The following is a 44548-nucleotide window of genomic DNA, read 5'->3' as shown; positions in this document are numbered from 1 at the left end:
GTGAGGGTGAGGGTGAGGCCGCCGGCGTTGAGGGTGAGGGGGCGGTTGTAGCGGTCGCCGGTGGTGTTGGGGGTGATGAACAGGACGTGGACGGGTTTGTCGAGGCGGAGCCAGACGGTGGCGGCGTAGCGCAGTGCCTGGTGCAGTTTGGGTTCTGACAGGCGGGTTTCGATTTCGCAGATCAGGCCGTAGTGGGGGTCGTGTGGGGGGCCGGCGAGGATGAGGGTGTCGGCGTGGCGGTTGGTGGAGATGCGGTCGTTGAGTTCGCCGCTGTGGATGTGGAGGGGGACGTTGTCGGGCAGGGGGATGCCGCCGACGGTCTGGAGGAGGTGCTGGACGAGTTCGGGGTGGTGGCGGACCAGTTCGTTGGTCGCGTCGTGTCGGGCGCCAGGCATGCGCGGGAAGTTATCAGCCGATTACGTGTGGTAGTCAAATCGCGATTGGGTCTGTGGACAGACTTCCTCCACGGGGTGAAGACTTGCTCCCCTGGGAGGATGACATTTGTCCGCTCGGGGCGCGCCTTCGGCGGCCGTCCAAGAATTCCGGCATTGTTCGCCCGCCGTTGGCGGTGATCGCCAGGGCCGCTCACTAGGGTCGCGCACCGTGACCGCGACCGTTCCCGCCCCCGCGATGCCCACGAGCACGGCTGCCGCCCGGGACCCCCTGCTCGACAACGTGAAGTATCTGGCCATCGTCCTCGTGGTCAGCGGGCACCTGATCGAGAACCTGCGGGACGTGCCCGCCGCTCACGCGCTCTACTTCTTCGTCTACCTGTTCCACATGCCGCTGTTCATCGTGGTCAGCGGCTACCTGTCGAGGAACTTCACCTTCTCGGCGGGCAAGGCGAGGAAGCTCATCACCGGTCTCGCCGTGCCGTACGTGCTGTTCGAGGTGGCCTACTCGCTGCCCCGCTACTTCCTGTACGGCAAGCTTGAGATCAGCCTGATGGACCCGTACTACCTGACGTGGTTCCTGATGTCGCTCTTCCTGTGGAGGCTGTCCACGCCGGTGTGGCAGCAGCTGCGCTGGCCGCTGACGATCGCGGTCGGGGTGTCGCTGCTGTCCGGTACGAGCGGCCTGCCCGACGAGCTGTCGATGAACCGCACCTTCGGCCTGCTGCCGTTCTACGTGCTCGGCCTGATGCTGCGGCCGGAGCACCTCGACCTGCTGCGGCGGAAGTGGGCCAGGGTCACCGGTGCCGTGGTGCTGGTGATCGGGCTGTGCGTCGCATTCGCCGTCCACGATCACGTGAAGACCGAATGGATCCGGTGGCGCCATGCGAACGCGCAGATCGGGGTCGACGACGTGACCGGCACGCTGATCCGGCTCGCGATGCTGGCGGCGGGGGCCGTGCTCGTGGCGGCGTTCATCGCGATCACACCCAGCCGTCGTACGTGGTTCACTGGGCTGGGAGCGGCCACCATGTACGCCTATCTCCTCCACGGGTTCGTCGTGAAGGTGGCCGAGAGGTTCCACTCATCGTTGGTCAATCCGGTGGGCGTGGCGGCCATGATCGCGTTCGGAGTGGTGCTCGCGACGGTCCTGTGCACGCCGCCGGTTCGGCGCCTTTTCAAGTGGGCCGTCGAGCCCGACATCTCCTGGGCCTTCACCAAGCTGCGCCGGCCGGGTGGGACGCCGCCGCGATCCCGCGAACAGGCAGTAATGCCGAAATCATCGCAAATGTCCTGAATGTCGACAAAGCGGCGGAAAGTGCGAATGTTGGGACGTGTCGTGGTTGCCATGGGGATCGGAACGTTTCCGATCCGGCGTCCGTTGGGCGGATGAAAGCGGCGCGGACGAAAGCCCGCAGGTTCACGCGGCACCGTCGCGGCGCCGGCCGCGATTTACGGTGACGTCCGGATGGCGTGGAGGTGAATGCGTCTATCGCGATTCGGTTATACGGGGTACCCTGCGCATTCGCGCCAAGTGCGGACGACGGGGTGACACGAGTGGTGGGCAGGCAGGGCAGGGTCACGGGCAAGATCGGCCCCGGTCTCGTCGGGGAGGTCATGATCGCTATTCGCGGGGGCGTCGAGGCGTTCTACGCCTATCCCAGCCTGCCTGACGAGGAGATTCCGGTGGGGTCGATCGTCGTCGTCGTGGAGTACTCGCCGCCGCGCTCCGTTTACGTCGCACGCGCCGTTATCTGACTCCCTCTCCCTGTTCTCCCCCCTGTCGTGGAGGCACACATGTCCGCGGAAGTCGTGGTGTTTGGCGGTGTGGTCGTCGCCGCCCTCATCGTCGCCACCCTGCTGTTCAAGGCCGTCTGGCGGGTCGCCGAGCCCAACGAAGCGCTGATCATCTCGGGTCTCGGCGCTCACACCCGTACGGAACTGGCCGACAGCCTGGGCTTCAAAATCGTCACAGGTAAGGGCACCGCCGTGCTGCCCGGCTTCCAGACCGCGCGCAGGCTCAGGCTCGACAGCCGCGCGACCAACCTGCAGGTCTCCTGCGTCACGCAGCAGGGCATCCCGGTGCAGGTCCGCGGCGTGGTGATCTACAAGGTCGGGGACGACTTCGCGAGCATCGCCAACGCCGCCCGGCGTTTCCTCGACCAGCAGGACTCGATGAACGGCGCCATCCACGAGCTGTTCACCGGTCATCTGCGCTCGATCATCGGCAATCTGACCGTGGAAGACCTCATCCTCAACCGTGAGCGGCTCACCAGCGAGACGCGCAGCTCGGCGGCCGACGAGATGAGCAAGCTGGGCCTGGTGGTCGACTCGCTGCAGATCCAGGAGATCGAGGACGAGACCGGTTACATCACCAACCTGGGCAAGCCACACGCCGCCAAGATCGCCGCGTCCGCCCGTATCGCCGAGGCACAGCGTGACCAGGAGGCGACGGAGGCGGAGCAGGTCGCCGCGGCGAACAAGGCGGCGGCCTGGCGCGACGCGCAGATCAAGCAGGCCGCCTACCAGGCCGAGATCGACGAGGCGCAGGCACGCTCCCGTCAGGCGGGTCCCCTCTCCGAGGCGTCGGCCCGGCAGGAGGTCGTCGTTCAGGAGACCAGGGCCGCCGAGCTGGAGGCACAGCTCTCCGAGCAGCGGTTGCAGTCGCAGGTGCGTAAGCCCGCCGACGCCAAGGCGTATGAGACGGTGACGCTCTCCCAGGCGGAGCGCGACGCCCGTATCGCTCGGGCGGAGGCCGAGGCGCGGGAGACCGAGCTGCGGGCCGCCGCGCAGGCGTCCCAGGTCAAGCAGGCGGCCGCGGCCGAGGCGGAATCGGTCCGCCTCCGCGGCGAGGCGGCCGCGGCGGCCACCAGGGCGACGGGTCTCGGCGAGGCAGAGGCGGCCAAGGCCCGGGGTCTCGCGGACGCGGAGGCGGCGCGGGCGCGCGGCCTGGCCGAGGCAGAGGCGGCCAAGGCGCGCGGTCTGGCGGAGGCCGACGCGATCAGGGCACGCTCGGAGGCGCTGGCGGAGAACCAGGAGGCGGTCATCGCCCAGCAGTTGGCGGAGAGCTGGCCGCAGATCGTGGAGGCCGGGGCGAAGGCGTTCGGCAACGTCGACCACATGGTCGTGCTCAACGGCGCCCAGGGCGTCGAGGAGATGCTCGCCAAGGCGCTCACCCTCGGAGGCACGGGTCTCGGCCTGGCCCGCTCCCTGCTGTCCAACGGCGGCCTGGCGAACGTCAACGGAAGCGAGCCCAAGAAGGGCGAGCCGAAGCAGGTCGAGTCGCAGTAGGCCGGCTCGCGGTGGTCGACGCGCGGCAGGCCGCGCTCGTGGCGGCCGGCCCGGCGGCTCAGTCGAAGGTGAGCTCCTTCGTGCGGCGCGGCATGAGGAGCAGCGCGCAGACGCTGAGGACGGCGACGACCACGAGGACGAGGAAGACGTTGTGCACGGCGTCGTAGAGAGCCGTGCGGACGAAGGCGGCGACCGCGGGATCGGCCTGTGCCTGGCCGTTCAGCACGGTGTCGGTGGCGTCGACGCTCGCGGGCAGCTTCCCGGCGATCCCGGCGGGCGGCCGGGCGAAGCGGTCGGCCAGCGTTGCGTTGGCGACCGCCCCCAGCACGGCCGCCCCGACCGCGCTGCCGATGGAGCGGCAGAACATGTTGATCCCGGTGACGACGCCGCGGCGCTCCCAGCCCACCACCGACTGGACGGCGACAGTGGTGGGGCTGGCCGCCAGGCCCAGCCCGACGCCGACGACGAAGCAGGCCCCGGCGACCTCCCACAGGGCCGCGTCGTGACCGAGCAGCGCGCACAGGACGGTGCCCGCGACCACGATGACCGACCCGATCAGCGCGGTGTCGCGGAAGCCGACCCGCATATACACGCGCCCTGACAGGGTGGCCGCGATGGGCCATCCGACGGTGAGAGCGGCCAGGGCGAACCCGGCGACCAGCGCCCCGGTGCCGAGCACCCCTTCGGCGTACGTCGGGACGTACGAGGTGAGGCCGATCAGCAGCGCGCCGATGCCGAGCCCCACGAGGTTGCCGCCGGTGAGCGTGCGGCGGCTGAACACCCACAGCGGCAGGACGGGCTCGGCGGCCCGCCGCTCCACCAGCACGAACGCGACCAGCAGGAGCGCGCCGCCCGCGAAGATGAGCAGGCTGGGCGCGGACACCCAGTCCCAGGCCACGCCGCCCTCGAGGAGGCCGAGGATGACGAGGGAGGAGCCGCCGGTGAGCAGCGCAGAGCCGAGGTAGTCGATCGTGTGGGAGCCGCCCGCCACCTTCTCCTTGAACCGCCGGGCCAGCATCCAGGCGGCCACGGCGCCGAGCGGCAGGTTGACGAAGAAGATCCAGCGCCAGGACAGGTATTCGGAGAACAGCCCGCCGAGGGTCGGCCCGATCACCGAGGCGACGCCCCAGACGCTCGCTATGTAGCCCTGGACCCGGGCGCGCTCCTCGACCGAGTAGAGGTCGCCGACCATCGTCATGCTCATGGGCTGGACGGCTCCGGCCCCGATGCCCTGGAGCGCCCGGAACGCGATCAGCGTGGGCATGCTCCAGGCGGCGCCGCAGAGCACGGATCCGAGCAAGAACGCGGCGATGCCGACGAACATCACCGGCTTGCGCCCGAAGATGTCGGCCAGCTTGCCGTACAGCGGGACGGTGACCGCCTGGGTGAGCAGGTAGATCGAGAACAACCAGGGAAACTGCGAGAAGCCCCCCAGATCACCCACGACGGACGGCACCGCGGTCGCGATGATCGTGCTGTCCAGCGCCACCAGCCCGGTGCAGAGCATGATCGCCCCGAGGACGGGACCGCGCTCCGACCTGAGGCCGACGCCCGTCCGTGTGCCCGTGCTGGTAGTGGTCTGGGAGTTCGTGGTCACGCGCCAAGCCCCCTGCTGCGTCCGGCCCCGTGCTGATCGGACCGCAGGCGGCGGCCCAGGCACTACGAAACCGCCACTTCATCCCCTAAATTCCACACTGTCTCACTATGTGGCGAAAAATCCTGAAGGGTTGGCGCCGGCGGCGTCAGATCATGACGTGGGGCTCCGGGTGACCGGCGAAGCAGAACTGGGCGTTGCGGGTCAGCTTGTGGTCGGCGGCCTGCCAGGTGTGGGCGGTGGCGTCCGAGCCGCGCATGTAGACGAAGTTGAACCGGTCGGCCGAGTAGATGCGCACGCCCTCCTCCTTGCAGCGCCGCACCAGCCGCGTGTCCTCACCGGCGTTGACCGGCTCGAACGGCATCGAGCGCAGCAGGTCGGCCCGCGCCACGATGGTCGCGCCCTGGATGAGGTGCGCGTAGCGGTGTTCGAGGCCGGGCAGCCGGAAGATCGTGGTGTTCTGGTCGGGGAAGTAGGTGTAGTGCGCTCCCTTGCCGACCATCTCGGCGTCGGCGTAGTCGAACGCCCGGATCAGGTCCGACAGGTAGTGCTCGCCGTAGAGGTTGTCGTCGTCCATCTTGGAGATCAGCTCGCCGTCGGCGTGCGCGATGCCGTGGTTGAGCACCTCGCCGAGGCTCCACGACGGGTCGGCGGTCAGCACCTTCACGGCCGGGATTCCGGCGGCCAGGGCCTTGTCCCTGACGACGCCCGGGTCCTCCGACAGGCCGTGCAGCACGAGCACCAGCTCGATGTTGCGGTGCCGCTGCCTGGCCACCTGGCTGATGGCGTGCTCCAGCTGCCCGGCCCGGTTGGTCGGCAGGACGACGGAGACGGACGGCGTGCGCGAGACGACCGGGCGGCCGAGGTCGGCGAGGATCTGGTCGACCCGGTGGGAGAAGAGATGCTTGTCGAAGACCTCGCGCAGGGCCAGGTGGGCCTGGCGGGCCCGCAGCTCGGGGCTGTTGATGAGGTACAGCGCCCGGTTGTACGCCTCCTCCTGGGAGTGCGCGATGGGGATGAGCGGGCCGAACGTCTCCTCGATGGCCCGTGACCAGCCCGACAGCACGGTGGTCCCGCACGCGGACAGCTCGAAGACCCGGCGCGCGCACATGGTCGGCGAGTCGATCACCGAGTTCACGTTCAGGAAGACCTTGTACATCTTGTACGCGGCCAGCATCTGCTCGTACGGCAGTTCGCCCACGATGTGGGGGCGATACTCCTCCGGCCAGGCGTACTTGTCGTCCACGGTGCCGTTGCGGGCGTAAATGTGCAGACCCAGCTCACGCGTGGGGGCGAGGACGGTGTCCATCTGCTCGCGCCGCTCGGGGTGCTTGTCCCGGAAGTACATGCCGGCGAAGACGATGTCGTACGGCCGGCCCTGCCGGGTCTGGACCGGGTTGTGGATGCGCGGCTGGGCCGCGAACTGCAGCACGCCGACGCGGTCGTGTCCCAGGACTTCCCGATATTTCGGGACCATGTCGCCGTCGCACGTGTACACGTAGTCGAACAGCTTGGCCGTGTCGATGAAGAAGTCGAAGTTGGGCGGGTCCTCCTTGTTCCAGAAGACCGTGGGGATGCCCTCCTCCCGGCACCACGAGATCAGGTCGCGGAGCTCCTGCTTGGGCGCCTTGGTGCCGGTCATCTGGTAGCGCCAGCGGCCCTGGTTGCCGTGCCACGCGGATTCGCAGAAGAGCATCTCGGGCCGCTGCTCGGCGAAGATCTCCCGCCAGTCGGTGAGCCCGAACTCGATCTGGTCCCACTCGTAGCGGAACGCCATGCGGGAGAAGTCGTCGAGGATCACGGCGACCCGCATGTCCGGCCGCACGATGGGGCCGTCCGGCCACTGGAGGGTGGGGATCTTGACCTCGGGTCCCCGGGCCTCGGCGAGGGCGGCGGCCTCGACGACCGACATGGGCGGCTTGGGGCTGGTGCGCTCCTTCATCGCCTTGCTGAGGTCGCGCGGCAGCCGGGCGAACTTGGCCGGCTTGCCGGCGCCGGTCAGCGCCTGCGCGACGCGGTAGGGGCGCTGCGTCTGGGTCGCCTTGAGCTTCCAGATGGCGTAGTCGGCGCGCGCCTCCTGCGTCGCGAGCTTCTTCTCCAGCTCGCGGATGCGCTGCTCGTAGCGCTCGACGAGCTTGCGCTCCTCGGGCAGCCAGTTGACCGGTCCCAGACGTTGGAAACGCGGGCCGTCCGGAGTCTCAGCCGTCTCGTCGGTCTCAGCCATTGCCTCTCCCCCTCACGGCCTCTCCCCTTACGGAGCCCTCACGGAACAGCCATCGTACGGGGGCTGTCGTTACGTTTGTGCCGGTTTACCCCACCCGGCCGCGGGCGGCGGGGGAGAGGTTCTCGTCACGCAGCCAGGCCTCGATGACCCGGGCGATCCTGGGGCCCGCGGCGCCGTCCCACAGTGGAGGCAGCTCGCCGCTGGGCGTGGCAGCGCCGTCCGCGAGCGCCTTGGACGCCGCGGCCGGAAGCGACGCGGGGGTGACGAGGCGGTTGGTGCCGTGGGTCACGGTGACGGGCCGCTCGGTGTTCGGCCGGACCGTCAGGCACGGCACGCCGAGCATCGTGGTCTCCTCCTGGACGCCGCCGGAGTCGGTGACGACGAGGGCCGCGCCGCGGACCAGGGACAGGAAGTCCACGTAGCCGAGCGGGTCGACGATCTTCAGGTTGGGCCGGTCGACCAGGCCCGCGTCGGCGAGGCGCTGCCGCCCGCGCGGGTGCAGCGGCACGATCACCGGGACCTGGTCGGCGACGCCGAGCACGGCGTCGACCAGCTCGCGCGCCGCCTGGGGGTCGTCCACGTTGGCCGGGCGGTGCAGCGTGCCGACCGCGTACCGCCCCGAGACGCCGAGACGCTCCTGTACGGGCGCCGGGTCGAGCTTCGGCAGCGCGGCGAACAGGCTGTCGATCATCGGGTTGCCGACGAGGTGGATCCGGGCGGGGTCGACGCCCTCGTTGGCCAGGTGGGCCAGGGCCTCCGGCGAGGTGGCGAAGAGCAGGTCGGCGAGCGCGTCGGTGACGACGCGGTTGACCTCCTCCGGCATCTCCCGGTCGAAGGAGCGCAGGCCCGCCTCCACGTGCGCGGTGGGCACCTGGAGCTTCGCGCAGACGAGGATGGCCGCGAGGGTCGAGTTCACGTCGCCGTAGACGACGACGAGCGACGGCCGGTGCTCGGTGACGACGTCCTCCAGCCCGACCAGCAGCGCCGCGGTCTGCCGCGCGTGCGAGCCGGAGCCGACCCCGAGGTTGGCCACGGGCTCGGGCAGGCCGAGGTCGGCGAAGAAGACGTCGGACATGAGCGCGTCGTAGTGCTGACCGGTGTGGATGATGCCCTGCCGGACACCGAGCGCGGCGAGTCCGTTGACCACGGGGGCCGCCTTGACGAAGTTCGGCCGGGCGCCCAGCACATGCAGGACGAGGGGGTTGTCCCTCATTGACCTCGCCTTTCATCCAAACCTAGGGCAAACGATGCCTATGGTACGGTCACGCCGTGGAATCCGAGGCCAACACGCCCCCAAAGGCGGTGTCCGCAGACAACGCCCCGATGCCGGCTTCCGGGATCGCCGCCGCGTCGGCCAAGGCCGGCTTCGGCCGGTTCCTCCGGGGGTTCGCGAAGAACCCCGTCGTGGTCTCCCGAATATTCGTGAGCAAGGTGAAGTCGGACCCGGTCCGGGTGGCCCAGGCCGCCGCCGACGCCATGCCCTCACGCATGCGGCCGCTGGTCGGCCGGGTCGCCTGGCCCGCCGCCCGGTACGTCAAGGTGACCACGCGCAAGATCATGCGGCGGATGGCCGACGGACCTCTTGAGGAGGCGAAGGCCCTCTTCGAGGTGGGCCGGATGTCGGACGCCGTCAAGGTGCTCCACCCGCACGCCCGCTGGCCCTTCATCCGCCGCAGGATCGCCTACTACGAGGGCGAGATGGCGGCCATCGGCCCCGACCCGATCCCGCCGAAGCCCAAGGTGATCATGGGTGACCGGGAGCCCGGCCGGGTGCTGCACATGGTCACCAACGCCCTGCCGTACACGCAGGCGGGCTATACGGTGCGCACCCACCGCATCGTCACCGCGCAGCGCGCCGCGGGGCTCGATCCCCACGTGGTGACGAGCTGGGGCTGGCCGATGCTCCAGGGGCACACGGAGGCGGAGCCGTTCGAGGAGATCGACGGCGTTCCGTACTACCGGCTGCTGCCGAAGGGCGACATGCCGTTCGAGAGCCGCGGGCGGATGATCCGGGGCGCGGCGGACGTGTCCGAGCTGGTGCGCACGCTGCGCCCGCAGGTGCTGCACGCCGCCACCGACCACCGCAACGGCTCGGTCGCGCTCGCCGTACGCGAACGGACGAACACGCCGTTCGTGTACGAGGTCCGCGGCTTCCTGGAGGAGACCTGGACCTCGCGGGACCCCCGGCGCATCGGCAGTGAGCGGCACATCATGCAGCGTGACCGCGAGGCCCACATCATGCGTGAGGCCGACGCCGTGGTCACGCTCGCCGAGACCATGGCCGCCGAGATCGTCGAGCGCGGCGTCCCGCGCGAGCGCATCTTCCTCGCGCCCAACGCCGTCGACGACTCGCTGCTCACGGCGGAGTACGACGGCGCGGCCTTCCGCGAGAGCCACGGCATCGCCCCCGGCGAGATCGTGGTCGGCTCGGTGTCGAGCATCGTCGGTTATGAGGGCTTCGCCACCCTGCTCAGCGCCGCGGCGCTGCTCCGCGACGCGGGGACGCCCGTACGGGTGCTGCTGGTGGGCGACGGCGCCGAGCGGCCGGCCCTGCTCGAGCAGGTCGCGCGGCTGGGGCTGAAGGACGCGATCCTGCCCGGGCGTGTGGGCCCGGACGAGGCGCTACAGGCGCAGGCGGCCATCGACATCTTCGTCTGCCCGCGGGAGGACCTGCGGGTCTGCCGTCTCGTGACGCCGCTCAAGCCGGTCGAGGCGATGGCGCTGGGCAAGCCGGTCGTCCTCAGCGATCTTCCGGCGCTGTCGGAACTCGTCGGCGGCGAGGGGGCGGGCCTGCTGGTGTCACCCGGCGACCCCGCGGCCCTGGCGAAGGGGCTCGCCTCGCTGCGCGACGACCCGGAGCGCAGACGGGCCATGGGAGAGGCGGGCAGAGCCGAGGTGGCCGCGCACCGCACCTGGAGCAGTCTCGCCCGTACGTATACGCAGATCTACCAGCAACTGGCCGAAACCCGGTAATCAGTAGATGTCCGATGTAGTGGCATCAGGCATGCCTGGTGCTGAGTTGAGATAACCTTTGCCACCATGAAGTGTTGTTTCCGCCCTCAGGTCACGCCGTGACGGCCTTCGATCTCACGATCATCGGGCTTGGTTACGTGGGCATGCCGCTGGCCAAGGAGGCCACCGCGGCCGGTCTGCGGGTCGCCGGCCTGGACGTCGACCCCGCCAAGGTCGACGCCCTCACGGCCGGTCAGTCCTACATCGACGACCTGACCGACGCCGATCTCGACGCGATGCTGGCGGGCGGGTTCACGCCCACCCTCGACGCCTCCGTGCTGGCCCGCTCCGGCACGATCGTCATCTGCGTTCCCACCCCGCTCGACGAGGACCACCGTCCCGACCTGTCGGCGGTGGAGGGGGCTACCCGGACCGTCGCCAAGCATCTTCAGCCGGGGACGCTGGTCGTGCTCGAGTCCACCACGTGGCCGGGCACCACCGACGAGGTGGTGCGGCCGATCCTGGAGGAGTCGGGGCTGACCGCCGGCGAGGGTTTCCACCTCGCCTTCTCACCCGAGCGGATCGATCCGGGCAACCCGAAGTTCGGCCTGCGGAACACGCCCAAGGTCGTGGGTGGATACACGACCGTCTGCAAGGAGCGGGCGGCGGCCTTCTACGCCCAGTTCGTCGAGCGGGTCGTGCCGGTGAGCGGCACCCGCGAGGCGGAGATGGCCAAGCTGCTGGAGAACACCTACCGGCACGTCAACATCGCGCTCGTGAACGAGATGGCGATCTTCTGTGACGAGCTCGGGGTGAACCTCTGGGAGTCCATCGAGGCCGCCTCGACCAAGCCCTTCGGCTTCCAGAAGTTCCTCCCGGGGCCGGGCGTCGGCGGGCACTGCATCCCCGTGGACCCGTCGTACCTCTCGTACACGGTCCGCAAGCTGGGTTATCCCTTCCGGTTCGTCGAGCTGGCCCAGGAGATCAACGAGCGGATGCCGTCGTACGTGGTGGCCCGCGTGCAGCGGCTGCTCAACAGGGCTCGCAAGCCCGTCAACGGCTCGCGCGTGCTGCTCCTGGGCGTCACGTACAAGCCGGACATCGCCGACGAGCGTGAGACGCCCGCGATCCCGGTCGCCGAGGCGCTCCTGGAGCTCGGCGCCGAGCTGGTGTACTGCGACCCGTACGTCAAGGAGTGGACGGTCGAGGGCAGGGAGATCCGCCGCGAGACCGACCTCGGTGAGGCCGTGGCAGGCGCCGACGTGACCGTGCTGCTCCAGCAGCACTCCGCGTTCGACCTCGCTCTGGTGGAGGAACAGGCCGGGCTCGTGCTGGACACGCGAGGCGTGCTCACCACGAGCGATCGCGTCGAGCGGCTGTAGGAAGGGTCCCGCACGTGCACGTGCTCGTCATGACCGTGGTGCATCATCCCGAGGACGCCCGGATCCTGCACCGGCAGATCCGGGCCCTCGTCGACGCCGGTCATGAGGTCACGTACGCGGCGCCGTACACGGCGCGCGGGGTCGTGCCCCGGTCGTGGGTCAACGGGGTCGATCTGCCGAGGGCCGCGGAGCGGCGGCGCGTCGCGGCCGTCCGGGCCGCCCGCAGGCTGTTCAAGAGCATGCGCGGCAAGGTGGACCTCGCGCTCATCCACGACCCCGAGCTGCTGTTCGCGGTGGCCGGGGTCCGCGGCCGCCCGCCGGTGGTGTGGGACGTCCACGAGGACACGCCCGCCACGCTCTCCCTGAAGCCGTGGCTGCCGTCGTTCCTGCGCCCGCCGATGCGGTTCCTGGCCCGGATGATGGAGGGAACCGCCGAGCGCCACCTGCACCTGCTGCTGGCCGAGGCGGCGTACGCCGGCCGGTTCAAGCAGGCCCATCTCGTGGTGCCCAACGAGACGTGGGTGCCCGCCAGCGTCAGCCCGCCCGGTGACGACCGCGTCGTCTATCTGGGCTGGCTGTCGGAGGCCCGGGGCGTCCAGGAGGCCGTGGAGGTCGCCCGGCTGCTCCAGCCGCACCGCGTCGCGGTGGAACTCATCGGCTACGCCGACCCGCAGAGCCGCCCGCTGCTCAACGACGCGGTCGAGAGCGGCCTGCTGGAGTGGCGCGACTTCATGCCGAACGACGAGGCGCTCAAGCGGCTCGACGGCGCCCTGGCGGGGCTGTCCCTCCTGCACGACGAGCCCAACTATCGCCACTCCATGCCTACCAAGATCGTGGAGTACATGGCGCACGGCATTCCCGTGATCACAACGCCGTCCCCACGGGCCGTGGAGCTCGTGGAGCGGTATCAGTGCGGCGTCGTGGTGCCGTGGGAGGACGCTCCCGCCGTGGCGCGTGCGGTGCTGCGCCTCAGGGACAACGCCTTCGAACGGCGGGGCACGGGCGGCCGCGGCTACGCCGCCGCGCGGGCCAACCACCACTGGCCCAACTCCGCCAGGCGGTTCGTCACGCAGCTTGAGGCCTGGGCGGGCGTCAAGAGCTGAACAGCAGCTGAACACGCCGGGTTTGTGCGGTATGTCCATGAACGACGGGCGGTAGTGTCCTGAACGTGCGCTGGCTCACTCTGGTCCTGGGTGTGGCGATTCTCGCTGGTGTGGCATCTCTGGTGATCGTCCTCAGGGACGACCCGGGCCGCTCGGCGATCGTCGAGACAGGTTCGACCTCACCGGCCACCCCGGCCCCGTCGCCCTCCCCGGGGAAACCGACGGCGAGCGCGTTCACGGACCCCTGCGGGACATTCCAGACCGTCGCCACCACGCCGTACCCGGTCAGCGGTTACTGGCTGATCCCCACGTCGGACCCCTGCACCTGGCGTCGTCAGCTGGAGGCCATCCACCGCGTCGGCGGTGACACGGTCGTGCGGCTCGGCTTCGGGTTGTCGCCGCGGTCGGTGGACGACCAGGGCCGGGTGCTGGAGAAGATCGACGAAAAGGATCCGCAGAAGGACCTCAAGCCCGACGGCCGCTTCGCGCTGTGCCAGGAGAACGGCCTCACCTGCGTGCAGGCGGCCGAGAAGGACCTCACGGCCGCCAACCCGGGCAACCGGATCTCCTGGACGTACACGTACCGGACGGACGAGCAGTACGGTCCCGGCATCTTCCGCTGTCCGGAGATGGAGCGGAAGATCGTGGCCGGCGGCGCGGTCTTCTACCGGCTGATCGCGCCGGAGGACGGGTCGGACGACCCGACGTGCGACTTCAAGACCAGGGGTCGCGCCTACCACCTGATCCTCGTCTCGGCGGGCACCCAGGACAGCCTCACCCAGCTCCTCGACCTGGGCGACAGGTTCGGCATCAAGGTCTTCCCCGCGTTGCCGCTCGCGCCGCGCGACCCGGTCGAGTCGACCCGCGCCGACCCGCGGCACATCGGCACGCTGACGACGCTGACCCGGCGGATCCTGCAGGACTACGGCGACCGGTTCAGCGGACGCGAGTCGCTCGGCGGCGTCTACCAGCCGTTCGAGCTGCAGATCAGGGACTGGCCCGACCCGTCGAAGGTGCAGACCCTCCAGGTGTACGCCGAGCAGCACCGCATCGTGGAGCAGGAACTGCCGGGCAAGCCCATCCTCGTCAGCCCGTACATCGACAGCCGCCGGCGGCTCAAGTACACCTCCACGCCGGGACAGGTGGCGAAGGGCTTCAAGGCGCTCGCGAAGACCGGGGTGGGCATCATCGCCCCCCAGGACGGCCGGGGCACCGGCAAGGTCGGCCTCTTCTGGCCGAACTGGAAGAACCAGCCGGTGGACGACCGGCTCAAGCCCGTGGTCGGCGAGAGCACCTACAACACGGCCTACTACGGCTCCACCCGCGACTACTACCGGGCGATGGCCCAGGCGCGGGACGAGCTGGCCCAGGAAGGCGTGCCGGTGCAACTGTGGGCCAACGTGGAGGCGTTCGAGCCGTCGGGCACCGAGCCCTGCGGCCGCCAGGGCACCCGTGGCCGGACCGACAAGCCGCGGCTGGACACCCAGGTGGCCCTCGCCGGGCCGTACGTGTCGAAGATCATCTCGTACATGTGGAGCGACTTCTTCACCTGCGGGTCGCCCTCGCTTTCGGAGGAGATCGCGAGCGACTGGGACCGGCCCATCGCGGTCGAGGCGCGGCGTCAGCAGCGCCAGATCCAGGACGGCCTGGAGATCAGGGGCTTCCACCTGAACCAGAGCAAGGTGACGCTGAGCTGGCCGGGCCTCGACACGCCGCGCGTCGTCGACTCGGCGACGGTCGGCTGGCACGACCCCGCCGCCGTGCCCGGCCTGCCCCCCGGCACCGAGAGGATCTGGATTCCGGTCGACTGGGCGACCGTGCCGGACGGGGCGTGGGTGCGGATCGACGTCACCTCGCCGGACGGCCGGAAAGCGGCGGAGCCGGTCTACTTCCACAATTCCGTGTAGCGTGCTCCCCGTGATCCCGCGTATTCCCGTCAGCGTGGATCTGGTCGTGCTCACCGTCCGGTCCCAGCAGCTCAGTGCGTTGGTCTGGCGGCGCGACCGGCCTCCGTACGAGGGCCGGTGGGCGCTGTCCGGCGGCTTCATCAAGCTGGAGGAGGACCTGCCGGCGGCGGCCGCCCGCGTTCTCGCCGAGCGTGCCGGCCTTCCCGGCGCGCCGGTCCACCTGGAGCAGCTCCAGACGTACGGGTATCCGGATCGCGATCCGCGCCAGCGGGTGGTGAGCGTGGCCTATCTCGGCCTCGCCCCCGATCTGCCCGCCTCCACCGAGGCGCACATGAGCTGGCAGCCGGTCGACGAGCTGACCGCGATGGCCTTCGACCACCGGCGCATCATGCTCGACGGGGTGGAGCGGGCCAGGGCCAAGCTGGAGTACACCCCGCTCGGCGCGGCCTTCTGCCCGCCCGAGTTCACCGTCGCGGAACTGCGCAGGGTGTACGAGATCGTGTGGGGCCGCCCCCTCGATCCCCGCAACTTCCACCGCAAGGTCACCAAGACCGAGGGATTCCTGGCGCCGACCGGGCACACCACCACCCGCGACGGCGGCCGGCCCGCCATGCTCTACCGCCGTGGCCCGGCCGTGCTTCTGCATCCGCCGATGCTCCGGATGTAGGGGCCCGACCTGTCACTCTTTGGGAAGATTCGGCACTCTCCAAGGGATCTTTAAGGATATATTCCGGCATATGGTCGTTGCGGCCCCGCGCATTTCCCCTGCGCCGGCCAAATCCGTCACGTCACCGCGACTGCGCGTACTCGATCTGCTGAGGTTCTGCGCGGCACTGTCGGTGGTCCTGTTCCATTTCGGCGAGACGCGCGCGTGGGGGACGCCGAACGCCTTTCCCGCGCTGAGCGCGGTCACCATGTTCGGCGTGTACGGAGTGCGGCTGTTCTTCCTCATCAGCGGCTTCGTGATCCTGATGAGCGCGTGGGGCCGTGGGCCGGGAGACTTCGCCGCGTCCCGGATCGCCCGGCTCTACCCGGCCTACTGGGCGAGCGTGCTCGTGCTTGGCGGGCTGGCGGTCTGCGGGCTCGTCACCGACCACCGCCCGACGTTCGCCGAGCTGCTGGCCAACCTGACGATGTTCCAGCATGGATTTCGGGTTCGCGACCTGGAGATCGTCTACTGGACGCTCTGGCAGGAGCTGGTCTTCTACGTGCTGATCGCCGGCTTCGCCGCCGTGGGTATCACCTACCGCCGCTGCCTGGCGTTCCTCGGCGCGTGGGTGTTCCTGCTCGCGGTGGCCGAGCGGGTCGACGCCGACCTGCTCCAGGCGGTGCTCATCCCGTTCAGCGCGCCGTACTTCATCGCGGGGATGGCCCTGTTCCTCGTCCACCGCTTCGGCGGATCGCTGCTCCCGTGGCTGTTCGTCGGGGTGGGCTGGGTGCTCGCGCTGGTGCAACTGCTCGGGGAGAACCCGCCCGCGATCGCCAGATACGGCACCGCGCTGGGCTCCGCCATCCTCGTCGCCGTCGTCTCGTTGCAGTTCCTGATCATGGTGTTGGTGGCGACGGGAGTGCTCGACCGGATCGACTGGCGCTGGCTGACCGCGCTCGGTGCGCTGACCTATCCGCTCTACCTCTTCCACCACCACCTGGGCTTCCTGCTCATCGGGTGGCTGCGCCCGCTGCTGGGCAACCGCCTCACGCTGCCGGTCGTGGTGGCCGCCGTGGTGCTGGTCGCGTACGCCGTTCACCGGTTGGTCGAACGGCCGCTGCAGCCACGGCTGCGCGCGGCCCTCGACCGCTCACTCCGGATGGACGCCGCGCCGGCGGCGGACGCCGTCCAGACGGGTGACGGCGGCGCCGGCGATCACTTGCCTCGGGGCGGGTAGATCTCGCCGGGCTTCAGCGTGCGCCCCTGCAGGAGCGTGGTGACGGTGACGAACTTGTAGCCCTGCTTCTCCAGCTTCGTCAGCACGCCCGGCATCGCCTTCACCGTCTCAGGCACGATGTCGTGCAGCAGGATGACGCCGTTCCGCTTGGCGAGGGCGAGGGTCCGCTTCGCGATCACCTTGGTGTTGCGCGCCTGCCAGTCGAGGGTGGAGCCCGTCCACAGGATCTGCGGCAGGCCGAGCTGGGCCATGAGCGCGCCCACCCGGGAGTTCGTCGCACCGCTCGGGGGGCGCATCATCGTGGGCGCGGTGCCGATCGTCTTCTGGATGATGTCGGAGGTGCTGCTGACCTCGCTGAGGATCTCCTCGTCGGACAGCTTCGTCAGCTCCGGATGGGTCCAGGTGTGGTTGCCGATCTCGTGGCCCTCGTTCACGATCCGCTGGGTCATCTCCGGACGGTTGGCCACCTTGCGGCCCAGCACGAAGAACGTCGCCTTGGCCTTGTGCTTCTTCAGCGTGTCGAGCAGCGCGGGCGTGTAGGGCCAGGGGCCGTCGTCGAAGGTCAGGGCCAGGCACTTGTGCGTGGCGCAGTACGGCTTGGCGGCCTTCGAGGCGCTCGTGCCGGTGCTGGTCGTTCTGCTGACGGCTGTGCTGGTTGTGTTCCCGACAGCCGCGCTGCTCGTCGCCGCGGCGCCGCCGGCCGCGGCCGGAACGGAGAGGACACTCACGACGCCGGCACCCGCCAGCACAACCCTGACTTTCCGCCACATGTCGCCGAATCTTAGTGATATTCGCGACCTTGTGGGCGCGTCTCGCGCCCGTCTTCGACGGGCGAGCACGCCGGGAGCACGCCGGGAGCACGCCGGGAGCACGCCGGGAGCACGCCGGGAGCGCGGCCTCTGCCGGTACGGCTCGCCATCTCCTAAGGTAAGGAACATGCCGCGTTTCCGCTCCATCCTCGACACGGTCCCGGCTTACAAGCCGGGCCGGGCCGTGGTGTCGCCCGACGGCCGGTCGTACAAGCTGTCGTCGAACGAGAGCCCCTACGAGCCGCTGCCGTCCGTGATCGAGGCGATTACCAGGGCCGCCGGTGAGATCCACCGTTATCCCGACCACGGCGCCGTACGGCTCACGCGGGCGCTCGCCGAGCGATACGACGTCCCCTTCGAGCACGTGGCCGTCGGGGCCGGATCGGTGTCGGTGACCGCCCAGGTGCTGCAGACCATCGGGGAGGCGGGGGCCGAGGTGGTGTACGCCTGGCGGTCGTTCGAGGCATATCCGCTGCTCGCCGGGCTCGCCGGGACCACCCCCGTCCAGGTCCCGCTGACAGACGAGACCCACGACCTCGACGCGATGGCGGCCGCGATCACTCCGGCCACCCGGCTGGTTTTCGTCTGCAACCCCAACAACCCGACCGGCACAGTCAACCGGACCGCCGAGATCGAGCGGTTCCTCGACCGGGTGCCCGACCATGTGCTCGTGGTGCTCGACGAGGCCTACCGCGAGTACGTCAGGGACACGGACGTCCCCGACGGCCTGCGCTTCTACCGCGAGCGCCCCAACGTCGCCGTCATGCGCACGTTCTCGAAGGCGTACGGGCTGGCCGGCCTGCGGGTGGGCTACCTGATCGGCCACGAGCCGGTGGCGGGCGCGGTGCACAAGACCCTCACGCCCTTCGCGGTCAACCACCTGGCCCAGGCCGCCGCCCTGGCGTCCCTGGAGGCGGAGCGGGAGCTGCTCGAACGCGTCGAGCGGGTCGTCGCCGAGCGCACGCGGGTGAGGGAGGCCCTGCTGGCGCAGGGCTGGACCGTGCCGCCGACCGAGGCCAACTTCGTCTGGCTGCGGCTCGGCGCCCGCACCGGCGAGTTCGCGGAGTCGTGCGCGGAGTCCGGCGTCGCCGTGCGCCCGTACGGCGACGAGGGCGCCCGGGTGTCGATCGCCGACCCGGAGGCCAACGACACCTTCCTGAAGCTGGCCGAGGCCTTCCCGCACCGTTGCTGACGCCCTGCCGAGCGCTCCCAGGGCCGGCCCTGGGAGCGGTCCAGCGCGGCTCCGGGTGGCTCAGCGCGGCTCAGTGCCGGTCGGGCTCCGCCCGGGCTGGTTCCCGCCCTTCCGTCCGATCCTGATCGTTCTCCGGCGCGGGCGAGGGGGGAGCGCCTCTGCGGCGTTCCGTCGACACCACGAGCGCGACGCCGGCGACGATCAGGGCCCCGCCGGCCAGCATGCTTCCCGTCAACGGCTCGGAGAGCACGATCATGCCGAGGACCACCGCCACGATCGGGTTCACGTACGCGTAGGTCGACACGAGTGAGATGGGCGCGTGCCCGAGCAGCCACACGTACGAGGTGAATCCGATCAGCGACCCGACCAGGATCAGATAGGCGAGCGCCGTCCAGGACCGGCCGCTCACCGCGGCCAGCCGCAGGTGCTCGCCCGTGACGTCGCCGAGCAGCAGCAGCCCCACGCCGCCGACGGCCATCTCGATGGTGCTGGCCGCGAACGGGTTGCGCGGCATCGGGATCCGGGGCGAGAGGAACGACCCGAGCGTCCAGGACACCGAGGCCGCGAGCAGGGTGGCGATGCCTCCCGCCTGGCCGGACACGCCCCCGCGGAGGGTGAGCCCGGCCACGCCGACGAAGCCGACGAGCACGCCGGCCAGGGTCGCCGCCCGCGGGCGGTCACGCACGACCGTGCGGAACACCACCAGCCACAGCGGCACCGAGGCGACGAGCAGGGCAGCGAGCCCGCTGGAGATCTGCTCCTCCGCCACTCCGACGAATCCGTTGCCGCCGGCGAGCATGAGCAGCCCGACCAGCGCCGCGCCGCCGAACTCCCGCGCGGTGACCCGGAACGGCTCGGTGCCCCGGCGCAGCAGCAGGATGACGCCGAGCAGCGCCGCCGCGGCGACGAAGCGCAGCCCGGCGCCGATCAGCGGGGGCAGGGTCTCGACGGCGACCTTGATGCCGAGATACGTCGAACCCCACACGACGTACACGGTTGCCAGCGCCGTCCAGACCCGAATGTCATGACCGTTCCGTTCCATGGGTCATGACGATAACCCCCAGATCCGACAAAACCGTCAGCGGTTCAGCTTCTCCACGATCAGCCGGTACAGCTGCCGCGGACGGCCGGGCTGCGGTGTGCGGTTCGGCGGAAGCGGCCACGCGAGTCCCTCGTCAACCAGCGTGCGCAGCAACCGTCGAGCCGTGCGCGGCGTGACGCCGAGCATGCGCCCGGCACCTTCCGCGTCGACCACCGTGTCCCCGCCCTCCAGCTTGGCGGCCAAGCGAGCGAGCACCTCGACGCCCTTCGGCTTGGCCGATCCACCCGGCTGGGGTGGCATCCGCGGCGGCGGGACCATGGCCCTGCCCTCGCGGTCGACCGCGAACCCCTGCGGCTGCTTGCCGCCCTGGCTGCGGGCGAGCGCACCCCTCGCGTGGGTCTCCGCCTCATGGGTGGTCCGGCCCATGCCGACGCCCACCTCGACCGCCAGGCCCAGCTCCTCGCGGATCCGCGCCGCGAACGGCAGCACCCGGAACCCGTCCGTGGCCGCCGCGATCGAGCCCTTCGTGGTCACCACGAGATAGCTGTGATCGTCGATCGGCCAGACGCTGGCGTTGATCCGGTTCGCCTCCTGCACCAGCAGGCGGTGCAGGGACAGCCGCAGCTCGTCCCTCCAGTAGCGCGGCGCGGCCCGCCGTACCGGCTCCCGCAGCGTCGGCACCTCCACCAGCACGACGGCGAGCTGCGACTCCTCCAGCCGGTGGCGGGCGCCCAGCAGCGCCGCCGTGTGCAGCGCCGTGCGTACGGCCGCCGAGGTGGGGCGGATCTGCACGACCGGCACGCCCGTCGACTGCAGCCGCTCGGCCACGCCGTGGACACATGTCAGGGCGCCGGTGGTGGCGCCCTGACGTAACAGCCGCTCGTGGAACGCGGCAACGGTGCCGATCGGTCCCGGTTCGTCGCGGCTGTGCACTTCTCCCGACGGCAGATTCAGGTCGCCGTACGCCTCGTCGATCTCCGACCGGCTCAGCACGTCGACGCTCACCCGGCGCGGATCCATCTTGTCGTCCAGGGAGGCCCTGGCGATGGCCGCGACGAGCGCCGCGCCGCCGAGCTGCACGTGCGTGGCGGGCATCGTCAGGACGCCGGCCCGACGGGCGAGCTCGAAGGGCACCGGACTCGCGAAGAGGCACGCGTCCACGCCGGGCCCGAGGCGGGTCACCTTGTCGGCGGCCTCCTGCTCGTCGCGGTACGCGGCCGCGACCAGCCGGCACGGCACCGGTGCGGCGCCGTGGCCCATGAGCATCACTCGCTCGACCAGATCATGTGAGCCGACCACGCCGATAGTCAGATCCGGCGTCACCGTGCCCAGGCGCGATCCGCGCGGAGTGTCTTCCGTGCGCTCGACCAATGTTCGTCCCATCCCACGTCGCCCTCGTTGTTGTGGCTTCTCATTGGAACGATCGCTGGTTAAGGCCGTAATGTCACGCCCGGATTTGCCGGAATACCGTTCTGGAGGGGGTGGCCGGACTCCTTATTAGTAATGTTCGCGCTGGTCAGAAGGGAAATTCGGTTTCCGGACTCAACCCGCTTCCGAAGTGGAAATTTCATGGACCACATCTGCCCCCAGCGCCTGCATGCGCTGCGCGAGCGCCGCGTGCCCGCGGTCGATGAGATAACCGGAGCCGATGGTCGTCTCGCCGGTCGCGGCGAGCCCGGCGAGAACGAGCGCGATTCCGGAGCGGAGGTCGTGCGCGGTCACCTCCGTGCCGCGCAACGGCGTGGGGCCGTGCACGACGGCGCGGCTGCCCTCCACCTCGATGTTGGCGCCCATCTTGTTCAGCTCGCCGGCCAGCGCGAACCGGCCGTCGAAAATACGCTCGTGGATGTAGCTGGAGCCGTCCGCCAGGCAGGCCACGGTCATCAGCGGCGACTGCAGGTCGGTCGCGAAGCCCGGGTAGGTGTCCGTGATCACGTTGATGGGACGCAGCGGCCGTTCCCGGCGGACGTGGAGCACGGCGCCCTGCGTCTCGAACTCCACGCCCATCTGCTCGAGCTTCCACCGGACGACGCCGAGGTGCTCCAGGGACGCGCCGACCAGGTTGACCTCGCCCCCGGTGATCGCCGCGGCCATGGCGAAGACGCCCGCGTCGAGCCGGTCCGGCATCACGGTGTGCTCGACGGCGGTCAGCTCGTCGACGCCCTCGACGGTGATGAAGCCGGTGCCGCCGCCCTGGATGCGCGCGCCCATCCGGGTGAGCATGCCGATCACGTCGAGCACCTCGGGCTCCAGCGCCGCGTTCTCGATCACGGTGGTGCCGCGTGCGAGCGACGCGGCCATGATGAGGTTCTCCGTGCCGGTGTGGGAGGGGGTGTCGAGATAGAGAGGCGCCCCGAGGAGCCCGCCCGCCTTTATGTGGATCACGCTCTCGCCCTCGTCCACCATCGCGCCGAGACGCTTGTAGCCGAGGTAGTGGAAGTCCAGGTTGCGGCTGCCGAGGTTGCATCCGCCGACGCCCTCGATGATCGCCTCGCCCAGGCGGTGGAGGAGCGCGGGGACGAACAGCACCGAGCCGCGGAACCGCCGGGCGATGTGCGCGGGCAGGACCGGGCTGGTGAGCCGGGACGCGTCGATGACGAGCGTCCGCTCACTCTCGTGGAACTCCACCTTCGCGCCGACGGCCTCCGCCAGCTCGACCGCCCTGCGCACGTCCTCGATCACGGGCACGTTGCGCAGGACGGTGCGGCCCTCGGCCGCCATCAGGGCCGCTCCGATCATGGGCAGCACCGCGTTCTTCGCGCCTTGGACGAAGGCGGTTCCGCGCAGTACGTTGCCACCGCGCACGCGGTAACGAACCATTGATGAGACTCCTAAGTTGGGGGAGGGGTGGGAAATCGCACCGGGCGGCAGCCGAATCGTCGGCGGGCGTCGCCGGCTCAGCGTATCCGCTGTCCCGGGCGTTTCGTGGAGGAACTACCCGCAGAACGGATGAGGGAACGCCGTATCGAAGTCGCCTGAGTGACGGGAATGGCGGCGGCCTCAGGACCGGAACGGCTCGCCGGTCAGCCGCTCGTACGCCTCGACGTACCGGCTCCTGGTCCGCTCGACGATCTCGTCGGGGAGCGGCGGAGGGGCCTCGCCGGAAGCCCTGTCCCAGCCCGACTCGGGCGAGAGCAGCCAGTTCCGCACGAACTGCTTGTCGAACGACGGCTGCGTGCGGCCCGGCTCCCACTGGTCGAGCGGCCAGAACCGGGACGAGTCCGGGGTCAGCACCTCGTCGCCGAGCGTCAGCTCGCCGTTCTCGTCCCACCCGAGCTCGATCTTGGTGTCCGCGAGGATGATGCCGCGGTCGAGGGCGATCCGCGCGCCGCGCTCGTAGACATCGAGGGTGATCCGGCGGAGCCGCTCCGCGACGTCCGCCCCCACCTCGGCGACCACCTGGTCGTACGTCATCGGCTCGTCGTGCCGGCCCTGCGGGGCCTTGGTGGACGGGGTGAAGATCGGCTCGGGCAGCCGCGACCCGTCGGTGAGACCTTCCGGCAGCCGCACTCCGGAGACGGTGCCGCCGGCGCGGTATTCGAGGAGCCCGCCGCCGGTGAGATAGCCCCGGGCGACGCACTCGACCGGCACCATCCGCAGCGGACGGCACAGGACGCCCCGCCCGGCGAACTCGGCCGGCACGTCCGTGGAGACGAGGTGGTTGGGCACGATGTCCCGGAGCTGGTCGAACCACCACAATGACAGCCGCGTGAGGATCTCGCCCTTGTCCGGGATGTCCGGACGCAGCACATGGTCGAAGGCCGAGACGCGGTCGGAGGCGACCATCAGCAGCAGCCCGTCGGGCGTTTCGTAGAGATCGCGGACCTTGCCGGAGTGGAGGTGCTTCACCGTGCCGATTCTAGGTCGTGTCTGTCGAGGTGATGTCAGACAAACCCCACCAAAAACCGCCATTTCTGGCGCTCTCCTGGTGGGGACCAGGAGACGCCCGTAAGGGCACTACCTATGCGGAGGACTCGGGCAGGAGCGCGATGTCGGACCGGTGGTGGGAGCCGCGCAGGGTGATGCCGGCGAGCGCCTCGTAGGCCCGCGCCCTCGCCTCGGCGACGTCCGCCCCCGTTCCGACCACGTCGAGCACCCGGCCGCCGCTGGACACGAGCCGGTTGGCGCCGTCGAGGGCGGTGCCCGCGTGCAGGACGTACGCCTCATCGCCGGCCGCGGGAAGGCCCGCGATCGGGTCGTTCTTCACCGGGTCGTCCGGGTAGTTCTCGGCGGCCAGGACGACGGTGACGGCGGCGCCGTCCCGCCAGCGCAGCGGTCCGTGCGCGGACAGCTCGCCGGTGGCGCAGGCGAGCAGCAGCCCGCCGAGCGGCGTCTCCAGCCGGTCGAGCACGACCTGCGTCTCGGGGTCGCCGAACCTGGCGTTGAACTCGATCACCCGGGGGCCGGACTTCGTGAGGGCGAGACCCGCGTAAAGGACGCCCGTGTACGGCGTGCCACGCCGGGCCAGCTCGGCGACCGTCGGGTTGACGACCTCCGCCATGACCTGCTCGGTGAGGCCCTCGGGAGCCCACGGCAGTGGCGTGTACGCCCCCATCCCGCCGGTGTTGGGGCCCTTGTCGCCGTCGTAGGCCCGCTTGAAGTCCTGGGCCGGCTGCAACGGGACCGCGTCGCGGCCGTCGCACAGGGCGAACAGGGAGACCTCGGGGCCGTCGAGGAACTCCTCGACGACGACCCGGCCGCAGGCGCGCGCGTGCTCCAGCGCCTCCTCGCGGCTGTCGGTCACCACGACGCCCTTGCCCGCGGCGAGGCCGTCGTCCTTCACGACGTACGGCGCGCCGAACTCGTCGAGCGCGGCGGCGGTCTCCTCCACGCTGACGCAGGTGCGCGAGCGCGCGGTGGGGACGCCGGCGGCGGTCATCACGTCCTTGGCGAACGACTTGGACCCCTCGATGACGGCGGCCTCCGCGGACGGCCCGAAGCAGGGGATGCCCCCGGCCCGTACGGCGTCGGCGACGCCCGCGACCAGGGGAGCCTCCGGCCCGACGACGACGAGGTCCACCCCGAGGCGCTGGGCCAGGGCGGTCACGGCGGCGCCGTCGGTGGGGACGACCTGGTGCAGGTCGGCCACCTCGGCGATGCCGGCGTTACCGGGGGCGCAGTGGACTTCGCTGACGGCGGGATCGAGTCGCAGGGCGCGGCACAGGGCGTGCTCGCGACCGCCGGATCCGATGACAAGAACGCGCACGCGTCCATTGTCGCAGCCACCGCCGCGGCGTTTCGCCCGTGCCTCTGGGGGGCGGAGGCGGACGGGCCGGGATATGCATGCCCGCTCGGTATTTCACCGGGCTTTTCGGCGAGAAGCGCGGGATCGTCCGAGGCCGGTGGGAGTACTCTGAACCAGGTGTCCCAGCTTGATGTGGTAAGTTAGGCGGGCTTAGCGTCGTCTCGTGGCGATTGGAGGTGGTCCGGGTGAATCCTGGTGATCCTGTCAGTACGTGCTCGCGCACGTACGTCGTGCGCACTCCCGACCACTTCAATCTTGAGCCCGAGGGGCCAGCTCACGCCTGCATTAAGGGGTGACATCGCGTCGCGCGTGGAGCGTGCCGGCTCGGGCGGGAAGGGACCGCCATGCGCTCCTCGATCATGTTTCCCCGCATCAACAGGCACACCCGTGTCCTGCCGACCCGTTTGAGCAGCACCGCCGTGGCCGCTGAGCCGCTCGTCCGCTGCGTCCCGCCAAGCACCTCACTGGTGGAGTTCGGCGCGTACGTCGCCGGTCGCAAGGTGGACGCCCAGGACATCCCCGAGGCCGTGCAGCTGGTGCGGGAGCACAACCAGGACAGCCCCTCGCCCGACGCGTACGTCTGGGTGGGACTGCACGAGCCCGCCGCGCCCGAGGTCGAGTGGCTGGCCGAGGTCTTCGGGCTGCATCCGCTGGCCGTCGAGGACGCCATCAAGGCCCACCAGCGCCCCAAGGTCGAGCGGTACGGCGACTCGCTGTTCGTGGTGCTGAAGACCGTCGCGTTCCTCGACGACGACGTGGCCGACGCCGGCGGTGAGATCATCGGCACCGGCGAGATCATGGCGTTCGTCGGGACCGACTTCGTGGTCACCGTGCGGCACGGCGTCCACTGTCCCCTCGGCGAGGTCCGGGAGAAGATCGAGGCGAAGTCGAAGCTGCTCGGCCGGGGCCCCTCCGGCGTGCTGCACGCCATCGCCGACCACGTGGTCGACAAGTACCTCCAGGTGGCCGACCTCATGCAGGCCGAGCTCGAGGAGGTCGAGGCGGCGGTCTTCGCGGAGGTCAGCTCCCGCGACATCAACCGGATCTACCAGCTCAAGCGCGAGATGCTGGAGCTCAAGCGGGCGGTCGGGCCGCTCCTCACGCCGTTCAACGCGCTGCCCCAGCGCCGCATGATCCCCTCCGAGATGCGTGAGTACTTCCGCGACGTCGGCGACCACCTGTCCCGCGTGTGCGAGCAGGTGCAGAGCTCCAACGAGCTCTCCGACTCGATCCTCCAGGCCGCCCTGGCGCGCTCCAACGCGCTCGCCAACGAGGACATGCGGAAGATCTCCTCCTGGGTGGCGATCATCTCCGTGCCCACGATGATCGCCGGCATCTACGGCATGAACTTCTCGCACATGCCCGAGCTCAGCTCGGTGTACGGGTATCCCCTCGTCCTCGGCGTGATGATCGTGGCCTGTACGTTGCTCCACCGCGCGTTCCGCCGCAACGGCTGGCTCTGACAGGCGGGCTCAGCCTTCGGCGGCGGGCGCGGCGGGCCGGCCGAGAGCGGCCAGGCCGTGCAGGGTGATGTCGACGGCCCGGCGGCCCGCCTCCCACGCCCGATCCGGCGGCTCGTCCCGGTCGACGCTGATGAGCGTCGCCAGGTGCGCGGCGCCGGCGACGGCTCCCACGGCCGCGGCGGCCTCGACGAGGTCGATCTCGTCGGCGTATGCCTGGTGGAGCGCCTCGGCCAGCCGCCGCTGCGTGTCGAACAGCAGGTGCAGCCCGCGCGCCCGCAGCGCGGGGACCGACCTGACCAGGCGGTGCCGCAGCGGGAACAGTTCGGCCGTGAGCTCGCTGTCCAGGATGGACGCCCGTAGCGTCTCGTCGGCGAGGCGGAGCAGGAGATCGGCGACCGGCTCGGCGGGCCGCCGGTCGGCGATCACCTTCAGCGCCCGGCCGGCCCGCGTCTCGTGGTCGAAGAAGACCACGTCCTCCTTGCTCGTGAAGTAGCTGAAGAACGTGCGGGTGGACACGTCCACCGCGGCGGCGATCTCGGCGATCGTCGTCTCGTCGTATCCCTTTTCGTGGAACAGGCGGAGCGACGCCTCGATCAGCGACTGCCGGGTGCGCCGCTTCTTGCGTTCACGCAGGCCAGACGCCTCGTCCATGTGAACAGCCTATGACATCGAGGAGAAACTTTCATTCATTGCAAATCGGTAGTTTGTGGTGTTAGGTGGAAGTGTCGACAGCCCGACAGTGTGCCGTCACAAACACGTACAGGAGCGTGTCATGACCGAGGCCACACCCCAGCTCGACACCTTTCCCATGGAGAGGGAACGCGCCTTCGACCCGCCAGACCTGCTGACGCACTGGCGTGAGGAGGCGCCCATCCGCCCGCTGACCTTCGCCGACGGGCACGAGGGATGGATCGTCACCGGATACGCACCGGCCCGGGCCATACTCGCCGACTCGCGGTTCAGCAGCCGTCCCGAGCTGATGCACTCGCCCATCCCGGAGCGGAGCGCCCGGCTCCAGAGCTTCATCGTGCCGCCGGGATTCTTCATCCGCATGGACGAACCCGAGCACACCCGCTACCGGCGGCTGCTGACCGGCCAGTTCACCGTACGGCGGATGAGGCTACTCGAACCGAGGATCGAGGAGATCACCCGCGACCACCTCGACGCGATGGAACGGCAGGGCCCGCCGGCCGATCTGGTCCGCGACTTCGCGCTGCCGATCCCGTCCCTGGTGATCTGCGAGCTGCTCGGCGTGCCCTACGACGACAGGGAGAAGTTCCAGCGCGACTCGGCCGTCCTGTTGCGCCTGGGCTCCTCCGTCGACCAGATCACCGCCGCCATGGCCGACCTGCTGACCTATCTCCACGACCTGGTCATGCGGAAGATGAAGGAGCCGGCTGACGACCTGCTCAGCGGTCTGATCGCGGGTGGGGAGCTGACCGACAGGGAGCTCGCCGGCATCGGGCTGCTGCTGCTCGTGGCGGGCCACGAGACGACCGCCAACATGCTCGCGCTCGGCACGTTCGCCCTGCTGAGCAACCCCCCGCAGATGGCGGCGCTGCGCCGCGATCCCACCCTGATCCAGAACGCGGTGGAGGAACTGCTGCGCTATCTCAGCATCGTCCACCTCGGCCCGATCAGGACGGCCCTGGAGGACGTCGAGATCGACGGCCACCTCATCAGGACGGGGCAGTCGGTCCTGCTCGCCCTGACGGCGGCGAACCGGGACCCCGGGCGGTTCGAGGGCGCGGACACGCTGGACGTCTCCCGCTCGGCGCAGGGACATCTGGCCTTCGGGCACGGCATCCACCAGTGTCTCGGCCAGCAGCTCGCACGGGTGGAGATGCGGATCGGCTATCCCGCGCTGCTGGCGCGCTTCCCCGGGCTGGCCCTGGCCGTCCCCGCCGACCAGGTGCCCATGCGTACGGACATGGCGATCTACGGGGTGCATCGGCTCCCGGTCACCTGGTAGGACAGGAGTGGGGGTGAGACCGTGAAGATCAATGCGGACACGGACAGGTGTATCGGCGCGGGAATGTGCGCGCTCTCCCTGCCCGAGGTGTTCGACCAGAGCGAGGAGGACGGCACGGTGGTGGTGCTCGACCCGGAGCCGCCGGACAGCATGAAGACGGGCGTGACCAGGGCGGTGAATCTCTGCCCGTCGGGTGCGCTGTCCGTCGAGGAGTGACCGGGCCGGGCTTCCGCGTATCGCGAGTGCCCCGCATGGCGACACGAGGGTGTGACGGACGGCTACTTGACGGATACCGTGCGATGAGATTGGCTGGATATCGGCTGAGAAGCCATTCTTGTGGGTGACCCTGGAGCCCCGTCCTCGTCGAGGGCGGGGCTCTCCCATGCGGGTGGCGGGAGTCAGGCTCCTACGGGCGTAGCGTCTGCGCCGCGTCACTCGGGGTCGGCGACCTCTGTCACCTGCACCCCGTCCAACTCCAGCCCCGCCCACCGGGTGGGGTCCAGCGTGAGGACGTCGGCACCCTCCAGCCGCGCGAGCATCACCGTGTGCGCGTCCTCCCACAGCGGCCCGCCGTCCCGGGCCAGCCCCGCGGCGGCCTGCCCAAGCTCGAGCGCGTCGTCAAAGTCGCCCAGCGGCCCGTACGCACCGTGCTCCAGGCGGGCGATCCCGCGCACCGCAGGCAGGAACCCCTCGTCGGCGCCCCCCATCTCCGCGGCCACCGCCGCGACGACCAACGCGGGCACCATCAGGCGCAGGCCTTGGGCGTCGAACTCGAACAGCAGCGTGATCATCGGCAGGTCACCCCTGGCAACCTCCGACACCACGCTCACGTCCAGAACGAACCCGCGTTCACTCACCGGCGGCCCGGGGGAGGTCCCGCTCGCGCTGCGCGAGCACATACGCCCGCATCCGCTCGACCTTGGCAGAGGCGGCAGGGTCGGACCGCACCCGCTGCACCGCGGCCTGCACCGCGGCGTCGGCCTCGCGGTCGAGCTCGGCCCGCCGCGCCAATGCGGCGTTGACCACCGCCGACACCGACCGGGCCCGCCCGGCCGCGACCTCGGCGTTGGCGTAGTCGAGCAGATGCTCCTCGATCGTCACACTGACAGGCTTCGTCGTCATGCGATAACCATACGATGACAGGGGGTGGGGCGGCAGCGTTTCACCGTGGTACTGGCGGATCGCCGGATCGGTCGTCCTCCAGCGGGAGTCAGGCTCCTACGGGACGTAGCGGGCTGACGGCCTCAGGGAGGGCCAGGCCGCGGGCCGCCCACAGCCGCCGCATGCGGTCGGGGTAGTCGGTCACGATCCCCGCGGCGCCCATGTCGATCAGCCGGGACGCCTCGTCCGGCTCGTTCACGGTCCAGACGACGACGGGCATCCGCCGCTGGGCCGCGCTCTCCATCATGGAGCCGTCGACCAGCTCGCGGTCGGGCGAGAGCGTCGTCGCGCCCACGATCTGCGCGGCCGCGGCGAGGTCGCCGTCCACGTCGTCGAGGTGGAGGCCGTTCATCCACTCGGGGGTCATGGTGGCACGCTCCACCAGGGCGTAGCGCCGGGGGGCCAGCGACCCCGCGGCCGCCACGACGCGCCAGTCGAAGCTGAGGATGGCCGACCGGGACAGTCGGTCGTGCCGCTCCAGCTCCCGCACGACCGCCTCGGTGAAGCGGACGGGGTCGGCGGACAGGCCAGGACGAGTGGGGTCCGACTTCAGCTCCACGTTGAGCCGCACGTGATCGGCCCCGAGGGCGCCGATGAGGCCCAGTACGGCGCCGAGTGTGGGCATCCGGGTGTCGGGCAGCGGCACCTGCGTCAGCGCGAACCGGTCGTCCGGGCGCTGCGGAAGCCGTACGCCCACGTCGAGCGTGCGCAGCTGCGGCAGGGTGAGCGAGATGATCGGCTTGCCGACGTACGGGAACATGTCGTCGCCGGGCTGGGCCATGCCGGTGTCCGCGCTGGTGACGGGAGACACGATCAGGTCGTGGGTGAGCACGAGCTGCCCGTCCGCCGACATCGCGACGTCGAACTCCAGCGCGTCCACGCCGAGCTCCAGCGCGAAGGCCAGGCCGGGAAGGGTGTTCTCGGGCCGCAGCCCCCGCGCTCCGCGATGCCCGTGCAGCTCAACGTATCCATGCACAAGGGCGTACCCTACTGCCTCGCCCGCGGGGAGCCAGGTGCTCCCCGCTTCTGGGCGAGTGTGGGACCAACCCGGTGATTTCACTGGCTTGGGGCCCGTGATTCCTCAGATCAGCGGACGCAACTGGAGCGTCTGGGTGCGGCCGGGGCCGACGCCGATGGCCGAGATCGGGGCGCCGCTCATCTCCTCCAGCGCCCTGACGTACGACTGCGCGTTGGGCGGCAGGTCCTCGAAGGTCTTGGCCTCGGTGATGTCCTCCTGCCAGCCGGGAAGCTCCTCGTAGATAGGCGTGGCGTGGTGGAACTCGGTCTGCGTCATGGGGATCTCGTCGTGCCGCACGCCGTCCACGTCGTAGGCGACGCAGACGGGGATGCGCTCCAGGCCGGACAGCACGTCGAGCTTGGTGAGGAAGAAGTCGGTGACCCCGTTGATCCGGGTGGCGTACCGCGCGATGACCGCGTCGAACCAGCCGCAGCGCCGGTTGCGTCCGGTGGTGGTGCCGAACTCGTGGCCGGTCCGGCGGAGCCACTCGCCCTGCTCGTCCAGCAGCTCCGTGGGGAACGGGCCTGAGCCGACGCGGGTCGTGTACGCCTTGAGGATGCCGATGATCCTGGTCAGGCGGGTCGGCGGGACGCCGGATCCGGCGCAGGCGCCGCCCGCGGTCGGCGAGCTGGAGGTGACGAAGGGGTAGGTGCCGTGGTCGACGTCGAGCAGCGTGCCCTGGCCGCCCTCAAGCAGCACGACCTTGTCCTCGTCGAGCGCCCGGCTCAGCACGAGCGAGGTGTCGGCGATGTGGGGGCGCAGCCGTTCGGCGTAGGCGAGGTACTCCTCCAGGACCTTGGCCGGCTCCAGGCCGCGCCGGTTGTAGATCTTGGTGAGGATCTGGTTCTTCTCGCCCAGCGCGACCTCGATCTTCTTGCCGAGGATGCCGGGGTCGAGCAGGTCCTGCACCCGCACGCCCACCCGGTAGATCTTGTCGCCGTACGTGGGGCCGATGCCGCGGCCGGTCGTGCCGATCCTGGCCTTGCCGAGGTAGCGCTCGCTGACCTTGTCGATGGCCTTGTGGTGGGGCATGATCAGGTGCGCGTTGGCCGAGATCAGCAGGCGATCGCAGGAGATGCCGCGCTCGGCGAGCCCGTCGATCTCGCCCAGGAGCACGCCCGGGTCGATAACCACGCCGTTGCCGATGACGGGCACGACATCAGGCGACAGGACGCCGGTCGGCAGCAGATGCAGGGCGTACTTCTGGTCGCCGACGACCACCGTGTGGCCGGCGTTGTTGCCACCTTGGTATCGCACGACATAGTCGACGTCGCCGCCGAGCAGGTCGGTGGCCTTCCCCTTGCCCTCATCGCCCCACTGGGCGCCCACGAGAACGACAGCCGGCATGGTCTTCTTACTCCCGGGCCAATACGAAAACCCCTGACGCAAGCGCGGCAGGGGCCTCTTGCACACAGAGACTACCCGAGTGCCGGCGTCCGGGTGAACGGAGTCTTAAGCACCGGACATTCCGGGCGCCGGCACATGATCACGAGTTGGCGGCGAGGGCCTCCGCGGCCGCACGGCTGCTGTCGCGCAGGAACTGGGAGCAGCGCTCGGCCTCGTCCTTCTCGCCGATGGCCTGGGCGGCGCGGGCCAGCGCGTGCAGGCAGCGCAGGAATCCCCGGTTGGGCTCGTGGTCCCAGGGGATCGGGCCGTGTCCCTTCCATCCGGCGCGGCGGAGCTGGTCGAGGCCCCGGTGGTAGCCGGTGCGGGCGAAGGCATACGAGGTGACGGCATGGCCCGCGGCGAACGAGTCGTCGGCGAGGAGCGCCCAGGCCGCCGAGTAGGCGGGGAAGCGCGCGGCGACGTCGGCCGCCTTGGCGCCCGATTCGAGCATCTGCCGGGCCTCGAGGTTGTCCGGCAGCAGGGCGGGCGGCGGGCCGGCAAGCAGGTTCTCGTGCGTTTCCATGACGACAGTCTTACCCGTCGGACACCCGGAGAGTAATGGCCCATCCGGCGGGAACGGAGATCGATACGGAAACGATCTTCCATATCGACCGTGTGCTCCGTTCCCGCCGGAACGCCACGCGCTTACTTGATCTTGGTGCCCGCCGACTTGAGGTGGCGGCAGGCCTCGACCACGCGCTCGGCCATGCCGGCCTCGGCGGCCTTGCCGTACGCGCGGGGGTCGTAGGCCTTCTTGTTGCCGACGTCGCCGTCGACCTTGAGCACGCCGTCGTAGTTGCGGAAGATGTGGTCCACGATCGGGCGGGTGAAGGCGTACTGGGTGTCGGTGTCGATGTTCATCTTCACCACGCCGTACGAGATCGCCTCGTGGATCTCCTCCATGGCCGAGCCGGAGCCGCCGTGGAAGACCAGGTAGAACGGCTTCTCCTTGCCGTACTTGGCGCCGACGGCCTCCTGGATCTCCTTGAGCACACCCGGGCGGAGCTTGACGTGGCCCGGCTTGTACACACCGTGGACGTTGCCGAACGTGGCGGCCACGATGTAGCGGCCACGCTCGCCGAGCCCGAGGGTCTCGGCGACAGCCAGCGCGTCCTCCGGCGTCGTGTAGAGCTTCTCGTTGATCTCGCCGACGACGCCGTCCTCCTCGCCGCCGACGACGCCGATCTCGATCTCGAGGATGACGTGGTTGGCGGCGGCCTTGTCCAGCAGCTCGTTGGCGATCTGGAGGTTCTCGTCCAGCGGCACCGCGGAGCCGTCCCACATGTGGGACTGGAACAGCGGGTCCTGGCCGCGGGCGACCCGCTCGGCGGAGATCTCGAGCAGCGGGCGGACGAAGGAGCCCAGCTTGTCCTTCGGGCAGTGGTCCGTGTGCAGGCCCACGGTCACCGGGTACTTCTCCGCCACCACGCGGGCAAACTCGGCAAAGGCCACGGAACCGGTCACCATGTCCTTGACCGTGGTGCCGGACAGGAATTCGGCGCCACCGGTGGAAACCTGGATGATTCCATCACTTTCCGCCTCGGCGAAGCCGCGCAGCGCCGCGTGCAACGTCTGCGACGAGGTCACATTGATGGCCGGATATGCGAACCCGCCTGCTTTGGCGCGGTCGAACATCTCGGCGTAGACCTCGGGAGTCGCGATAGGCATCGGAATTAATCTCCTTCTCGGACGGTAACCGGCGCAGGCCAGTATCCCCAAGGCCGGGCCGGTGAGGGAAGCGCGGGGTCCGTGGTCGTGCCACGGTTCGCGCCTCTCGAACGCGCCTGTCGCCTGCCAGTCTCACCGCATGCGGGACGGGTAGGCTCACCCCGTGGACGTGCTCTTGGACCTTCTTGACCCGAAGTGGTGGCTGGGCATGCTCGGCGCCTTCGCGACGATTGGCGTCATCGCCATCGTATTCGCCGAGACAGGGCTGCTTGTCGGGTTTTTCCTCCCGGGTGACTCGCTGCTGGTCACTGCTGGAATTTTCAGCACCGCCGCGGCCGCCCAGGGGTTCGGGATCGCGCCGCTGTCGCTGCCCACGTTGCTGATCTTCGCGCCGGTCGCCGCGGTCGCCGGCGCCCAGCTCGGACACTTCCTTGGAGCCAGGTTCGGCCGGAAACTGTTCGACAAGCCCGACTCCCGGCTCTTCAAGCGGGAGCACGTGGAGAAGGCCGAGCACTACTTCGAGAAGTTCGGCCCCGCGAGGGCCGTGGTCGCCGCCCGGTTCATGCCGATCGTCCGTACGTTCATGAACCCGGTCGCCGGTGTGCTGGAGATGGACGCCCGCCGCTTCTTCGTCTGGAACGTCCTCGGCGGGGTCGTCTGGGTCGAGGCGATGCTGCTGCTCGGCTACTTCCTCGGTCACGCGGTCGAAGGCATCGACAAGTACATCCTGCCCGGCGTCTTCGTCATCGTCATCCTGTCGCTGATCCCGATCGTGCGCGAGGTGCTGAAGGACCGCAGGGCGTCCCGGCTCGAACCACGCGGACGACACCATGCCCGTAAGTGACGCGGACCACTGAGACGCTGCTCACACCGGCTACTCTCCGAGTGTGGGGCGCCACAGGTCTGACCCGGTCGGCATCGCCAGGACGGTGTTCGTCGTCCTGGCCGTGGCGCTGCTGCTCGCCCTGCTCGCCCTCGGCGTGAAGTCCCTGATGGCGACGCTGGGGTCGGGCACCGCTCCGGCGACGGCCACGCCGTCCTCGTCACCCTCCGTCACCCCGGCGGGTTCTCCGCGGCCCACGGCCCCGCAGGTGCCGACGCTCCGGATCGTGTGCCAGGCCGACAGGTGCCCCGTCTTCGTCCGGATCCCCGGCGGGAACGTGCTCATCGACCGTGATCTGACCCGGGGCGAGCAGGCGTCGTACTCCGATCCAGAGCTCGACGTCGTCATCGAGGACTCCGGCGCCGTACGGGTCGAGGAGAACGGGACGCCCCGCCCGCCCGGTCAGCCGGGCGAGCGGCAGTCGTTCAGCGTGACTAGAGCCCCAGGTCGGTGAGGGTGTAGGCGGTCCGATACGGCACGCCGGCGGCGGCCAGCGCCTCGTCGCCGCCTCGGTGCACGATCGTGGCGATGCCGACGACCTCGGCTCCGGCCTCGCGCAGCGCGTCGACGGCCGTCAGCACCGACGATCCCGTGGTCGTGGTGTCCTCGACGGCCAGCACCCGGCGGCCCGTCACGTCGGGCCCCTCGACCCGGCGCTGCAGGCCGTGCGCCTTGCCCTCCTTGCGTACGACGAAGGCGTCGAGCACGCGGCCACGCGCGGCGGCGGCGTGCAGCATCGCCGTGGCCACCGGGTCGGCCCCCAGCGTCAGGCCGCCGACCGCCTCATATCCGAGGTCTTCGGTGAGATCGAGCATCACCCGTCCGACCAGAGGGGCGGCCACGCCGTCGAGCGTGATGCGGCGCAGGTCCACGTAGTAGTCGGCCTCCCTCCCGGAGGACAGCACCACCCGGCCGTGCACGACTGCCTTTTTCTTGATCTCGTCCAGAAGCCTCTCGCGGTCATTCATGGTGCTCAGCGTACGGGCCCGGGTGTGACACCGGACGCTCCCTGTTTGGAGTGAGCGCTCACTCACTCTTGACGGAGTGAGCGCTCACTCATTATTGTCTTCGGTATGACAGACACAGCACCCCGGCGGCGAGCGCCGGGAATGACCACAGACCAGCGCCGGGCGATGATCGTCGCCGCGACGCTCCCCCTGGTGGCCGAGTACGGCGGAGCCGTGACCACCAGCCAGATCGCCAGAGCCGCGGGCATCGGGGAAGGGACGATCTTCCGGGTGTTCGCGGACAAGGAGGAGTTGATGGACGCCTGTGTGATCGAGGCCATGAACCCCGATCATGTGCTCCGCGAGCTGGGCTCGATCTCTCTCGACGACCCTCTGCCCGCCCGTCTCACCGACGCGGGCGAGGCCCTGCGGGCCCATCTGGTGCGCATGGGCACCGTGCTCGGCGCACTGCACGCCGCCGGTCACGGACGGGGGCGCGGTGAGGGAGAGCGGCCGGCGGCCCGCGGCGGAGCGGCCCGGCGTGGATCGGCCGATGACAGCTCGGGCAGCGGCGGTTCGGGCAGCGGCGGTTCGGACGGTGGCGGTTCGGACGGTGGCGGCTCGGTCCGTGGTCGAGAGGCCAGCCTGAAGGCCACCCGCGACGCGGTGGCCGACCTGATCGAGCCGGATCGGGAGGCGCTGCGCGTCGAGCCGGAGAAGTTCGTGACCATCTTCCTCGGCATGCTCTTCAGCCGGTTCCCCTCGCCGTCGGGTGACCTCGATCCCACGACCGGGGAACTGGTCGACGTCCTCCTGCACGGCGCCCTCACCGGCGGTGCCAAGGCGGGCTGACGGCGGGCCGGATCCGTCTACGGTCTGGCGGTCACTCAGAGTAAACAGCGGCCATCGGTTTAGCCATGATGGGGATTGCGGAATGTAACGCGGTGCAACTCATCGTAATCGCGAGGTCGCAATGCGTAGAGAAGACCGCCAGACCGATGCTGAACTGCTCGAGGCCGTCAAAGGGGGCACGGCCTCCGCCTACGGCACGCTCTATCGGCGGCACGCGGCCGCGGCCCGCTGCCTCGCCCGGCAGCTCGTGCCGGGCGACGACGAGGTGGAGGACGTCCTCGTCGAGACCTTCGCGCGGCTCCTCGAAGTGATCCGGGAGGGCGACGGTCCCGGCTGGGCGTTCCGGCCCTGGCTGCTGGCGTCACTGCGTCGCTACGCCGCCACCGGCGAGGTCGAGGTCACGGGCGACGCCGCCCGGGCGGGCCTGCCGGGGGACGTCTACGTTCCGCCCGACTTCGCGGGTCTGGAGCGTTCGCCGCTCGCCCGGGCGTACCTCTCACTGCCGGAACGGCTGCGGACGGCCCTCTGGCACGCCGAGGTCGAGGGCACGGACCCCGCCGGAATGGCTCCCCACTTCGGGATGTCCGCCGGCGGGGTGACCGGCCTGGCGCGGGCGGCGCGCGACGCGCTGCGCCAGGCGTACGTCCGGCTCCACCTGGAGGCGGGCCCGCACGGGGAGTGCCGGCCGATCCTGCCCCGGATCATCCCGCACGTCGAGGGCGAGCTCCCACTGCGGGAGGCCCGTCTGGTCGACGAGCACGTGGCCGAGTGCATCGACTGCCGTGCCGTGCTGCTCGAGCTCGCCGATGTCACGCAGGGGCTTCGGGTGGTCGTCGGGCAGCTCGTGGCCGGACCGGACGCCGACGACTATCTGGGTGGGATCGCCCGCGCGGCCGATCCCACGCCTGGGCGTCTTCCCCAGTTCGCCTCGCGGATGCGGTTTCCCGGGCTCACGCGGTTGGCCGGCTCCATCGGGCTTTCCGGGCTCGCGGGAGTCTCCGGAGGTGCTTCGCATTCCGGAAGTGCCGGCCTTTCCGGATCGACCGGGGCGTTGGGGCCGCTGCGCCGGGGTCCGCTGGCGGGGGTGCCGACGCCCTACCGGGCGGTCATCGCGTGCGTGGCCGCCGCGTCGCTGGCCACGGCCGCCTTTCTGCTGGTCGTACGGCCGGCCGCGGTCGAACGGCCCGCGCTGTCTCTCGGCGCGTCACGACCGGTTCGCACTCCTGCGGGTGAGGGGGACGTCCCCATGGGATCGGCCGGGGGCGCGGACCCCGGATCGCCCGGTGGATCGGCAGGTGGATCAGCAGGGGGATCAGGCGCAGGATCGGCCGGGGACTCCACCGGGAACTCCGGTGCGGACTCCGCCGGAGGGCCGACGACCACCGCCGCGAGTTCCGGGCGGGAGGGCCCGGGAGCGAGTACGGACGCCGAGGCGGCCCGGCCCCCCCAGACGCGGCAGGAGGAGCCCGGCGAGCGGCGCGGGCCGACGCCGGTGCTGACCAGGGAGCAGGTGCGCGGCACCGGAGACCGGGCCGGTCGGCACGCCGGGGAACACGCAGGAGACCAGGCCGGGGAGCGTGCCGATGGCCTGGCCCTTGACCGCGCCGGTGACCGCGCCGGTGACAGTGCCGGAGAGACGTTGGGGCGGCTGGGCGGCGTGACCGGGGCGGCCCGCCCGGCGCTCGCCGCGACGATCGACACGCTCGGCGCGCTCCTGCGGGCCCAGCCCGGGCTGATCGCGATCCGGCTGCGCAACGAGGGGGCCTCGCGGAGCCGCGAGGTGCGGGCCAGGGTGACCCTTCCTCCCGGTGTCACGCTCATCGCCCCCGCCGGACGAACGGTGGACGGCTGGGCCTGCCGCGGGGCGGGTCACCTGGTGCGGTGCGCGCGCGGCGCGCTGTCCCCCGGAGAGGTGACGGCGATCTTCCTGCGGGTGGCCGTGGCGCCCGACGCGCCGGTGGGCCGCGGCCCCGGGCTGTCGGTCCGGGCGGGCGGGGCGCGGGTGGCGGCCACCTCGTCGAACGGGGTGCGCTCCTCCGGGGTAGCGGCCCGGTTCGCGGCGGACGGCCGGGTGATCACGAAGGTCGTGGGCAACACCCTGGTCGGCTCCGCTCCCTCGCCCCCCGCCTGTGCGGACGGCACCCGTCCCCTTCTACCGGCGACCGGCGTGCCCGTGCCGGTTGATCTCGACCAGGAGGCGTCCACGCGCAGTTCGAGCTGCGCGCGGCTGGACCTGCCGCCCGGCAGCCGTGTGCTGTGGGCCGGGCTCTACTGGGCGGCCGGCGGCCGGGGCGTCCGGCCGGCGTCGAGCATCAGGCTGAGAGCGCCCGGCGCCCGCGAATACTCCCGGGTGCGCGCGGCCGAGGTCACCGGACGCGACCTGTCCGAGGGCTCCGCCTACCAGGCGTTCGCCGACGTGACCTCGGCCGTCCGGGCCGCCGGGCGGGGCCGCTGGTGGGTCGCCGACGCCGGGCGGTGGGCCGGCGCCGTACGGCACGCCGGATGGAGCCTCGTGGTCGTGGCCGCCGACGAGCGGCAGCCGTACACGAGGGTGGTCGTGCTTGACACGGCCGCCGTCGTGAGCGGCGCGAAGGGAGCGCTCCGGGTGCCGCTCGACGGTCTCGCCCCCGTCGCGACTCCGGCCAGGATCGACCTCGTGGTGTGGAACGGCGAGGGCGTGCGGGGCGGCGTCGTGACGCTCGGTGAGCGATCGCGGAACGGACCGCCCGGACGGCGCCACGCCGGAGAGCCAGGGGCCGGGCAGTCAGGCGACGGGGACTCCGGCGGCCTGGGATCCACCGGGGGCTCCGGAGGGCTGGGCTCCGCCGGCGTGTCGCCTGGCGCGGCCGTCGCCGTCGACACGATTCACGCCCTGCTCGGACCTCGCCCGGTGCTGCAGTTGAAGGCGGGCCGGGACACTGTTTTCTTCGGTGTGGCGGCGGTCAGCGCGAGGGGATGGTCATGACCGTCGAGGCAGCGGAAATACCCGGACAAACTGGTACGGTCGGCGGGAACGCTTCCAAGGTCGGGGTTGCGGTCGGCAGTGGATCCGCATCGTGTGGCGGGGGCTGAATCGCCGGGAATCACCCTCGCGGGACCACCCGCTTGTCTACCCTGAGAGAGCCACGTAGGAAGGGCGGTGTCGCGTGGATCGCTGCGCGCTGTTCGTTGACGCCGGCTACGTGCTGGCGGACGGCGCGATGGCCGTGCATGGGACCCGCCATCGCGAGGCCGTCGCGTGGGACTTCCCCGGGCTGCTGCAACTCCTGACCGGCCTGTCCCGCGAGCGTACCGGCCTGCCGCTGCTGCGGTGCTACTGGTATGAGGCGACCATCGAGGGCCGCCGCACCCCCGAGCACGATGTGCTGGCCGACATCCCCGGGCTCAAGCTCCGGCTGGCCCGGATCCGGCCGGGCCGCCGTGAGGGCGTCGACGCGCAGGTGCACCGCGACCTCATGACGCTGGCCCGCAACAACGCCGTGTGCGACGCGGTCGTGGTCAGCGGCGACGAAGACCTGGCCCAGGTGGTCAGCGACGCGCAGGACCTCGGCATCAGGGTCACCGTCATGCAGATCGCCGCCGCCGACGGCGGCTGGTCGGCCTCCCGGACGCTGCGCCAGGAGTGCGACGACCTGATCGAGGTCGGCGGCAACAACCTCCGGCCCTACGTCACCCTGACGACCGCCCAAGACTCCGGGGTCACGCTCGGCAACGGCCAGCACCACCAGCAGTCGTCGGGCAACGGCCAGTCGCACGGCAACGGCGTGGTGCCGCTCGCGAACGGTTCACACGGTGGCGGCCGGTCGTCCTCCGGCCACAGGCGGCACTCCCCGCCGGCGCTTCCCGCGCAGCCCTCGACGCCGCCGTCCTACTCCTCCTATGGGCAGGAGGCGCAGACGACCCAGTCGCAGCCGGGCACCACGCCGCTGTCGCCGCAGCCGGGTCTGTCCCCGTCGTCCCCCTCCCAGTCGGCTCAGTCGGCCCAGTCACAGTCGGCGCAGTCACAGCCGGGGCAGCCCCAGGCGGGTCAGGGACAGTCGCCGCCGTCCCAGTCTTCTCCGTCTTCCCCGGCTCCGCCGCAGGCCCAGCAGCCGTCGTCGCACTCCGCGCCGTCGCCGTTGTCGTCACCGCTGTCGCCGCCGTCCTCACCGGGTCTGCCGTCCTCGTCGCCCCCGCCGCCGTCCGTGCCGTCCACACCGTCCGGGCCCGTGCAGCCGCAGTCGCACGCCGCGCCGACGTCACCGTCCGGCCCCTCCTCGCCGACGGTCCAGACTCCGGCCTCCCAGCCGTCGGGGCCGGGCCTCTACACGACTTCCGGCGGTGGCTACGCGCCGTCGCAGTTGGGGCCGTACACCGGGCCGCAGCCCGCGCCGGTGCCGGTGCAGAACACCGGCACCACCACGCTGGCCGAGGCGGTGAAGGCGGCGCACAAGGAGGGGCACGACTTCGGCGACTCGGTGGCCCGGGACGCGCCCGCGCTGTGGCTGGAGGCCGTGCTCGCGCGCAAGCCCCGCATGCCGTCCGACCTGGAGGCCCGCCTGCTCCAGGGCTCCTCGCTCCCGATCGACTTCCTCCTGCACGACGAGGTCCGCCACGCCCTCCGCCGCGGCTTCTGGGACGCCCTGGAACGCGCACGGCGATAAGCCGGCCGACGCCCGATGGACGGGCTGGCGCATCCGGCGCCGCAGCGACCGGACCGGCCCATGGGTTCGCGGGTCAGCCGAGGGCGTCGAAGCCTGCGCGGAGGTGGGCCACCCGCTCGCCGAGGTCGGTGAGCGCGCCGATGATCGTGGTGTCACGGGACTTGCCCGCCAGTTCGCGTACGTGGGTCAGTTCGTCCTCGACTGCCGCGATCCGCTGGGACAGCTCCCCCAGCACGGACGCATGGTCGGCGCCGGGCAGTTCGGCGGACAGCCGCTCGCGCAGCAGCGAGGCCTGCTCGCTGAGCCGCCGGTTCATGGTGTAGAGCTCGACGAAAACCGCGACCTTGGCCCGCAGCACCCACGGGTCGAAGGGTTTGGTCAGGTAGTCGACCGCGCCCGCGGCGTACCCACGGAAGGCGTAGTCGGGGGCGCTGTCGACGACGGTCAGGAAGATGATCGGGATGTTGCGGGTGCGCTCCCGCCGCTTGATGTGGGCGGCGGTCTCGAATCCGTCCATGCCGGGCATCCGCACGTCGAGCAGGATGAGCGCGAAGTCGGTCGACAGGAGGGCCTTCAGCGCCTCCTCGCCGGACCTGGCCCGGATGGGCACCACGTCCAGTGAGCTGAGGATCGCCTCCAGGGCGATCAGGTTCTCCTCGCGGTCGTCGACCAGCAGGACCCTGGCGCGGTCGGGCATCCGTCAGGCCTCCTCGGGAGCGTCGCGCAGCTCCGCGGGCGCCGCGTGACGCGCCCCCGAGCCTGCCCCCACGCTCGCCCCTGCGCCGCCGTCACCCCGGCTGCGCTGCAGCCAGCCGCGCAGCCGTTCGAGCAGCCGGTCGACGTCGACGGGCTTGGGCACGTAGTCGGAGGCGCCCGAGGCGATGCTCTTCTCCCGGTCGCCCCGCATGACCTTGGCCGTCAGCGCGATGATCGGCAGGTCGGCGAACTGCGGCATCTTCCGCACGGCGGACGTGGTGGCCCAGCCGTCCATCTCCGGCATCATGATGTCCATCAGCACGAGAGCGACGTCCTCGTTGCGTTCGAGTTGCTCGATGCCCTCCCGGCCGTTCTCGGCGTACACGACGGAGGCGCCGTGTCGTTCGAGGACGCTGGTGAGCGCGAAGACGTTGCGGATGTCGTCGTCCACGATCAGGATCTTCGCACCGTTGAGGGGGTCCTCGCCGCCCTGCCACTCCTGCGGCTCGACGGCCTGGGCCATATGCGGGACCGGCGGCTCGGCCTGCGGCGGGATCTCCGGGGTGAAGCCGGTGACGGCCACCTCGGGGGCGCTGACCTCCTCGTCGTCGATCGGCACGGCGGCGATCGCGCCTCCGTCGTGGGCCGCGAGCGGGCCGGTGTAGGAGAGCGGCAGGTAGAGGGTGAAGACGCTGCCCCGGCCCGGCGCGCTGTCCACGTGGATCTCGCCGCCGAGCAGGCGGGCGATCTCACGGCAGATCGACAGGCCGAGCCCGGTGCCGCCGTACTTGCGGCTGGTGGTGCCGTCGGCCTGCCGGAACGCCTCGAAGATCACTTCGAGCTTGTCCGGGGCGATGCCGATACCGGTGTCCACGACCTTGAAGGCGAGGATGTTGTCGTCCAGCACCTGCAGCGTCTCGTCGACGTAGAGGACGTCGGGAGACGCCGGGGCCACCTCCAGCCGGACCTCGCCCTTCGGAGTGAACTTCACGGCGTTCGACAGCAGGTTGCGCAGCACCTGCTGGAGGCGCTGCTCGTCCGTGTGCAACTCGTCCGGTACGGCCGTGTCGACCTGGACGACGAACGAGAGGCCCTTGTCCTGGGCGAGCGGCGCGAAGGTGGCCTCGACGTAGTCGACCAGCCGGGGCAGCGACAGCTCCTGCGGATGGATGTCCATCCGGCCGGCCTCCACCTTGGACAGGTCGAGGATGTCGTTGATCAGCTGGAGCAGCGCGGAGCCCGCGTCGTGGATCGTCCGGGCGAACTCCACCTGCTGAGAGGTGAGGTTGCCCTCGGTGTTCTCCGTGAGGAGCTTGGCGAGCACGAGCAGGCTGTTGAGCGGAGTGCGCAGCTCGTGTGACATGTTCGCGAGGAACTCGGACTTGTAGCGGGACGAGACGGCCAGCTGCTCGGCGCGCTCCTCCAGAGTGCGGCGGGCCTGTTCGATCTGGAAGTTCTGGATCTCGATGGCGCGGTTCTGCTTGGCCAGCAGGGCCGCCTTGTCCTCCAGCTCGGCGTTCGACCTGCGCAGCTCCTCCTGCTGGCGCTGCAACTCGTCCGAGCGCTCCTGCAGCTCGGTCGCGAGACGCTGCGACTCCGTGAGCAGGTCTTCCGTACGGGAGTTGGCGATGATCGTGTTGATCGTCACCCCGATGGTCTCGACCAGCTGGGTCAGGAACGCCAGGTGGACCTCGCCGAACTGGTTGAACGAGGCCATCTCCAGCACGCCGAGGACGTGGTTCTCGAACAGAATCGGCAGAACCACGATCTGGGCGGGTGCCGACCTGCTGAGCCCGGTCTCGATCGTGATGTACTCACCGGGCACGTTCTCCAGGATGATCTGCTTGGCCTCCTGGGCGGCCTGCCCGACGATGCCGTCGCCGAGGGCGAACCGGTCACGGGGGCTGGACCCCGGCTGGATGCCGTACCCGGCGATCAGCCGCAGCTCGCCGTCCTGCATGAGATAGCAGGCGCCGTGGCTGGCCGACACGAGCGGCGTCAGCTCGCTCATGATCAGCCGGGAGACCTCGATGAGGTCGCGGTGGCCCTGCATGAGGCGGGAGATCCGGGCCAGGTTGGACTTGAGCCAGTCCTGCTCCTGGTTGGCCGTCGTGGTGGCGCGGAGGTTGGACACCATCGTGTTGATGTTGTCCTTCAGGTCGGCCAGCTCGCCCTCGGCGTCCGCGGTGATCGACTGCGTGAGGTCGCCGCGGGCGACGGCGCTGGTGACGGCGGCGATCGCGCGCACCTGGGTGGTGAGGCGCCCGGCCAGCTCGTTGACGTTCTCGGTGAGGCCCTTCCAGATGCCCTCGACGCCCTCGACCCGGGCCTGGCCGCCGAGGCGGCCCTCCGAGCCGACCTCGCGGGCGACGCGGGTGACCTCGGACGCGAAGGAGGACAGCTGGTCGACCATCCGGTTGATCGTGGTCTTGAGGGCGAGGATCTCGCCCTGGGCGTTGACGTCGATCTTCCGGGTGAGGTCGCCGTTGGCCACCGCAGTCGTCACCTCGGCGATGTCGCGCACCTGGTAGGTCAGGTTGTTCGCCATCGAGTTGACGTTGTCGGTGAGGTCCTTCCACACGCCGGAGCCGCCGCGCACGCGGGCCTGGCCGCCGAGGCGGCCCTCGGTGCCGACCTCGCGGGCGACGCGGGTGACCTCGTCGGCGAAGGCGGAGAGCTGGTCCACCATCGTGTTCATGGTGTCCTTGAGCTGGAGGATCTCGCCCTGGGCGTCGACGGTGATCTTCTTGGTGAGGTTGCCCTGGGCGACGGCGGTGGAGACGGCGGCGATCTGGCGGACCTGGGAGGTGAGGTTGTTGGCCATGAAGTTGACGTTGTCG

At 70.4% G+C, this 44548-nt stretch carries 37 protein-coding genes and 1 pseudogene; 18 read left to right on the top strand and 20 right to left on the bottom strand.

The genetic code is table 11. The features are described 5' to 3' along the window. Positions 1–395: pseudogene (locus JOL79_RS32430) on the bottom strand (hypothetical protein); the annotation flags it as partial. Between the two features lie 208 nt (positions 396–603). Between JOL79_RS32430 and JOL79_RS32425 the strand changes: the two are divergent. From JOL79_RS32425 to JOL79_RS32415, 3 genes are all read left to right on the top strand, one after another. Beyond that, on the top strand, positions 604–1689 hold the full coding sequence (locus JOL79_RS32425; RefSeq protein ID WP_307848853.1) for an acyltransferase family protein: 1086 nt from the start codon (positions 604–606) through the stop codon (positions 1687–1689). A 251-nt stretch (positions 1690–1940) separates the two neighbouring features. Continuing rightward, the gene (locus JOL79_RS32420) at positions 1941–2150 is read left to right on the top strand and encodes an NfeD C-terminal domain-containing protein (protein ID WP_230985904.1); all 210 of its coding nucleotides are present in this window, start codon (positions 1941–1943) and stop codon (positions 2148–2150) included. A 39-nt stretch (positions 2151–2189) separates the two neighbouring features. Then, the gene (locus tag JOL79_RS32415) at positions 2190–3683 is read left to right on the top strand and encodes an SPFH domain-containing protein (RefSeq protein WP_210159756.1); all 1494 of its coding nucleotides are present in this window, start codon (positions 2190–2192) and stop codon (positions 3681–3683) included. Between the two features lie 58 nt (positions 3684–3741). On the opposite strand, the gene JOL79_RS32410 is transcribed toward JOL79_RS32415, so the two are convergent. The 3 genes from JOL79_RS32410 to wecB all read right to left on the bottom strand — a co-directional run bounded on the left by JOL79_RS32410 (position 3742) and on the right by wecB (position 8714). Beyond that, positions 3742–5280 carry an MDR family MFS transporter gene (locus JOL79_RS32410; protein ID WP_307848852.1) on the bottom strand — a complete coding sequence of 513 codons (1539 nt, stop codon included), beginning with the start codon at positions 5278–5280 and terminating at the stop codon, positions 3742–3744. 145 nt (positions 5281–5425) lie between these two features. Further along, positions 5426–7501 (bottom strand): glycosyltransferase family protein, encoded by a 2076-nt coding sequence (locus tag JOL79_RS32405; RefSeq protein ID WP_210159755.1) that lies wholly within the window; start codon positions 7499–7501, stop codon positions 5426–5428. Positions 7502–7586: 85 nt separating this feature from the next. Beyond that, positions 7587–8714: a non-hydrolyzing UDP-N-acetylglucosamine 2-epimerase gene (gene wecB / locus JOL79_RS32400; protein WP_210159754.1), complete on the bottom strand. Its 1128-nt coding sequence runs from the start codon at positions 8712–8714 to the stop codon at positions 7587–7589. Positions 8715–8770: 56 nt separating this feature from the next. Here wecB and JOL79_RS32395 point away from each other — a divergent pair, with 56 nt between their 5' ends. The 6 genes from JOL79_RS32395 (at position 8771) to JOL79_RS32370 (ending at position 16731) form a co-directional block, all read left to right on the top strand. Further along, positions 8771–10474, top strand: coding sequence for a glycosyltransferase family 4 protein (locus JOL79_RS32395; RefSeq protein ID WP_307848851.1), 1704 nt, complete (start codon positions 8771–8773; stop codon positions 10472–10474). 98 nt (positions 10475–10572) lie between these two features. Continuing rightward, positions 10573–11835 carry a nucleotide sugar dehydrogenase gene (locus JOL79_RS32390; protein WP_210159753.1) on the top strand — a complete coding sequence of 421 codons (1263 nt, stop codon included), beginning with the start codon at positions 10573–10575 and terminating at the stop codon, positions 11833–11835. Between the two features lie 14 nt (positions 11836–11849). Continuing rightward, positions 11850–12938 carry a glycosyltransferase gene (locus JOL79_RS32385; protein WP_210159752.1) on the top strand — a complete coding sequence of 363 codons (1089 nt, stop codon included), beginning with the start codon at positions 11850–11852 and terminating at the stop codon, positions 12936–12938. Between the two features lie 65 nt (positions 12939–13003). Continuing rightward, positions 13004–14845, top strand: a complete 1842-nt coding sequence (locus JOL79_RS32380) for a DUF4434 domain-containing protein (RefSeq protein ID WP_210159751.1) — start codon at positions 13004–13006, stop codon at positions 14843–14845. Between the two features lie 10 nt (positions 14846–14855). Next, on the top strand, positions 14856–15512 hold the full coding sequence (locus tag JOL79_RS32375; RefSeq protein WP_210159750.1) for an NUDIX hydrolase: 657 nt from the start codon (positions 14856–14858) through the stop codon (positions 15510–15512). A 70-nt stretch (positions 15513–15582) separates the two neighbouring features. Continuing rightward, on the top strand, positions 15583–16731 hold the full coding sequence (locus JOL79_RS32370) for an acyltransferase family protein (RefSeq protein WP_210159749.1): 1149 nt from the start codon (positions 15583–15585) through the stop codon (positions 16729–16731). Here JOL79_RS32370 and JOL79_RS32365 read toward each other — a convergent pair. Beyond that, the gene (locus JOL79_RS32365; protein WP_210159748.1) at positions 16710–17459 is read right to left on the bottom strand and encodes a polysaccharide deacetylase family protein; all 750 of its coding nucleotides are present in this window, start codon (positions 17457–17459) and stop codon (positions 16710–16712) included. The two genes, JOL79_RS32370 and JOL79_RS32365, sit on opposite strands and share 22 nt — an antisense overlap. A 208-nt stretch (positions 17460–17667) precedes the next feature. On the opposite strand from JOL79_RS32365, the gene hisC reads away from it, so the two are divergent. Continuing rightward, positions 17668–18732 carry a histidinol-phosphate transaminase gene (hisC, locus tag JOL79_RS32360; protein ID WP_210159747.1) on the top strand — a complete coding sequence of 355 codons (1065 nt, stop codon included), beginning with the start codon at positions 17668–17670 and terminating at the stop codon, positions 18730–18732. Between the two features lie 70 nt (positions 18733–18802). Here hisC and JOL79_RS32355 read toward each other — a convergent pair whose 3' ends face one another. The 5 genes from JOL79_RS32355 to purD form a co-directional block, all read right to left on the bottom strand. Next, complete coding sequence (locus JOL79_RS32355; protein ID WP_210159746.1) at positions 18803–19774, bottom strand: EamA family transporter; 972 nt, start codon at positions 19772–19774, stop codon at positions 18803–18805. A 36-nt stretch (positions 19775–19810) separates the two neighbouring features. After that, complete coding sequence (locus JOL79_RS32350) at positions 19811–21055, bottom strand: transcriptional regulator (RefSeq protein WP_210159759.1); 1245 nt, start codon at positions 21053–21055, stop codon at positions 19811–19813. A 261-nt stretch (positions 21056–21316) separates the two neighbouring features. Then, the gene (gene murA / locus JOL79_RS32345) at positions 21317–22594 is read right to left on the bottom strand and encodes a UDP-N-acetylglucosamine 1-carboxyvinyltransferase (RefSeq protein WP_210159745.1); all 1278 of its coding nucleotides are present in this window, start codon (positions 22592–22594) and stop codon (positions 21317–21319) included. Between the two features lie 180 nt (positions 22595–22774). Then, complete coding sequence (locus JOL79_RS32340) at positions 22775–23623, bottom strand: phosphoribosylaminoimidazolesuccinocarboxamide synthase (protein WP_307848850.1); 849 nt, start codon at positions 23621–23623, stop codon at positions 22775–22777. A 112-nt stretch (positions 23624–23735) separates the two neighbouring features. After that, on the bottom strand, positions 23736–24980 hold the full coding sequence (gene purD / locus JOL79_RS32335) for a phosphoribosylamine--glycine ligase (RefSeq protein ID WP_210159743.1): 1245 nt from the start codon (positions 24978–24980) through the stop codon (positions 23736–23738). 383 nt (positions 24981–25363) lie between these two features. On the opposite strand from purD, the gene JOL79_RS32330 reads away from it, so the two are divergent. Continuing rightward, the gene (locus JOL79_RS32330) at positions 25364–26482 is read left to right on the top strand and encodes a magnesium and cobalt transport protein CorA (protein WP_210159742.1); all 1119 of its coding nucleotides are present in this window, start codon (positions 25364–25366) and stop codon (positions 26480–26482) included. Positions 26483–26491: 9 nt separating this feature from the next. On the opposite strand, the gene JOL79_RS32325 is transcribed toward JOL79_RS32330, so the two are convergent. Next, entirely contained in the window at positions 26492–27133 is a 642-nt protein-coding gene (locus JOL79_RS32325) for a TetR/AcrR family transcriptional regulator (RefSeq protein WP_210159741.1), read from the bottom strand. 121 nt (positions 27134–27254) lie between these two features. On the opposite strand from JOL79_RS32325, the gene JOL79_RS32320 reads away from it, so the two are divergent. Beyond that, complete coding sequence (locus tag JOL79_RS32320) at positions 27255–28454, top strand: cytochrome P450 (RefSeq protein WP_210159740.1); 1200 nt, start codon at positions 27255–27257, stop codon at positions 28452–28454. 21 nt (positions 28455–28475) lie between these two features. Further along, complete coding sequence (locus JOL79_RS32315; RefSeq protein WP_210159739.1) at positions 28476–28670, top strand: ferredoxin; 195 nt, start codon at positions 28476–28478, stop codon at positions 28668–28670. 215 nt (positions 28671–28885) lie between these two features. Here the strand turns inward: JOL79_RS32315 and JOL79_RS32310 are convergent, their stop codons facing one another. The 6 genes from JOL79_RS32310 to fbaA all read right to left on the bottom strand — a co-directional run bounded on the left by JOL79_RS32310 (position 28886) and on the right by fbaA (position 33687). Further along, on the bottom strand, positions 28886–29284 hold the full coding sequence (locus JOL79_RS32310; protein ID WP_210159738.1) for a hypothetical protein: 399 nt from the start codon (positions 29282–29284) through the stop codon (positions 28886–28888). A 19-nt stretch (positions 29285–29303) separates the two neighbouring features. Next, positions 29304–29576, bottom strand: a complete 273-nt coding sequence (locus JOL79_RS32305; protein WP_210159737.1) for a type II toxin-antitoxin system ParD family antitoxin — start codon at positions 29574–29576, stop codon at positions 29304–29306. Positions 29577–29664: 88 nt separating this feature from the next. Further along, the gene (locus tag JOL79_RS32300) at positions 29665–30591 is read right to left on the bottom strand and encodes a glycerophosphodiester phosphodiesterase family protein (RefSeq protein ID WP_210159736.1); all 927 of its coding nucleotides are present in this window, start codon (positions 30589–30591) and stop codon (positions 29665–29667) included. A gap of 105 nt (positions 30592–30696) precedes the next feature. Further along, positions 30697–31980, bottom strand: coding sequence for an adenylosuccinate synthase (locus JOL79_RS32295; RefSeq protein WP_210159735.1), 1284 nt, complete (start codon positions 31978–31980; stop codon positions 30697–30699). 139 nt (positions 31981–32119) lie between these two features. Then, on the bottom strand, positions 32120–32542 hold the full coding sequence (locus JOL79_RS32290; protein WP_210159734.1) for a DUF3151 domain-containing protein: 423 nt from the start codon (positions 32540–32542) through the stop codon (positions 32120–32122). Positions 32543–32664: 122 nt separating this feature from the next. Then, complete coding sequence (gene fbaA / locus JOL79_RS32285; RefSeq protein WP_210159733.1) at positions 32665–33687, bottom strand: class II fructose-bisphosphate aldolase; 1023 nt, start codon at positions 33685–33687, stop codon at positions 32665–32667. A 163-nt stretch (positions 33688–33850) separates the two neighbouring features. Here fbaA and JOL79_RS32280 point away from each other — a divergent pair, with 163 nt between their 5' ends. Then, the gene (locus JOL79_RS32280; RefSeq protein WP_307848849.1) at positions 33851–34531 is read left to right on the top strand and encodes a DedA family protein; all 681 of its coding nucleotides are present in this window, start codon (positions 33851–33853) and stop codon (positions 34529–34531) included. Positions 34532–34574: 43 nt separating this feature from the next. Beyond that, a complete protein-coding gene (locus tag JOL79_RS32275; RefSeq protein WP_210159732.1) occupies positions 34575–35024 on the top strand; it encodes a hypothetical protein in 450 nt (149 codons plus the stop codon). Here the strand turns inward: JOL79_RS32275 and pyrE are convergent. Then, positions 35005–35538, bottom strand: coding sequence for an orotate phosphoribosyltransferase (gene pyrE / locus JOL79_RS32270; protein WP_210159731.1), 534 nt, complete (start codon positions 35536–35538; stop codon positions 35005–35007). The two genes, JOL79_RS32275 and pyrE, sit on opposite strands and share 20 nt — an antisense overlap. Before the next feature lie 105 nt (positions 35539–35643). On the opposite strand from pyrE, the gene JOL79_RS32265 reads away from it, so the two are divergent. From JOL79_RS32265 to JOL79_RS32255, 3 genes are all read left to right on the top strand, one after another. Beyond that, a complete protein-coding gene (locus JOL79_RS32265) occupies positions 35644–36369 on the top strand; it encodes a TetR/AcrR family transcriptional regulator (RefSeq protein WP_230985902.1) in 726 nt (241 codons plus the stop codon). A 121-nt stretch (positions 36370–36490) separates the two neighbouring features. Continuing rightward, entirely contained in the window at positions 36491–39334 is a 2844-nt protein-coding gene (locus tag JOL79_RS32260) for a sigma factor (RefSeq protein ID WP_210159730.1), read from the top strand. Positions 39335–39515: 181 nt separating this feature from the next. Further along, entirely contained in the window at positions 39516–41012 is a 1497-nt protein-coding gene (locus tag JOL79_RS32255) for an NYN domain-containing protein (protein ID WP_210159729.1), read from the top strand. Positions 41013–41085: 73 nt separating this feature from the next. Here JOL79_RS32255 and JOL79_RS32250 read toward each other — a convergent pair whose 3' ends face one another. Next, the gene (locus JOL79_RS32250; RefSeq protein WP_210159728.1) at positions 41086–41709 is read right to left on the bottom strand and encodes a response regulator; all 624 of its coding nucleotides are present in this window, start codon (positions 41707–41709) and stop codon (positions 41086–41088) included. Positions 41710–41712: 3 nt separating this feature from the next. Next, positions 41713–44548: ATP-binding protein (locus tag JOL79_RS32245; protein ID WP_210159727.1), on the bottom strand; the 2836-nt coding region annotated here is incomplete at its 5' end.

It is taken from the genome of Microbispora oryzae (assembly GCF_017896165.1).
In the GTDB taxonomy this organism is placed as follows: domain Bacteria; phylum Actinomycetota; class Actinomycetes; order Streptosporangiales; family Streptosporangiaceae; genus Microbispora; species Microbispora oryzae.
The sequence above is the reverse complement of the archived record's forward strand: the minus strand, read 5'-3'. Positions and strand labels throughout refer to the sequence as shown.

Coding starts and splice junctions, on each gene's coding strand:
- JOL79_RS32325 (WP_210159741.1), bottom strand. CDS start 27,133: ATGGACGAGGCGTCTGGCCTGCGTGAACGCAAGAAGCGGCGCACCCGG.
- JOL79_RS32330 (WP_210159742.1), top strand. CDS start 25,364: ATGCGCTCCTCGATCATGTTTCCCCGCATCAACAGGCACACCCGTGTC.
- JOL79_RS32260 (WP_210159730.1), top strand. CDS start 36,491: ATGCGTAGAGAAGACCGCCAGACCGATGCTGAACTGCTCGAGGCCGTC.
- JOL79_RS32355 (WP_210159746.1), bottom strand. CDS start 19,774: ATGGAACGGAACGGTCATGACATTCGGGTCTGGACGGCGCTGGCAACC.
- JOL79_RS32415 (WP_210159756.1), top strand. CDS start 2,190: ATGTCCGCGGAAGTCGTGGTGTTTGGCGGTGTGGTCGTCGCCGCCCTC.
- wecB (WP_210159754.1), bottom strand. CDS start 8,714: ATGAGGGACAACCCCCTCGTCCTGCATGTGCTGGGCGCCCGGCCGAAC.
- pyrE (WP_210159731.1), bottom strand. CDS start 35,538: ATGAATGACCGCGAGAGGCTTCTGGACGAGATCAAGAAAAAGGCAGTC.
- JOL79_RS32290 (WP_210159734.1), bottom strand. CDS start 32,542: ATGGAAACGCACGAGAACCTGCTTGCCGGCCCGCCGCCCGCCCTGCTG.
- JOL79_RS32320 (WP_210159740.1), top strand. CDS start 27,255: ATGACCGAGGCCACACCCCAGCTCGACACCTTTCCCATGGAGAGGGAA.
- JOL79_RS32295 (WP_210159735.1), bottom strand. CDS start 31,980: ATGCCGGCTGTCGTTCTCGTGGGCGCCCAGTGGGGCGATGAGGGCAAG.
- fbaA (WP_210159733.1), bottom strand. CDS start 33,687: ATGCCTATCGCGACTCCCGAGGTCTACGCCGAGATGTTCGACCGCGCC.
- JOL79_RS32370 (WP_210159749.1), top strand. CDS start 15,583: ATGGTCGTTGCGGCCCCGCGCATTTCCCCTGCGCCGGCCAAATCCGTC.
- hisC (WP_210159747.1), top strand. CDS start 17,668: ATGCCGCGTTTCCGCTCCATCCTCGACACGGTCCCGGCTTACAAGCCG.
- JOL79_RS32305 (WP_210159737.1), bottom strand. CDS start 29,576: ATGACGACGAAGCCTGTCAGTGTGACGATCGAGGAGCATCTGCTCGAC.
- murA (WP_210159745.1), bottom strand. CDS start 22,594: ATGGTTCGTTACCGCGTGCGCGGTGGCAACGTACTGCGCGGAACCGCC.
- JOL79_RS32250 (WP_210159728.1), bottom strand. CDS start 41,709: ATGCCCGACCGCGCCAGGGTCCTGCTGGTCGACGACCGCGAGGAGAAC.
- JOL79_RS32265 (WP_230985902.1), top strand. CDS start 35,644: ATGACAGACACAGCACCCCGGCGGCGAGCGCCGGGAATGACCACAGAC.
- JOL79_RS32405 (WP_210159755.1), bottom strand. CDS start 7,501: ATGGCTGAGACCGACGAGACGGCTGAGACTCCGGACGGCCCGCGTTTC.